Annotated in this window: 46 protein-coding genes and 1 riboswitch (2 of these 47 only partly in view); of the genes, 25 read left to right on the forward strand and 21 right to left on the reverse strand. The window is 65.4% G+C overall.

The window, feature by feature from the left end; translation table 11 throughout:
- Window positions 1-1,688, reverse strand: the 5' portion of a protein-coding gene (locus tag ACPYOD_RS01145; protein ID WP_481299886.1) for a membrane-bound PQQ-dependent dehydrogenase, glucose/quinate/shikimate family. Its footprint begins 700 nt before the window's first position; only the first 1,688 of its 2,388 coding nucleotides appear in the window; the start codon lies at window positions 1,686-1,688; its stop codon lies beyond the left edge, outside the window.
- A gap of 102 nt (window positions 1,689-1,790) precedes the next feature.
- On the opposite strand from ACPYOD_RS01145, the gene ACPYOD_RS01150 reads away from it, so the two are divergent.
- From ACPYOD_RS01150 to ACPYOD_RS01165, 4 genes are all read left to right on the forward strand, one after another.
- The gene (locus ACPYOD_RS01150) at window positions 1,791-2,768 is read left to right on the forward strand and encodes an aldo/keto reductase (protein ID WP_481299887.1); all 978 of its coding nucleotides are present in this window, start codon (window positions 1,791-1,793) and stop codon (window positions 2,766-2,768) included.
- A 134-nt stretch (window positions 2,769-2,902) separates the two neighbouring features.
- Entirely contained in the window at window positions 2,903-4,120 is a 1,218-nt protein-coding gene (gene metK / locus ACPYOD_RS01155) for a methionine adenosyltransferase (protein WP_481299888.1), read from the forward strand.
- Window positions 4,121-4,424: 304 nt separating this feature from the next.
- On the forward strand, window positions 4,425-6,098 hold the full coding sequence (locus ACPYOD_RS01160; protein ID WP_481299889.1) for an N-acetylmuramoyl-L-alanine amidase family protein: 1,674 nt from the start codon (window positions 4,425-4,427) through the stop codon (window positions 6,096-6,098).
- A 139-nt stretch (window positions 6,099-6,237) separates the two neighbouring features.
- Window positions 6,238-6,753: a DUF4142 domain-containing protein gene (locus tag ACPYOD_RS01165; RefSeq protein ID WP_481299890.1), complete on the forward strand. Its 516-nt coding sequence runs from the start codon at window positions 6,238-6,240 to the stop codon at window positions 6,751-6,753.
- Window positions 6,754-6,865: 112 nt separating this feature from the next.
- On the opposite strand, the gene ACPYOD_RS01170 is transcribed toward ACPYOD_RS01165, so the two are convergent.
- The 5 genes from ACPYOD_RS01170 to xylA are packed head-to-tail and all read right to left on the reverse strand — an operon-like array spanning window position 6,866 to window position 13,488.
- On the reverse strand, window positions 6,866-8,011 hold the full coding sequence (locus tag ACPYOD_RS01170) for a sugar ABC transporter permease (protein WP_481299891.1): 1,146 nt from the start codon (window positions 8,009-8,011) through the stop codon (window positions 6,866-6,868).
- 39 nt (window positions 8,012-8,050) lie between these two features.
- The gene (locus tag ACPYOD_RS01175; protein WP_481299892.1) at window positions 8,051-9,598 is read right to left on the reverse strand and encodes a xylose ABC transporter ATP-binding protein; all 1,548 of its coding nucleotides are present in this window, start codon (window positions 9,596-9,598) and stop codon (window positions 8,051-8,053) included.
- Window positions 9,599-9,608: 10 nt separating this feature from the next.
- The gene (gene xylF / locus ACPYOD_RS01180) at window positions 9,609-10,622 is read right to left on the reverse strand and encodes a D-xylose ABC transporter substrate-binding protein (protein WP_481299893.1); all 1,014 of its coding nucleotides are present in this window, start codon (window positions 10,620-10,622) and stop codon (window positions 9,609-9,611) included.
- Between the two features lie 16 nt (window positions 10,623-10,638).
- Complete coding sequence (xylB, locus tag ACPYOD_RS01185; protein ID WP_481299894.1) at window positions 10,639-12,159, reverse strand: xylulokinase; 1,521 nt, start codon at window positions 12,157-12,159, stop codon at window positions 10,639-10,641.
- A gap of 12 nt (window positions 12,160-12,171) precedes the next feature.
- Window positions 12,172-13,488 (reverse strand): xylose isomerase, encoded by a 1,317-nt coding sequence (gene xylA / locus ACPYOD_RS01190; protein ID WP_481299895.1) that lies wholly within the window; start codon window positions 13,486-13,488, stop codon window positions 12,172-12,174.
- A gap of 172 nt (window positions 13,489-13,660) precedes the next feature.
- Here xylA and ACPYOD_RS01195 point away from each other — a divergent pair, with 172 nt between their 5' ends.
- From ACPYOD_RS01195 to ACPYOD_RS01205, 3 genes are read left to right on the forward strand one after another with little or no spacing between them, the layout of a single operon-like run.
- Window positions 13,661-14,842, forward strand: a complete 1,182-nt coding sequence (locus tag ACPYOD_RS01195) for a XylR family transcriptional regulator (protein WP_481299896.1) — start codon at window positions 13,661-13,663, stop codon at window positions 14,840-14,842.
- Complete coding sequence (locus tag ACPYOD_RS01200) at window positions 14,839-15,909, forward strand: aldose epimerase family protein (protein ID WP_481299897.1); 1,071 nt, start codon at window positions 14,839-14,841, stop codon at window positions 15,907-15,909. The genes ACPYOD_RS01195 and ACPYOD_RS01200 overlap by 4 nt, the downstream gene beginning before the upstream one ends.
- 31 nt (window positions 15,910-15,940) lie before the next feature.
- A complete protein-coding gene (locus tag ACPYOD_RS01205) occupies window positions 15,941-17,806 on the forward strand; it encodes an ATP-binding cassette domain-containing protein (protein ID WP_481299898.1) in 1,866 nt (621 codons plus the stop codon).
- 130 nt (window positions 17,807-17,936) lie between these two features.
- On the opposite strand, the gene ppc is transcribed toward ACPYOD_RS01205, so the two are convergent.
- On the reverse strand, window positions 17,937-20,642 hold the full coding sequence (ppc, locus tag ACPYOD_RS01210; protein ID WP_481299899.1) for a phosphoenolpyruvate carboxylase: 2,706 nt from the start codon (window positions 20,640-20,642) through the stop codon (window positions 17,937-17,939).
- A 94-nt stretch (window positions 20,643-20,736) separates the two neighbouring features.
- A riboswitch (S-adenosyl-L-homocysteine riboswitch) is annotated at window positions 20,737-20,817 on the forward strand.
- An 18-nt stretch (window positions 20,818-20,835) separates the two neighbouring features.
- Here ppc and ahcY point away from each other — a divergent pair.
- From ahcY to ACPYOD_RS01240, 6 genes are all read left to right on the forward strand, one after another.
- The gene (gene ahcY, locus ACPYOD_RS01215; protein ID WP_481299900.1) at window positions 20,836-22,269 is read left to right on the forward strand and encodes an adenosylhomocysteinase; all 1,434 of its coding nucleotides are present in this window, start codon (window positions 20,836-20,838) and stop codon (window positions 22,267-22,269) included.
- Window positions 22,270-22,543: 274 nt separating this feature from the next.
- On the forward strand, window positions 22,544-23,365 hold the full coding sequence (locus ACPYOD_RS01220) for a hypothetical protein (protein ID WP_481299901.1): 822 nt from the start codon (window positions 22,544-22,546) through the stop codon (window positions 23,363-23,365).
- Window positions 23,366-23,383: 18 nt separating this feature from the next.
- Window positions 23,384-25,369, forward strand: coding sequence for an XVIPCD domain-containing protein (locus tag ACPYOD_RS01225; protein ID WP_481299902.1), 1,986 nt, complete (start codon window positions 23,384-23,386; stop codon window positions 25,367-25,369).
- 77 nt (window positions 25,370-25,446) lie between these two features.
- Window positions 25,447-26,277: a methylenetetrahydrofolate reductase [NAD(P)H] gene (gene metF, locus ACPYOD_RS01230; protein ID WP_481299903.1), complete on the forward strand. Its 831-nt coding sequence runs from the start codon at window positions 25,447-25,449 to the stop codon at window positions 26,275-26,277.
- Window positions 26,278-26,350: 73 nt separating this feature from the next.
- Window positions 26,351-26,842, forward strand: coding sequence for a DUF4124 domain-containing protein (locus tag ACPYOD_RS01235; RefSeq protein WP_481299904.1), 492 nt, complete (start codon window positions 26,351-26,353; stop codon window positions 26,840-26,842).
- Between the two features lie 96 nt (window positions 26,843-26,938).
- Entirely contained in the window at window positions 26,939-27,856 is a 918-nt protein-coding gene (locus ACPYOD_RS01240; RefSeq protein WP_481299905.1) for a branched-chain amino acid transaminase, read from the forward strand.
- A 127-nt stretch (window positions 27,857-27,983) separates the two neighbouring features.
- On the opposite strand, the gene ACPYOD_RS01245 is transcribed toward ACPYOD_RS01240, so the two are convergent.
- From ACPYOD_RS01245 to ACPYOD_RS01285, 9 genes are all read right to left on the reverse strand, one after another.
- Window positions 27,984-28,859, reverse strand: coding sequence for a hypothetical protein (locus tag ACPYOD_RS01245; RefSeq protein WP_481299906.1), 876 nt, complete (start codon window positions 28,857-28,859; stop codon window positions 27,984-27,986).
- A gap of 12 nt (window positions 28,860-28,871) precedes the next feature.
- Window positions 28,872-30,446, reverse strand: a complete 1,575-nt coding sequence (locus tag ACPYOD_RS01250; RefSeq protein ID WP_481299907.1) for an esterase-like activity of phytase family protein — start codon at window positions 30,444-30,446, stop codon at window positions 28,872-28,874.
- The gene (locus ACPYOD_RS01255; RefSeq protein WP_481299908.1) at window positions 30,446-32,809 is read right to left on the reverse strand and encodes a TonB-dependent receptor; all 2,364 of its coding nucleotides are present in this window, start codon (window positions 32,807-32,809) and stop codon (window positions 30,446-30,448) included. Before ACPYOD_RS01255 ends, ACPYOD_RS01250 begins: the two co-directional genes overlap by 1 nt.
- A gap of 240 nt (window positions 32,810-33,049) precedes the next feature.
- Complete coding sequence (locus tag ACPYOD_RS01260; protein WP_481299909.1) at window positions 33,050-34,333, reverse strand: sensor histidine kinase; 1,284 nt, start codon at window positions 34,331-34,333, stop codon at window positions 33,050-33,052.
- Window positions 34,317-35,003 (reverse strand): response regulator transcription factor, encoded by a 687-nt coding sequence (locus tag ACPYOD_RS01265; RefSeq protein ID WP_072322110.1) that lies wholly within the window; start codon window positions 35,001-35,003, stop codon window positions 34,317-34,319. The genes ACPYOD_RS01260 and ACPYOD_RS01265 overlap by 17 nt, the downstream gene beginning before the upstream one ends.
- A 204-nt stretch (window positions 35,004-35,207) precedes the next feature.
- Window positions 35,208-36,143, reverse strand: coding sequence for a 30S ribosomal protein S6--L-glutamate ligase (gene rimK, locus ACPYOD_RS01270; protein ID WP_481299910.1), 936 nt, complete (start codon window positions 36,141-36,143; stop codon window positions 35,208-35,210).
- A complete protein-coding gene (locus tag ACPYOD_RS01275; protein ID WP_481299911.1) occupies window positions 36,140-36,589 on the reverse strand; it encodes an ATP-dependent zinc protease family protein in 450 nt (149 codons plus the stop codon). The genes rimK and ACPYOD_RS01275 overlap by 4 nt, the downstream gene beginning before the upstream one ends.
- Window positions 36,590-36,761: 172 nt before the next feature.
- On the reverse strand, window positions 36,762-38,066 hold the full coding sequence (locus tag ACPYOD_RS01280) for an MFS transporter (RefSeq protein ID WP_481299912.1): 1,305 nt from the start codon (window positions 38,064-38,066) through the stop codon (window positions 36,762-36,764).
- A 157-nt stretch (window positions 38,067-38,223) separates the two neighbouring features.
- The gene (locus ACPYOD_RS01285; RefSeq protein ID WP_481299913.1) at window positions 38,224-39,195 is read right to left on the reverse strand and encodes an AraC family transcriptional regulator; all 972 of its coding nucleotides are present in this window, start codon (window positions 39,193-39,195) and stop codon (window positions 38,224-38,226) included.
- 114 nt (window positions 39,196-39,309) lie between these two features.
- Here ACPYOD_RS01285 and ACPYOD_RS01290 point away from each other — a divergent pair, with 114 nt between their 5' ends.
- Together ACPYOD_RS01290 and katG are read left to right on the forward strand one after the other, a co-directional pair.
- Complete coding sequence (locus ACPYOD_RS01290; RefSeq protein ID WP_481299914.1) at window positions 39,310-39,849, forward strand: carboxymuconolactone decarboxylase family protein; 540 nt, start codon at window positions 39,310-39,312, stop codon at window positions 39,847-39,849.
- A 171-nt stretch (window positions 39,850-40,020) separates the two neighbouring features.
- Entirely contained in the window at window positions 40,021-42,306 is a 2,286-nt protein-coding gene (gene katG, locus ACPYOD_RS01295) for a catalase/peroxidase HPI (RefSeq protein WP_481299915.1), read from the forward strand.
- A gap of 48 nt (window positions 42,307-42,354) precedes the next feature.
- Here katG and ACPYOD_RS01300 read toward each other — a convergent pair whose 3' ends face one another.
- Window positions 42,355-43,665 carry an acetamidase/formamidase family protein gene (locus tag ACPYOD_RS01300; RefSeq protein WP_481299916.1) on the reverse strand — a complete coding sequence of 437 codons (1,311 nt, stop codon included), beginning with the start codon at window positions 43,663-43,665 and terminating at the stop codon, window positions 42,355-42,357.
- 186 nt (window positions 43,666-43,851) lie between these two features.
- Here ACPYOD_RS01300 and ACPYOD_RS01305 point away from each other — a divergent pair, with 186 nt between their 5' ends.
- The gene (locus ACPYOD_RS01305) at window positions 43,852-44,586 is read left to right on the forward strand and encodes an SDR family oxidoreductase (protein WP_481299917.1); all 735 of its coding nucleotides are present in this window, start codon (window positions 43,852-43,854) and stop codon (window positions 44,584-44,586) included.
- Here ACPYOD_RS01305 and ACPYOD_RS01310 read toward each other — a convergent pair.
- Window positions 44,559-46,721: a phosphocholine-specific phospholipase C gene (locus ACPYOD_RS01310; protein ID WP_481299918.1), complete on the reverse strand. Its 2,163-nt coding sequence runs from the start codon at window positions 46,719-46,721 to the stop codon at window positions 44,559-44,561. The genes ACPYOD_RS01305 and ACPYOD_RS01310 overlap by 28 nt on opposite strands.
- A 117-nt stretch (window positions 46,722-46,838) precedes the next feature.
- On the opposite strand from ACPYOD_RS01310, the gene ACPYOD_RS01315 reads away from it, so the two are divergent.
- On the forward strand, window positions 46,839-47,813 hold the full coding sequence (locus ACPYOD_RS01315; RefSeq protein ID WP_481299919.1) for an alpha/beta fold hydrolase: 975 nt from the start codon (window positions 46,839-46,841) through the stop codon (window positions 47,811-47,813).
- A gap of 20 nt (window positions 47,814-47,833) precedes the next feature.
- On the opposite strand, the gene ACPYOD_RS01320 is transcribed toward ACPYOD_RS01315, so the two are convergent.
- Window positions 47,834-49,828, reverse strand: coding sequence for a M13 family metallopeptidase (locus ACPYOD_RS01320; RefSeq protein WP_481299920.1), 1,995 nt, complete (start codon window positions 49,826-49,828; stop codon window positions 47,834-47,836).
- 130 nt (window positions 49,829-49,958) lie between these two features.
- Between ACPYOD_RS01320 and ACPYOD_RS01325 the strand changes: the two genes are divergently transcribed.
- The 4 genes from ACPYOD_RS01325 to ACPYOD_RS01340 are packed head-to-tail and all read left to right on the forward strand — an operon-like array spanning window position 49,959 to window position 52,233.
- Window positions 49,959-50,327 (forward strand): hypothetical protein, encoded by a 369-nt coding sequence (locus ACPYOD_RS01325; protein ID WP_481299921.1) that lies wholly within the window; start codon window positions 49,959-49,961, stop codon window positions 50,325-50,327.
- Complete coding sequence (locus ACPYOD_RS01330; RefSeq protein WP_481299922.1) at window positions 50,317-50,871, forward strand: RNA polymerase sigma factor; 555 nt, start codon at window positions 50,317-50,319, stop codon at window positions 50,869-50,871. The genes ACPYOD_RS01325 and ACPYOD_RS01330 overlap by 11 nt, the downstream gene beginning before the upstream one ends.
- Window positions 50,868-51,179 carry a hypothetical protein gene (locus ACPYOD_RS01335; protein ID WP_481299923.1) on the forward strand — a complete coding sequence of 104 codons (312 nt, stop codon included), beginning with the start codon at window positions 50,868-50,870 and terminating at the stop codon, window positions 51,177-51,179. Before ACPYOD_RS01330 ends, ACPYOD_RS01335 begins: the two co-directional genes overlap by 4 nt.
- Complete coding sequence (locus tag ACPYOD_RS01340) at window positions 51,145-52,233, forward strand: sensor histidine kinase (protein WP_481299924.1); 1,089 nt, start codon at window positions 51,145-51,147, stop codon at window positions 52,231-52,233. The genes ACPYOD_RS01335 and ACPYOD_RS01340 overlap by 35 nt, the downstream gene beginning before the upstream one ends.
- Here ACPYOD_RS01340 and ACPYOD_RS01345 read toward each other — a convergent pair.
- Window positions 52,131-52,943: a helix-turn-helix domain-containing protein gene (locus ACPYOD_RS01345; RefSeq protein ID WP_481299925.1), complete on the reverse strand. Its 813-nt coding sequence runs from the start codon at window positions 52,941-52,943 to the stop codon at window positions 52,131-52,133. The genes ACPYOD_RS01340 and ACPYOD_RS01345 overlap by 103 nt on opposite strands.
- Before the next feature lie 219 nt (window positions 52,944-53,162).
- Between ACPYOD_RS01345 and ACPYOD_RS01350 the strand changes: the two genes are divergently transcribed.
- On the forward strand, window positions 53,163-53,795 hold the full coding sequence (locus ACPYOD_RS01350; protein ID WP_481299926.1) for a response regulator transcription factor: 633 nt from the start codon (window positions 53,163-53,165) through the stop codon (window positions 53,793-53,795).
- A 31-nt stretch (window positions 53,796-53,826) separates the two neighbouring features.
- Here ACPYOD_RS01350 and ACPYOD_RS01355 read toward each other — a convergent pair whose 3' ends face one another.
- Window positions 53,827-54,894: a DUF1993 domain-containing protein gene (locus ACPYOD_RS01355; RefSeq protein WP_481299927.1), complete on the reverse strand. Its 1,068-nt coding sequence runs from the start codon at window positions 54,892-54,894 to the stop codon at window positions 53,827-53,829.
- Between the two features lie 296 nt (window positions 54,895-55,190).
- On the opposite strand from ACPYOD_RS01355, the gene ACPYOD_RS01360 reads away from it, so the two are divergent.
- The 3 genes from ACPYOD_RS01360 to ACPYOD_RS01370 form a co-directional block, all read left to right on the forward strand.
- The gene (locus ACPYOD_RS01360; RefSeq protein ID WP_481299928.1) at window positions 55,191-55,676 is read left to right on the forward strand and encodes an OsmC family protein; all 486 of its coding nucleotides are present in this window, start codon (window positions 55,191-55,193) and stop codon (window positions 55,674-55,676) included.
- A 212-nt stretch (window positions 55,677-55,888) separates the two neighbouring features.
- On the forward strand, window positions 55,889-56,914 hold the full coding sequence (locus tag ACPYOD_RS01365) for a helix-turn-helix domain-containing protein (protein ID WP_481299929.1): 1,026 nt from the start codon (window positions 55,889-55,891) through the stop codon (window positions 56,912-56,914).
- Window positions 56,915-57,089: 175 nt separating this feature from the next.
- Window positions 57,090-57,671, forward strand: the 5' portion of a protein-coding gene (locus ACPYOD_RS01370; RefSeq protein ID WP_481299930.1) for an NADP-dependent oxidoreductase. 336 nt of this gene lie beyond the right edge of the window; 582 of the gene's 918 nt are visible here — the first part of the coding sequence; the start codon lies at window positions 57,090-57,092; the stop codon falls past the right edge of the window.

The following is a 57,671-nucleotide window of genomic DNA, read 5'->3' on the forward strand; positions in this document are numbered from 1 at the left end:
CGGAACTGGATGCGGCACATCAGCTGGTCGAAAGGCGTCGCACCCCACATCGACTGTTCGGTGAGGTCCTGCGGCGTCAGCGACGGCATGCCCACCGAGTACGGTTGGGTCGGCGAGGTGAAGTCGCCGGGCACCGCGCCCTGCGGCACCGGCTTTTCGCGCACCTCGGTAAGCGGCGTGCCCGTGCGGCGATCGAGTACGAAGAACTCGCCGCGCTTCGTCGTCTGCACGAGCGCCGGCACCGTACCGCCCTTTCCGTCGGGCAGGTCCACCAGCGACGGGCCCACCGGCACGTCCATGTCCCATACGTCGTGGTGCGTGTTCTGGTACACCCACTTCGGCGCACCGGTTTCGATGTCGAGCGCCACGGTGGAACTGGACACCTTCTCGTCCATCGGGCGGCGGTGGCCGCCGAAGTAGTCCGGCGTGGCATTGCCCATGGGCAGGTACACCAATCCGAGATCCGCGTCCGCGGTGTAGACGCCCCAGGCGTTGGGCGTACCGCGGGTCAGCTGGTCGTCGGGGCCGGGCGTCCAGTTCTGCGGATCGTGGCCCACGTCCCACGCCCACACGAGTTTTCCGGACAGGGGATCGAACGCGCGCACGGCACCGGAGGGTTCGCCTTCCGCCTGGTTGTCGTAGACCCAGCCGCCGAGCATCACGCGGTCCTTGAGCACCAGCGGCGGCGACGTCACGAAGTGGAAGCCCGCCGGCACATGTCCAAGGTATTGCGTCAACGAGACGAACCCATGCTGGCCGAAGTCCTCGCACGGCTTGCCGGTATCGGCATTCAAGGCCATGAGCCGCGCGTCGAGCACCGGCGCGATGATGCGTCGCGGGCAGTCGGTCTGCGTGCCCTGCGGCGCTTCGTAATAGGCGACGCCGCGACATGCGAGATACACGTCGGGTTCCGTATCGGCCTTCGGATCGAACGTCCATTTCTTCTGCCCGGTGGCGGCGTCGAAGGCCACGACCCAGCTGTGCCCCGTACACACGTACAGCGTGTTGCCCACCTTGATCGGCGTGTTCTCGAAATTGAATTCGTGTCCGGCGTCGGTGCCGCCCTTGTCCTCGCCGGGACGGATGGTATCGCCCGTGCGCGCCGACCAGGCGAGCTTCAGGTTCTTCACGTTGCCCACGTTGATCTGGTCCAGCGGCGAGAAGCGGTCGCCGCGCGGCGTGCGCCCGTAGAACGGCCATTCATCGTCTGGAACGGAGGTGTCGTGTCCACCGGCGTCGTTACGTACGACCATGTCGCCACTCGTGCCCACCGGCTGCATGAAACCCGCAACACCCACGCCGATGCCGACCAGGGCGACGAGCAGCACGGCGATAGTGCCGCCACGCGTGGGCGTCAGTCGTCGCGTCACCCACGGCATGGCCAGGTAAATGCCGAGAAGCACGGGAAGCAACAGGCGCGGTTCGAGTTGCCAGCCGATCAGGCCGACCTCGGCGACGGCCCATATCACTGTTCCCAGCAACACGATCGCGTAAAGCCACAATGCTGCGGACGAACCGCGTGCGAGAAGAATGCCCGTGGCGCAGACGCCCGCACCGGCGACCAGGTAATAGGCGCTGCCGCCGAGGACGACGAGCCAGACACCGCCCAGGGCCAGCGCAAGGCCCAGGATGGCGACGACGAAACCGGTGATGCGTGGTGCGCGTCGTGGCGTTCCAAGGGATGACATGTCGCTTCTCCACAGGTGCGAGACCATTGAAGATAGCCTTGTCAGGTATATGTAACGTCTACGCCATTCCGGCAAACGACCGCTCCCGCCTTGGAGGTTCCCATGCGCTACGTGAAACTGGGCCGCACCGGCCTCGAGATATCGCCCCTCGTGCTCGGCTGCATGACCTACGGCGTGCCCGATCGCGGCAACCACGCCTGGACCCTCGACGAAGAGGAAAGCCGGCCGTTCATCCGCAAGGCCCTGGACCTCGGCATCAATTTCTTCGACACGGCCAATGCCTATTCGGACGGCACGTCGGAAGAAATCGTGGGCCGCGCCCTGAAAGATTTTGCGAGGCGCGACGAAGTGGTGCTCGCCACGAAGACGTTCTATCGCTGGCGCGAAGGGCCGAATGCCGGCGGCCTGTCGCGCAAGGCCATCTTCCACTCGGTGGACGATAGCCTGCGCCGGCTCGGTACCGACTACATCGATCTGTTGCAGATCCATCGCTTCGACAACGGCACTCCCGTGGAAGAAACCATGGAGGCGCTGCACGACGTGGTGAAAGCCGGCAAGGCGCGCTACATCGGCGCATCGTCGATGTACGCATGGCAGTTCGCGAAGATGGTCTACACCTCCCGCCTGCACGGCTGGACGGAGTTCGTGAGCATGCAGGACCACTACAACCTCATCCAGCGCGAGGAAGAGCGCGAGATGATTCCTTTCTGCATCGACCAGGGCATCGCGGTGCTTCCATGGAGCCCGCTCGCCCGCGGCCGCCTCACCCGCGACTGGGACGAGGGCAGTACACGCCAGGAGCGCGACGTTTTCGGCGGCACCCTCTACAACGCCACGGAGGACTCGGACAAAGCCATCGTGGCCGCCGTTAAGAAGGTGGCGGAAGGCCGGGGTGTGCCTCGCGCCCAGGTGGCGCTCTCCTGGGTGGCCCACCGCGCGGGCGTGACGGCACCCATCGTCGGCGCCAGCAAGCCGCACCACCTGGACGATGCCGTCGCGGCGATCGACCTCGTTCTCAGCGAGGACGAGACGGCACTGCTTGAAAAAGCTTACGGACCGCATCCCATCGCCGGGTTCTGACCCGGGCGCCCGGCCCTGAACGTCCATGCAATCGTCACGCCCCGGCGGTACCTTCCCGCTGCAAAACCGGCCGGGGCCGTGTATTATGGCGCGCCCTTTATCTCTTTATCCGTAAAGAAGGATATATCGCCCCGATGAGCAACTACCTCTTCACCTCCGAGTCGGTCTCCGAAGGCCATCCGGACAAGATCGCCGACCAGATCTCGGACGCCGTTCTGGACGCCATCCTGGCCCAGGACCCGCGCGCTCGCGTGGCCTGCGAGACGCTGGTGAAGACCGGCGTCGCCATCGTCGCGGGCGAGATCACCACCAGCGCGTGGATCGACCTCGAGGCCCTCACCCGCAAGGTGATCCTGGACATCGGCTACGACTCGTCCGAGGTCGGCTTCGACGGCGAGACCTGCGGCGTGCTGAACCTCATCGGCAAGCAGTCCCCGGACATCAACCAGGGCGTGGACCGCAAGAAGCCCGAGGAACAGGGTGCCGGCGACCAGGGCCTGATGTTCGGTTACGCCACGAACGAAACCAGCGAGTACATGCCGGCGGCGATCCACTACGCCCATCGTCTCGTCGAGCAGCAGACCAAGGTCCGCAAGAAGAAGAACTCGCCGTTGCCGTGGCTGCGCCCGGACGCGAAGAGCCAGGTCACCCTGCGCTACGAGAACGGCGAAGCCGTCGCCATCGACGCCGTCGTGCTTTCCACCCAGCACGATCCGGACGTGAAGCAGAAGGACCTCGTCGAAGGCGTGCGCGAGCTGATCCTGAAGCCCGTGCTGCCGGCGAAGCTGCTGCACAAGGGCACCAAGTTCCACATCAACCCGACCGGCAAGTTCGTCATCGGCGGCCCGGTGGGCGACTGCGGCCTGACCGGCCGCAAGATCATCGTCGACACCTACGGCGGCTGGGCCCGTCACGGCGGCGGCGCGTTCTCGGGCAAGGACCCGTCGAAGGTCGATCGCTCGGCGGCCTACGCCGCGCGCTACGTGGCGAAGAACATCGTGGCGGCCGGCCTCGCCGACCGTTGCGAGATCCAGGTCAGCTACGCCATCGGCGTGGCGGAGCCCACCTCGATCTCGGTCACCACGTTCGGCACCGGCAAGATCTCCGACGAGAAGATCGAGAAGCTGATCCGCAAGCACTTCGACCTGCGCCCGTACGGCATCATCAAGATGCTCGACCTGGTGCACCCGATGTACCAGCCGACGGCTTCGAACGGCCACTTCGGCCGCAAGCCCTACGAGATCACCGACAAGAACGGCAACACGTTCACGGCGTTCTCCTGGGAGAAGACCGACAAGGCCGACATCCTGCGCGACGCCGCGGGCCTCGGCGCGAAGGTCGGCCGCAAGTAAGCCGCTTCGTCAACGCGGTATCGAACGGGCACCCTCGGGTGCCCGTTTTTTTTGGTTCGTCGCGTATATCTGAGGTAATCGTCGCCGATTGAGTTGCGCCATCGTGTGGGCCACGCACACCGCAGCGATGGGTGGGAGGCGCCGGGCTGTGCCCCTCCGGGCTCAAACATGCGGTCGCAAAGCGACCGAACTCGCCCGGAGGGGCACAGCCCGACACCTCTCCTATCACCGAGGTCTCGTGACAGGAGAGCCCCATTCATGTAGGTGCTGTCAAATCAGAGTCCAGGGGGACTCCGATTTCAATATGGCTCTCGCCTGCACGCGTCGAATCATTCAACCGACATTCGATCTTGTGTTGGGTGTTGACCATGAGCAAGCCGCAATTGCGGTTCTCATGGAGCTTCTTATGCGAACGCCGAAGTCCGTAACAGCCCGGGTTGCCTGCATATCGGCGGCTATCGTGACGGCCTGCCTGGTTTATCCATCCGCTGCCCAGCAGGTTCATTTGCGTCCAGCCGAAGAGCCTGCAACTCCTGCAACTCCCACCACCCTCGCCGATCTGTCGGAAATGGAGCGTCAGAGGCTCATCGTACAGATCACCGAGATTGCCAATCAGACGGCGAACGAGAAATCCTGGTTCGAACAAGACTTGCGTCCCCTGATCATCAGGGTGGGACTGAATATCGAGAGCAACGGCATCGCATTCGACATGGAAGGACGCCTTTCCCACGAGGCGGGTTTCGATGATATGGCCGACCTGCACCGAGCGATAGAAAACCGCATCCTGACGCTCGAAGGAGCTGGGGAGATAAACGTTTTCGAGTGGACTTACGGTGGAAGATCTCTAGACGAAATACTACGAGACGTCGAACCGACTCCGGCGCCACTTAGTCGCAGGAAGAGATCTGCTGGACCCACTGAAGATGTGATAGTCGCGGCAGGCCATGGGCGCTATTACCACCACGGATATAACGACTGGCGACCACACCGTGAAGTGTCGAATGGCGTCCTGGAGGATGAGATGACTCCAAAGTTCGCCAGGGAACTAAGTCACTACCTTCGCCTGCTCCGCTTCAATGCCGTCGAGCTCCGCGCCGATTGGCGCGGCAATCATGAGCCTAGCGGCCTGCTATGGGGAAACCTGGGGGCACGTTACTTCCTCGAGCAATGGAAACCAGCTTTGCCACAATCAATTTGGCATTCGCTGCCTGCGGCGGCGGATCCGGGGCGGGAGCGGAGGGAAGACATCTTAAGCCGCCCTCTGTACGCGAATCATGTCGGGGCCGACACCATTATTCATCTGCATACCAACGCCGATACGAATTCAGCCGTCAGTGGTCTCAGGGTGCTCATTCATCCCGACAGACAGGCCTCGGCAAATCTGGGAAAACTTGCGCTTTGCAGCATGAAGGAGATGATCCATTCGATTGATCGCTTCAAAGCCTTCTCGGTAGCAAAGGCTCCGCACGTGGTCAACGATAAGGCGGAAAACGCGAAAGCCACTATGCCCTCGATCATCGTTGAAACCGGCTTTCACACGAACCCATCCGATGCAGAACTTATTAAGGACACCGAGTTCCAGAGGACTTCCATGATGGGGCTTGCCAAAGCGTACCGACTGTTCAAGGAAGGTCGAGAATGCGAGGAATTCAAGATTGAGAACATGGCTGACCTGATCGAGACCGTCGATAAGGAAGCTCAGATGCCCGTTTCCTTAAGGGGCAATCCGGTGTACCCATTGCGTATTCGATACGTGCCTTCCCGTTGCTACAGGGAGCCGTGCACTGCCGATAGCGCAAGCATCGGAGACCTGAATGAACTGGGACGCTTCCGAATTCGGCGATACTGCAGACGCGATGATGTGGAGAAAGGCCCCATCGAATACCTTGTAAGTGTCCAAGACTTCTGGGGTGCACGCGCGGAACCGAAGACCTTTCGACTCACATGCCTGCCGAAAACAAGAAGGAAAGATCGTTAGACCGCGCTGGCTTTTTCGGAAGCGCCCAAGCAATGGCAATGGAGCTTAGACATGTAGCTGGACCCTATCGTCCAGCTATTCTCACGGGCGTTTCATCGCGGTGGTGCGACGTTAGAGTCTCCACCCCGGAGAGCCCGCCATGACCCGCCGCCCTGCCCTCGCCATTGCCTTCCTCGCCGCCACACTGGGCCTTGCCGCTGCCCATGCCCAGGAAAAAGACAGCCAGGGAGGCACCGCCACCGATGCCGGGTTCTTCAAGAATGCCGGCGCATCCGGGCTCGCCGAAGTGGAAGCGAGCAAGCTCGCACTGAAGCAGTCGTCGTCCGCGAAGGTGAAGAAGTTCGCACAGCAGATGGTCGACGACCATACGCACGACAACGACGAGCTGAAGGGGCTGAAGTCAGGCGACAAGGGTTATTCGCTCGTGGAGTCACCCATGCCGGACAGCCAGAAAATGATCGATGCCATGTCGCGCATGCACGGTGCCGAATTCGACAAGGCCTACGCGAAGATGATGGTTGCCGACCACGAGGAAGCCGTGGCGATCTTCGAGACCGAGATCGAGAAGGGTTCCAATCCGGACCTGAAAGCCTTCGCGAAGAAGACGTTACCGAAGCTCAAGCACCATCTGCAGATGGCCAAAGCATTGCCGTGAGACGGGCGACATGTGGGAGCCGCTTCAGCGGCGAACCCGCGCAGCGGGCAAGCCTTATGCGAGCACCCATCGCCGCTGAAGCGGCTCCCACAGGAAGCGGGCCGGCCGCAGGTCAGGCGTTGCGGTTCGAGCCGGAGAGCACGTCCACCCACACGGCCAGGACCAGGATCACGCCCTTGATGATCATCTGCCAGGAATTGTCCACGTCCATCAGCTGCATGCCGCTATCGAGGCTGGCCATGACGAGCGCGCCGATGAGTGCGCCGTAGACCGTTCCCGAACCGCCGCGCATGGAGGTGCCGCCAATGAAGCAGGCGGAGATCGCATCGAGTTCCCCGCCGGTGCCGGCGGAGGGCGAACCCGAACCCGTGCGCGCCACCGTGATGATGCCGGCGAACGCGCACATCAGTCCCATCAGCGCGAAGACCACGAGCTTCACCCGCGCCACGTTCACGCCGGAAAGCCGGGTGGCTTCCATGTTGCCGCCCACCGCGTAGATGTGGCGGCCGAACACCGTCTGCGTGGAGACATAGGTGAATGCAGCCAGCAGGCCGAGCAGGATCATCACGGGAATGGGAATGCCGTTGGCGTCGTTGAGCATCCTGATGAAGCCGGCGATGAAAGCACCGATGGCGACGAGCCGCAGCACCTCGACCCACAACGGGCCCTGCTGCAGCCCCAGCTTCGAGCGCCGCACGCGGCGGCGCACCGCGAGGCCCACCATCACGAGGAAGATCACCGCGCCTATCCAGCGCGACAGTGCCACGGGCACGAAACCCTGACCGAGCGCGATAAGATCGTCGGGCGCCGGCGCGATGGTCGAACTGCCCGTGATGTAGAGCACGATGCCGCGGAAGGCCAGCATGCCGCCGAGACCGACGATGAACGAAGGCACGCGCATCTTCGTGACGATGAAGCCGTTGAACGCGCCGAGCAGCAGGCCGAGCACCAGCACCGCGCCGATGGCGGGCCACGTGCCCCAGCCCTCGTTCACCGTGAGGATGGCGACCACGCCGCCGAGCAGCCCCAGCAAGGAACCGATGGAGAGGTCGATTTCCCCCGCGATGATGACGAACACCATGCCGCACGCGAGCATGCCGGTGATCGCCATCTGCCGGAACAGGTTCGAGAGGTTCCCCGGGGTGATGAACGCGGCGTCCGTCTTCACGTGGAAGAAGACCCAGATGATCGCCACCGCGATAAGCAGCGCGAGGATCTTGTAGCGGACGAACAGCTGCTGGACTTTCTGTGCCTGCATGGAAACCTTTCCTGATGACGCTTTTGAACGGATCGGGGATCAGGCCGCGTGTGCGGGCCCTTCCGCGGCGTGTGAGATGGCCGCGGCCAGTACCTGCTCCTGGGTGAGACCAAGACTCGGGAAGTCGCCCCGCAGCCTGCCCTCGCCCACCACGAGCACGCGGTCGCTGACGCCCAGCACCTCGGGCATTTCGGACGAGACCATGATGATGGCCACGCCCTTGGCCGCAAGTTCGAACATCAGCTTGTAGATGTCGTACTTGGAACCGACGTCGACGCCCCGCGTGGGTTCGTCGAGGATGAGCACCTTCGGCTGCGGCAGCAGCATCTTCGTGAGCACGGCCTTCTGCTGGTTGCCGCCCGACAGGCCGACGATCGGCAGTTCCGGGCTGGCCGTCTTCACGCGCAGGCGGCGGATCTCGGCTTCCACGGTCTGCAATTCCGCCTGCCTGTCGATCTGTCCGGCGCGCGAGTAATGCGACAGCGTGGCGAGGGTGATGTTGTCGCCCACGCCGAGCAACGGCACGATGCCCTGGCGCTTGCGGTCCTCGGGAACCAGCGACAGCCCGGCCTTGATCGCCTGCTCCGGCGTTCTCACCTTGATGGGCTTCCCCTCGAGCACGAGTTCCGCCTCGTAGCGGCCGGGGTAGGCGCCAAAGATGGCCGACACCAGTTCCGTGCGGCCCGCGCCGACGAGGCCGGCAATACCCAGGATTTCCCCGCGGCGTACCTGGAAGGAGATGTCGTCCACCCGCTTGCGGTTCGGATTGGCGACATCCCAGCAGGTGACGTGCCGCGCCTCGAACACCACGTCGCCGATGTCGTGGTCCACCTTTGGGAACAGGTTCTCGATGTCGCGGCCGACCATCGCCGTAATGATCGAATGCGTGGTCATGTCGGCCATCGGTTTCGTCAGGATGTGCTTGCCGTCGCGGATCACGGTGACGGTGTCGCATACCCGTGCCACCTCGTCGAGCTTGTGCGAGATGTACACGCAGGCCACGCCCTCGCGCTTCAGGTCCTCGATGATGGACAGCAGTGTGTCCGTCTCGGCTGAAGTGAGGGATGACGACGGCTCGTCGAGGATGAGGAGGCGCGCGTTCTTCGCCAGCGCCTTGGCGATCTCGAACAGCTGCTGGTAACCGCCGCCATAGTTCATGACCGGCGCCGCGACGTTCACGTCCTTGAGCTTCAGCCGGGCGAGCAGCGCCTCCGCCTTCGCGTACATCGCGTCGTAGTCCATCAACCCGCCGAACCGGCGAATCTCGTTGCCGAGGAAGATGTTCTCCGCCACCGACAATTGCGGCACCAGCATCAGTTCCTGGTGGATGATGACCACACCGGCGTCTTCGCTGTCGCGAACCGAGTAAGCCTTCAGCGGCTTGCCTTCGAAGAGGATCTCGCCCTCCCAGGTGCCGTAGGGATACACCCCCGACAGCACCTTCATGAGGGTGGACTTGCCCGCGCCGTTCTCGCCGCAGAGGCCCACGCATTCGCCGGGCCGGACGGCGAGGTCGATGCCGTCCAGCGCGCGAACGCCGGAGAACTCCTTGACGATCCGGCGCATCTCGAACAGGTATTCGCTCATGACGACGGTATCAGGGGCCGACCTGGGCCTGGGTATAGAAGCCGTCCTTCACCACGAGGTCGACGTTCTGCTTCGTGAGCGCGGTGGGCGCGAGCAGGATGGTGTCGACGTCCTTCTTGCCGTTGTTCATCTTCGAGGTGAACGCCGGCGTTTCGCCCTTGGCCAACTGCACGGCCAGGTTGGCCGCATCGGTGGCGATGGTCTTGATCGGCTTGTACACCGTCATCGTCTGCGTGCCGGCCTTGATCCGCTTGATGGCGGCAAGGTCGGCGTCCTGGCCGGACACCGCGACCTTGCCCGCCAGCTTCTGGCCGTTGAGCGCGGCGATGGCGCCACCCGCGGTGCCGTCGTTGGAAGCGACGATGCCCTGGATGTTGTTCTTGTTGGCGGTGAGCGCGTTCTCGATGATCGACTGCGCGTTGGACGCCAGCCATTCGTTGGTCCACTGCTGTCCGACGATCTTGATGTCGCCCTTGTCGACCAGCGGCTTCAGCACCTTCATCTGGCCTTCGCGGAGGATCTTCGCGTTGTTGTCGGTGGGCGCGCCGCCGAGCAGGAAGTAGTTGCCCTTCGGTGCGGCGTTGACGACGCCCTGCGCCTGCATCTGCCCGACCTTGTCGTTGTCGAACGAGATGTATGCGTCCACGTCGGCGTTGAGGATAAGGCGGTCGTAGGAGATCACCTTGATGCCGGCGCGCTTCGCCTCGGCCACCACGGTGGTGAGCGTCTTCGCGTTGAACGGCACGATCACGATCACGTCGACCTTGCGCGAGATGAGGTTCTCGATCTGCTGGATCTGCTTCTGCTCATTGGCGTCGGCGGACTGCACGGACACGGTGGCGCCCTTGGCCTCGGCCGCGGCCTTGAAGTAATCGCGGTCGCGCGTCCAGCGCTCGACGCGGAGGTCGTCGATGGAGAAACCGATCACCGGCTTGTCCTTGCTCGCGTGCGCCTGGGGCGCGGCGAAGACACCGGCGGCGATCATCGATACGGCCAGCAGGGCGTGCAGGGGCTTCTGTTTCATGGGTTTCTCCATACGGTCATGGCATCGCCCTTGCGGAAGGGCGGATTTCGTCGCCGGCGTCGGCGTCGGCATACAGGGGTTTCAGACGTTCGTAAGAATGGCGGAACAGAGGGTGACGCGTTTGCAGGAAATAAGCATGACGCGCCGCATCGGGCTCGAAGGCGGCCGTCACGGGTGGCATGGGGCAGACCTCGTCGAGCGTGGCACCGGGCTCGGCGGCAAGGCGCGCCAGGCGTGCGGCCCCCAGCGCCGGACCGACGTCGCCGCCGCTGCGCATGACCAGGCGCTTGCCGAGAATGTCGGCCAGCATCTGCGTCCAGTAGGCGCTGCGCGAGCCGCCGCCGATGACGGTGATCTCCTGGGCGACCAGGCCCGTGGATTCGACAGCAAGCAGTCCGTCGAGAAGACCCAGGCCAACGCCCTCGAGCGTGGCGTTGGCGAGGTCGGCGCGATCGGTACCCGGCCCGAGTTGCGTAAAGGAGCCGCGTGCGTGCGGATCGTTATGCGGTGTGCGCTCGCCCGTGAGGTAGGGAAGGAACAACGGTCCGTGTGTTTCCAGGCCGCGGGCTTCCGCTTCCGCCAGCAGCGCGGGCACGTCCGCCATGCCGGTGAGCCGCGCCGTGAAATCGAGGCAACTGGCCGCGTTGAGCATCACCGACATCAGGTGCCAGGTGTTGGGCAACGCATGGCAGAAGGCATGCACGGCCTGCTCCGGGCTGGCGCGAAAACCGTCCGACACGGCGAAGTACACGCCCGAGGTTCCGAGCGAAAGCATGGCCTGCCCGTGGCGCACGATACCCACGCCGACGGCGCCGGCGGCGTTGTCGCCACCGCCCGCGGCCACCGGCACGGTGTCCATGCCCCAGCGCGCCGCCAGCTCTGGCCGCAGGCGGCCCGCGGCCTGCGTGCCCTCCCTCACCTGCGGCATGTGCGAACGGTCGAGACCCGTGGCGGCGAGCATCGCATCGCTCCACTGGCGATTCTTCACGTCCAGCCACAAGGTGCCCGCGGCGTCGGACGCATCGGTGAAATAGTCGCCGGTGAGGCGCAGGCGCAGGTAATCCTTCGGCAGCAGCACCTTCGCGACGCGATCGAACACGGCGGGCTCGTGCCGGCGCACCCATGCGAGCTTGGGCGCTGTGAACCCCGGCATGGCGAGGTTGCCCGTGATGGCGCGGAAGCCCGGCACGCGTTCCAGTTCCGCGCATTCCACGTCGGAGCGCCCGTCGTTCCAGAGGATGGCAGGACGGAGGACCGCATCGGCATCGTCGAGCAGCGTCGCGCCATGCATCTGGCCGGAAAGGCCTATGGCGACGACGCGCCGCGCGTCGGCTTGCGTGAGGACTTTCTCCACCGCGGACTCCGTCGCCGTCCACCACGCGGCCGGATCCTGCTCCGACCAGCGTTGCCTGGGATGCGACACCTCGAGCGGGCTCGTGGCGTTGGCGCGCACGGCGCCCGCCTCATCCATGAGGACCGCTTTTACCGATGATGTGCCCAGGTCGATGCCCAGATACAGGCGCGACGGCGTTTCCATGTCGTCTCTCATTCAACCGTAGATATAGCGGTTCACGATGTTCTCGAGCAACTCCTGCGCACCCGAAACGTGCTCGGGGCGGATGTCCCGTGCGAGGGCATCGTCGGAGAGCGAGGCCAGGGTGAAGCCCCCTTGCAGGATCTTGCCGCCGAAGTCGCCGTCCCATCCCGCATAGCGCTTCGCCTTGAACGCCGCGAGCGCGTCGCGTTCGATCATGCGGGCCGCGCGTTCGAGGCTGAGCGCCAGCGCGTCGATGGCACCGATATGGCCGTGGAACAGGTCTTCCGGCGCGCTGCTTTGCCTGCGCACCTTGGTGTCGAAGTTGAAGCCGCCTGTGGTGAAGCCGCCGGCCTTCAGGATCTCGTACGTCACCAGCGTGAGTTCTTCCACGCTGTTGGGGAACTGGTCGGTGTCCCAGCCGTTCTGCGGGTCGCCGCGGTTGGCGTCGATGGAACCGAACAGGCCGAGCGAGATGGATGTGGCCACCTCGTGGTGGAACGAATGACCCGCGAGGGTGGCATGGTTGGCTTCGAGGTTGGTCTTCACCTCGTTCTCGAGCCCGAATTCCTTCAGGAAGCCATACACCGTGGCGGTGTCGTAGTCGTACTGGTGCTTGGTGGGCTCCTGCGGCTTCGGCTCGATGAGGATGGTGCCCTTGAAGCCGATCTTGTGCTTGTGCTCGATCACCATCTGGAAGAAGCGTCCCAGCTGGCTGCGCTCGCGCTTGAGGTCCGTGTTCAGGAGGGTGTCGTAACCCTCGCGACCACCCCACAGCACGTAGTTGGCGCCGCCCAGACGGTGTGTCGCCTCCATCGCGTGACGCACTTGCGTCGCGGCATAGGCGAACACCTCCGGCTGCGGGTTGGTCGCGGCGCCGGCCGCGTAGCGCGGGTGGCTGAAGAGATTGGCCGTGCCCCACAGCAGCCGCATGCCCGTGTCGGCCTGCTTCCGCTCGAGCACGTCCACCATCGCGGCGAAGTTCTTGCGGTAATCGGCCAGGCCGTCGCCTTCCGGCGCCACGTCGGTGTCGTGGAAGGTGTAGAACGGGGTGCCAAGGCGGGAGAAGAAGTCGAACGCGGCATCCGTCTTCTCGCGCGCCCGTTCCATCGGATCCCCAGCCTGCTGCCACGGACGTCCGAAGGTGCCCGCACCGAAGACGTCCGAGCCGGGCCAGACGAAGGTATGCCAGTAACATGTGGCGAGGCGGAGGTGGTCTTCCATCCGCTTGCCCAGCACCCGCTTGTCGGGATCGTAATACCGGAAGGCCAGCGGATTCTCGCTGTCGGCGCCTTCGTGGCGGATCTTCGGAATATGGGAGAAGTACGACATAACAATTCCTTGACGAGCGTGGGGACGGATTCCAACGATCGTGACCAGCGCGGCCCATGCCGCGCAATTGCGATTTCCCTCGCGCGGAAGGTCTTTTTCGATGCCGCGCCGCGTCATTGACGGGCCTCGCAACCCTGCTAGCTTGGTGCTGGTTAGTCGTACCCGGAAGACCATGACCGCTCCCCATCGCATCGCCCTCCTGTTCAACGCCAACAAGGTGTACGACCGCCAGGTCGTCGCGGGTATTGGCCACTACCTGAACAGCACTCGCGTGGAGTGGGACCTCTTCATGGAAGAGGATTTCCGCAGCCGCATGCGCGACATCCACCAGTTCAAGGGCGACGGCGTCATCGCCGACTTCGACGATCCGGAAGCGCCGGAAGCCCTCAGCGGCCTGCACATTCCCGTGGTGGCGGTGGGCGGGTCGTACCACGATCCTGCGGCCTATCCGGCCGGCGTGCCCTACATCGCCACCGACAACGCGCGCCTCGTGCGCCTCGCCTACGACCACCTCATCGAGCAGGGCCTCAGCCGGTTCGCGTTCTACGGCATCCCGGCACATCCGGGCAGCCGCTGGGCCCAGGAGCGCGAGCATGCGTTCCGCGCCATCGTCGAGGAGGAGGCCGTCGAGGCCACGGTGTACGAGGGCTCGCCCACCAGCGCGGGCGGATGGGGCGAGGCGGTGGAGGAACTGGTGGCGTGGCTGAAGGCCCTGCCGAAACCCATCGGCATCATCGCCGCCACGGATGCCCGCGCGCGGCAGATCCTGCAAGCCTGCGTGATCGGCGACATCCCGGTACCGGAACAGGTGGCCATCGTGGGTATCGACAACGACCCCATGGCGCAGCTGCTTACGCGCATTCCCCTCACCTCCGTGATCCAGGGAGCCGAGGAAATGGGCCGCACCGCCGCGCACCTCCTGCACCAGATGCTGCGCGGGGTGGAATGCTCGGGCACGCGCGTGCTGGTGCCACCCGTGGGGATCAACGTGCAGGTGTCGAGCCGTTACCACCCGGTACGCAGCCCGCATGTCATGCGGGCCAGCCACTACATCCGGCAATATGGATGCCTCGGCATCAAGACCGAGCAGGTGGCGGACTACGTGGGCGTGTCGCGCACGGTGCTCGAGGAACATTTCAAACGCGAACTGAAGCAGACCGTGCACCAGGTGATCCTGAAGCACAAGCTCGACGCCGCCTGCGACCTGATCGCCCATTCCGACACGCCGCTGGCGGACATCGCGCTTCGCTGCGGCTTCACGTCGCTTCAGTACATGTATGCGGTATTCCGTCGCGAGTACGATTGCACCCCGCGACAGTACCTCGACCTCCATCGCACGACGGGAGCGACATGAGCGCCGCCCGCCAGGAACGTTCCATGCCCGTATCGCAAGCCACCGCCTGGGGACACCTTCCCGACGGCCGCCCCCTGCACCGCTGGACGCTGCGCAATGCCGGCGGCGCGCAGGTGGAGATCAGCGATCTCGGCGGCACGCTGCTTTCGTGGCAGACGCCGGATCGGCAGGGACGCATGGGCGAGGTGCTTCTCGGCCATGCCGATGCGCGGCAGTACCTGGATTCCAATGCGTACATGGGCGGCATCGTCGGTCGCTGGGCCAACCGTATCCGGGGCGGCAGGTTCCGCCTCGACGGTATCGACTACCGGGTGGACCGCAACGACGGCGGCAACCACCTGCATGGCGGCAACGACGGGTTCCATCGCCAGCGCTGGGACGTGGAGCCGGACGATGGCGGACTGACGCTGCGGCTCGTCTCGCCGGAAGGCGACGGCGGCTTCCCCGGCGAGGTGCGCGTGGAGCTTCGCCTGCGCCTGGAGGACGACGGCAGCCTGGACCTGCGTTATGCCGCCACCAGCGATGCGCCGACACCCCTCAGCCTCACCGCCCACCCGTACTTCAACCTCAACGACCGCCGCCCGGATATCCGCGATCACGTCATCCGGATCGACGCCGACGCGTTCCTCGCCATCGACGCGGGCGCCATTCCCGTGGGGCGGCAAGGCGTGGCCGGCACGGCCTTCGATTTCCGCGAAGCGGCGCCGATCGGCTCGCGCCTGCACTGGCCGGACCCGCAACTCCGCCTGGTGGGCGGCTTCGACCATTGCTACGTGCCGCGCGGCGACGCGGGCGCCGCGCCACGGGTGGTGGCCGTGGTCACCGAGCCGTCCAGCGGCCGCCGGCTCACCGTCGAGACCGACCGCCCGGGGCTGCAGTTCTACAGTGGCCAGAAGCTGACCGGGCAGCCCGGAAGGCATGGCGACGTATACGGCCCATTTGCGGGCTTCGCACTGGAAACACAGGCGTTCCCGGACCAGGTGAACGGCCAGGACGCGGAAGGCGCGATCCTGCGTCCGGGCACCGTCTGGCGCCAGCACACGCGTTACCGGCTCGACGCCCCGTAAGAGGGCCGCGGTCAGCGGGTACAATGGGCGGATGTCGCTTATCCAACTCCTCAACGTCGACTACAGCGTCGGCGGCCCGCTCCTGCTCGAACAGGTCGATCTTTCGCTCGATACCGGCGAGCGCGTCTGCATCGTCGGCCGCAACGGTGCCGGCAAGTCCACCTTGCTGAAGCTCATCGCCGGCGAATTGCATCCCGACGACGGCGAGATCCGCCTGCAAGGCGGTACCCGCATCGCGCGGCTCACGCAGGAAGTGCCGCAGGACACGCAGGGCAGTGTCTTCGACGTGGTGGCCGATGGCCTCGGCGAACTGGGCCACCTGCTCGCGCGCTATCACCACCTGCTCGACGAGGGTGACATGGACGGGCTGGGCGACGTGCAGGCCCAGATCGAGGCGCATAACGCGTGGGACCTGGACTCGCGCGTGCAGCAGGTGATCGAGCGCCTGGAGCTGCCGGCCCATACCGATTTTTCCGAACTCTCCGGCGGCATGAAGCGCCGCGTGCTGTTGGGGCAGGCGCTGGTGCGCGACCCGAACCTCCTGCTGCTCGACGAGCCCACGAATCACCTCGACATCGAGGCCATCGCCTGGCTGGAAAGCTTCCTCAAGAACTTCGCCGGCAGCATCGTCTTCATCACCCACGATCGCAGCTTCCTGCGTGCACTGGCCACGCGCATCGTGGAGATCGACCGCGGTGCCGTCACCAGCTGGCCCGGCGACTACGACAATTACCTGCGCCGTCGCGAAGAGCGGCTGCACGCCGAGGCACAGGCGAACGCCCATTTCGACCGCAAGCTGGCGCAGGAAGAAGTGTGGATCCGCCAGGGTATCAAGGCGCGTCGCACCCGCAACGAAGGCCGCGTCCGCGCGCTGAAGGCGTTGCGACGCGAGCGCGCGGAGCGCCGCGAGCAGTCCGGCAACGCGCGCATCACCCTGGCCACGGCGCAGGCGTCGGGGCGCAAGGTGATCGAGGCGAAGCACGTGACCCAGGCCTACGGCGGGCGCACGCTGCTCGACGACATATCGACCACCATCATGCGTGGCGATCGCGTGGGCATCATGGGCCCCAACGGCGCCGGCAAGTCCACGCTGCTGAAGATCCTGCTCGGCGAACTGAAGCCGCAGCAAGGCGAGGTCACGCTCGGCACGGGGCTCGAAGTGGCTTACTTCGACCAGCACCGTTCCGTGCTCGACGACCGTTTGAACGCGCTGGACAACGTGGCCGAGGGCCGCGAATACATCGAGTTGAACGGCCAGCGCAAGCACATCATCGGGTACCTGCAGGATTTCCTGTTCTCCCCGGAGCGGGCGCGCGCACCGATCACGCGGCTGTCGGGCGGTGAACGCAACCGCCTGCTGCTCGCGAAGCTGTTCGCGCAGCCGTCCAACCTGCTGGTGATGGACGAACCGACGAACGATCTGGACGTGGAGACGCTGGAGCTGCTCGAAGAGCTGCTCAACGAGTACACCGGCACCCTCCTGCTGGTGTCGCACGATCGCGACTTCATCGACAATGTGGTCACCAGCACGCTGGTGCTCGAAGGCAACGGCCAGGTGGGCGAATACATCGGCGGCTACAGCGACTGGCTGCGGCAGCGCCCGGCCACGCCGGCACCGAGGCCCGTTGCGACGAAGAACGCGCCCGCCCCGGAGCCCGCGGCAGCGCCCGCCGCACCGAAGCGGAAGCTGTCGTTCAAGGAGCAGCGCGAACTCGACCTCCTGCCCGCGAAACTCGAACAGCTGGAAGCCGAGATCGCGAAGCGCACCGAAGCGATGAACGATCCGAAGTACTTCCAGCAGGACGCGGCAGCGATCACCCGGGCCAACGAGGAACTGGCGAAGCTGCAAGCGGAACTGGAGACGGCATTCGCGCGCTGGGAAGAGCTGGAAGGCTGAGGCGTGTGAGCTTGGTGTGGGAGCCGGCTATGCCGGCGATCCCGCGGCAGCGGGCAATCTTGTCGCAAGCACCCATCGCCGCTGAAGCGGCTCCCACACAAGGCATAGCCGGTTTTGTGTGGGAATTGCTTCAACCGGTATTCTGCAAACCCTGCGAAACGCCATTCACGCAGGCCACCAGCGCCTTGAGCAAGGTATCGTCCTTGCCGCCCGTGGCGCGCCAGCGCTTCAGCAGATCCACCTGCAGCAGGCTCATTGGGTCGACATACGGATTGCGCAGGCGGATCGACGTCGCCAGCCGTGCGTCGCCGGCCAGCAGTTCGGTGCCGCCCTTGAGCTTCTGCACCCAGCGCACCGTCCGCTCGAACTCGTCGCGAAGCATCGGGAAGAAACGGTCGTGCAGCGGTCCCGCCAGTTTCGAGAAAGCCTCGGCGATATCGATGTCGGCCTTGGCGAGCACCATCTCCACGTCGTCGAGCATCGTGGCGAAGAACGGCCAGTCGCGCGCCATGTGGACAAGTGCCTCTTCGCCGCATTCCTGCGCGGTGGCGTCCAGCGCCGAGCCCAGCCCGTACCACCCGGTGAGCACAGCGCGGCATTGCGTCCAGGAGAACACCCAGGGAATGGCGCGCAGGTCTTCCACGCCCTTCATGCTGCGCCGGCGCGCCGGACGCGAGCCGAGCGTCATCCGTTCGATGACGTCGATCGGCGTGGCGTCACGGAAGTAGTCGACGAAGCCTTCCTTGTCGACAAATGCTCGGTACGCCTTGCGGCTCGCATCCGAAAGCCGCGCCATCGTGTCCTTCCAGGCCGTTTCGCGTGCCTCGCTGTCGCGCGGCCGCAGCGATGCGCGCATCACGGCGCCCAATGTCTGCTCGAGGTTGCGCACGGCCAGCGCGCGGATGCCGTACTTGCGGTGAATCACTTCGCCCTGCTCGGTCACGCGCAGGATGCCCGCCACCGAACCCCGCGGCGACGCCATGAGCGCCGGCGTGATGCGCGAACCGCCGCGGCTGGCCGAGCCCCCGCGGCCATGGAAGAAGGCGATGCGGATGCCCGCTTGTCTTGCCACCTCCAGCAGTTCCACCTGTGCGCGTTGCAGGCTCCACTTCGATGCGACGGTGCCGCCGTCCTTGCCGCTGTCGGAGTAGCCGAGCATCACCCACTGGCGGTCGCCGCGGGCCTTGAGGTGGGCGCGATAGACAGGATCGTCGAGCAGCGTGCGCAGGGTTTCTGCGCCGCCCGCCAGATCGTCGATCGTTTCGAACAGCGGCGCCACGTCGAGCGGCACGATGCCTTCGTGCACGAGGCCGCCATGGCGCGCGAGCGCCAGCACCGCGAGCACGTCGGCGGCCGTCTCGGCCATGCTGATGATGTACAGCCCCGTCGCCTCGTGGCCGTAGCGCTTGCGCGAATCCGCCAACGTGGCGAACACGTCGCGCAGCATCGTCACGTTCTCGTCGCCGGACCCGGCCACGAAATTGCGTTCGCCGGACGCGTAAGGCCGGAGAGTGCCGGCGCGCGTCGCCGCATCGCGGTTCGCCCACTCCCTATCGTTCAGCAGCGCCGACAGCGCTTCGTCGTGCAGGCGAGCGTCCTGGCGCACATCCAGCCGCGCAAGGTGGAACCCGAACGTGCGCGCACGCCACAACAGGCGGCCGACGGCATAGGCACCGGCGTGCTTTCCGCCATGCTCCAGGAGGCTCTTTTCCACCAGCACGATGTCGTCGATGAATTCGTCCGCGGAGGCGTACCGACCGTCCCTGTCGTGCAGCGTCGCATCGAGGCGTTCGGCCACGAACGTGAGGAAGCCGCGGTAAGGCATGTCGGCATGCCGCGGCCGGATGCGCGCGGCGGCATCCGGGAACTTCGCACGGTACCCATCGAGGCGCGCGTGGAAATCGTCGCTCAGCGCGACACGATCGTCCGTCTGGCTGAGCAGGCGACCGAGCGCGCCGACGTCCTCGACGTAGCGCTCGAGCACGAGCGAGCGCTGCGCGGAAAGCGTGGCCGCGACGGTATCGGCATTGACGTTCGGGTTGCCGTCCATGTCGCCGCCTACCCAGGTGGCGAAGCGCAGCACGCGCGGCACGGCGATGCCTTCGCCGAAGGTATCGGCAAGCGCCTGCTCCAGCGCTTCGTACAGCGCGGGCACCACGCGGTAGAGCGGCTGCGCGATGTAGAAGCCCACGTGCTCGAATTCGTCCTGCACGCTCGGCCGCACCGGCGACGCTTCGGCGGTCTGCCATCCGGCGGACAGCGCCATGAGGATGCGCGCGTCGTCGTCGCGACGCTCCTGCGGCGTGCGGGTCGGGTCGAATTCGTCCACGAGCGCGCGCACGATCTCCTGTTCCTTCTCGAGCAGGGAACGACGCACCGCCTCGGTGGGGTGGGCGGTGAACACCGGTTCCACGTCGAGGTGGCCGAGCAGGCGGGTCAACTCATCGCGGTCCACTCCATCCGCCTTCAACTGCGCCAGCACCGCCGCCAGCGATTCCGGCTGCGGCGCCCCGCCTTCACGCTGGTAGTCGCGGCGGCGGCGGATACGGTGTACGCGCTCGGCCGTGTTCACGGCCTGGAAGTATGTGGCGAAGGCACGGGCCAGCGCCTCGGCATCGGCGGCCTCGAGGCCGGTCAGGGTCTTCGCCAGGGCATCCACCGAGGCACCGCTGCGCCGGCGGTGGATGGCCGCGGTACGCACCTGCTCCACCCGTTCGAAGAAGGCCTGGCCGCCCTGTTCCGCAAGCATCTGGCCGACCAGGGCGCCCAGGCGGCGGACGTCCTCGCGCAGGGGGCCGTCGTGGGGAAGGAATTCGGGATCGCGTGCGGCTTCCATCGGGCTCTCGTGTCTGACCGGAACCCCGAGAGTACCGAAAAACACCGTTCATCCCTGCATCCGGATTCCGCGATATAATCCGCGGACCGTTTTGCCCGCCGAGGGGCGCTGCGACCATGGGCATGCCCATAGGCCAGGCTCGGCGCGGCGTCCCACCGAACGGCGCCCCCGTGAATCTCCGGAGCTACGCCAGATGAACGCCGTCACCAAAGACACCTCTTTCCAGGACTTCAAGGTCCGCGACATTTCGCAGGCCGCCCTCGGCCGCCGCCGCATCCGCATGGCGGAAGAGGAAATGCCGGGCCTCATGCAGATCCGCGCCCGCTACGCCAACGAGAAGCCGCTGAAGGGCGTGCGCCTCTCGGGCTCGCTGCACGTCACCAAGGAAACCGCCGTGCTCGCCGAGACCCTGCGCGAGTTGGGCGCCTCCGTGCGCTGGGCTTCCTGCAACATCTTCTCCACCCAGGACGACGTGGCCGCGGCGCTGGCCGCCGGTGACCTGCCGGTATTCGCCTGGAAGGGCGAGTCGCTGGAGGAATACTGGGAGTGCACGCTCGACATGCTCTCGCATCCGGGTGAGCTCGGCCCGCAGCTGATCGTCGACGACGGCGGCGACGCCACCCTCTTCATCCACAAGGGCGTGGAACTCGAAGACGGCAGCGACTGGGTCAACACCCCGAGCGGCAACCACGAAGAGCAGGTCATCAAGGACCTCCTGAAGAAGACGGCCGCGGCGCGTCCGGGCTGGTTCAAGAAGATCGCCGCCGAATGGCGCGGTGTGTCCGAGGAAACCACCACCGGCGTGCACCGCCTCTACCAGCTCGCCGAAGCCGGCAAGCTGCTGGTACCGGCCATCAACGTCAACGACTCGGTAACCAAGAGCAAGTTCGACAACCTCTACGGCTGCCGCGAATCGCTGGCCGACGGCATCAAGCGCGCCACCGACCTCATGGTGGCCGGCAAGGTCGCCGTCGTCTGCGGCTACGGCGACGTGGGCAAGGGCTGCGCGCATTCGCTGAAGGGCTTCGGCGCACGCGTCATCGTGACCGAGATCGATCCGATCAACGCCCTGCAGGCCGCGATGGAAGGCTTCCAGGTCACCACCGTGGAAGACACCCTCGGCATCGGCGACATCTATGTCACCACCACGGGCAACAAGGACATCATCACGCTGGAACACATGGCGAAGATGAAGAACAACGCCCTGGTGTGCAACATCGGCCACTTCGACAACGAGATCCAGATCGACCGCCTGAACACGGCTGCCGGCGTCACGCGCGAGACCATCAAGCCGCAGGTCGACCGCTACACGTTCGCCGCCACGGGTAACAGCATCTACATGCTGGCCGAAGGCCGCCTGGTGAATCTCGGCTGCGCCCACGGCCACCCGAGCTTCGTCATGTCGAACAGCTTCTCGAACCAGACGCTTGCGCAGATCGACCTGTGGAAGAACAAGGACACCTACGAGAAGACGGTGTACCGCCTGCCGAAGAAACTGGACGAGGAAGTGGCCCGCCTGCACCTCGAACAGATCGGCGTGAAGCTCACCGTGCTCACGAAGGACCAGGCCGACTACATCGGCGTGCCGGTCGAGGGTCCGTACAAGGCGGATCATTACCGCTACTGATCGGTAACGATAAAGAGCTAGTCACAGAGGGCGCCTTCGGGCGCCCTCTTTCGTTTTCGTCGCCCCGAAACTTCTGAAGTAACGAGCGAAGAGCGCGCAGCTGACGGCACTCGGCATTCCCTCACGGAATGCGGCCTACAGCCAAAGTTGGCAATGAACTATTGCCATGACTCACCACTTATTTGAGCATCCTCGCGTCCCGCGCAAGGAAGGCTCCCCATGCATCCATGGAAGACGGCGCGCCAGCCGGAAAAATCGATTCAATGGAGAAATCATGACAACGGAAGACGACTTCGGTGAGGAAGGCGCGCGCCCTTCATCGCTCATTCCCGTGCACAGGCTATCCACGCGCGACCCGCTGCACGACATGCAGCTATTGCGTGACGTGGCGATCATCAACGAGCAGGTGTGGCGCGAGTTGGGGCCACCGGCACGCCCTGCGCCCGAACCGAAACCCGAGAAGGAACGGGAAGACATGAAACCTCGCGAACTTGCCATGGCGGCCCTCGTCGCCGTTGGCGCCGCCGGCGTTACTGCTTGCGCGTCATCCGCACCGACGCTGCGTGACGAGCCCGACATCGACCCTACCCTGCGCGCGAGGCTGCACCTTCAACCGCCGAAATGGCCATTGAGGTTCAAGGACCATACCTTCAGGGTGGTCTGTTACAGCACGCAGATGTGCAAGGTCTGGTATGCGCGCGCTTGGTCGATCCGTGACAAACCGACGCCGCCTTCATCCAAATATGGTCCGACGTATCTGGATCACATTGGGGGTGGTCACGTCGGCATCGCCAATTTCCCGGAACCGGCGGAAGTCATCTGGCGCTCCATGGACGGTACGGAGCATCAGGCCCGTATCGATATCGGGTCGATCTTTCGCGACGAAATCGCCAGGCATGACGTTCCCCGGGAGGAAGTATCTGACCTCCCCCATGGCGAACTCACCGTCGACCCATTGATCCTGCTGGAGGTCAACGACCGGACGATTCGGGTCTACATGCGCACTTATGTCCCGACGAAACACTTCCAGATCCCAGGCAACGCCTATAGCGATTCGCGCGATGAGTTCATTCTCGCCAAGACCTATCATTACTAAGCACACGGAGCGTGATCCATGGGACAACTTCTTTCCGGCGGCACGACTCGCCCTGCGAGAGCGAGCGATCTGGATGCCTACGAGCGAATGCGCGAACATCAGGCGAAGCAGACCGTACCCGTGTTGCAACATCACGGTCGGCCGCATGAGTACCTGTTCATCGCTCTGTTCGATGGCACCGGACAGAGTGCCTACAAGGATCGAACGCTGACGAACGTCGGCGAGTTGAAGAAGCAGACCGACGAGCTTGCAGGCGAGCCAAGTAATCGAATCGGCATTGGCTACGCCGAAGGCATCGGTACGCAGAAAAATCCGCTCACCCGCGCCATCGACGGTGCCTTCCCGTACACGTGGGACGACAAGATCCAGAAGGTCTATCGAGACCTCGCCGTGGCGGCGTACCGATGGACGCGCCAGGATCCGCAGGCGCAGATTCGCGTCGTCGGGGTCGGCTACAGCCGGGGCGCCGTCCTGGTACCCGGGTTGGCTCGTCTCGTCGATCAGTTCGGCATCGTCCATCCCAAAGGTCTGGAGTTCGGCCGCGACGCTCATGGGAACATCACCGTCGAATCGTCGCGGACGCTCGTCCCGCCAGGCGAAGTCGCGCAAGCTGTCGGCCTGTTCGATCCAGTCGGCACCAACCTTCCGAAGAACTACGACGCGCGCTTGCCCAAGTCGGTGCTGTCGGGCTTCTCGCAAATCGCGCGTGACGAACAGCGCGAGTTGTTCCCGCACCAGACCATCCTCGATCCGGACTGGTCCGACGACGGTCGCTTCCTTAGCGCCACCTTGCCCGGCGGCCATTCGAACATCGGCGGCGGCAATGACGAGGCAGGGCTCGAAACGCTGGCCTTCAACGGCATGGCCGATTACCTCAATGCGCTGACCGACCGGCCGCTGTTCACCCATCGTCGCGTGCCGGACGAACCGGCACAGTTCACCATCTTCCAGGCCACCGGCGCCACCGCCGCCTTCGGGTTACGCGTGGACAAGGACGGCCAGCGCAACCTCCGCGACGAGTTGGCGAACTGCACCATCGTCGATATCTGTCGCGATGCCGAGCCGGTGGACCTGGCGCTGGCTCACCGGTTCGACTGGCAGAGTGTCGCTCCGCAACGCGGCAAGGCACCGCCGCGACTGCCGGAAGCCGCCGAGCTGACGCGAACCGTCGAAGCGCCGACGGCGCCCCTTCCTGCGCCGACACCGCCACCGTCCGTCGTACCGGTCATCCGGCTGGACGATCCGAGCCATCCCGACCACGCCCTGTACCTGAATGCGCAGGCGCACGTGTCCGACCTCGACCGGCAATTCAACCGGATGCCCGACCAGCGCAGCGACAACCTCAGCGCCGCCCTGGTCGTCGCCGCGCGAGCAGACGGCCTTCAGCGCATCGATCGCGTCGAACTGAGCCAAGACGCCTCCACACTCACTGCCATCGAAGCAACGTTCGATCGCGCGGAAAGGCGCAGCGAGGTGTCCGTCGTCGCGTCGATGAATACGACGATGGCACGCAGCGCCGACCAGTGGTCGACCGCCATGCACGACTTCGAGCAACGTCGGGCCCCTTCGGGCGACGTGGCACGGGAAGCGGCCCTGGACTCCCTGTCGCCCCAGCCCCTACCTGAGCGCCTTCCCACGCCATCGATCCTGGGCCGGAACGATCCACGCCACGCGGACCATCCCCAGCACGGGCTCTACAACGAGCTGGCGCGATGCGTGCCCGATGCCTCGGAAGACCGCCTGCTGCAATTCACAGCCGCCTGCCATGCCAGCCGGATCACGGCCGGAAACCTTTTCGACGTGCGCCTGGACGAGGAGCGGATGACGATCGAATTCATCGGGACGGGCGTCCGTACCAGGCCGGCCCTGGTCGACTTAGACAAGGCGCCGCCCTTTCCCGAGCAGGCCATCGAGCAGATTCAGCAGCACGACCAACGGCAGGCTCAGATATTGGAAGAGGTGCGCACGCAGCAGGCACAGCTCGGCAGAGGGCACTCGTTATGATGCGGCCGCGGTCTTAGCCATCTTTCCATCTGGATGGAAAGATATTTATACTGCGGGCCATCCAGACGAGGTCGCCCATGCCCGCCATCAGCTTCGAGTTCTTCCCGCCCAAGACCGACGAACAGCGCGAGCAGCTCGATGCCGCCGTCGGCCATCTCAAGGCGCATGCGCCGGAATACGTTTCGGTGACCTTCGGCGCGGGCGGTTCGACGCTGAGCTATACGGACGAAACCGTGCGGCGCCTGCGGGCCGACCATGACCTGTCGGTGGCGCCGCACCTGTCCTGCATGGGCGGTACACGCGCTGAGATCGCCGCATTGCTGGACACCTACAAGTCCTCCGGCTGCCGGCGCATCGTCGCTCTCCGCGGCGACCTGCCCTCCGGCATGGCCACCCCCGGCGACTTCCGCTACGCCTCGGAACTGGTCGCCTTCATCCGCGAACACAGCGGCGACCATTTCCACATCGAAGTGGCCGCTTATCCGGAAACGCATCCGCAGGCGGAAAACGCGCTGGCCGACCTGCGCCACTTCAAGGCGAAGGTCGACGCCGGTGCCGATGGGGCCATCACTCAGTACTTCTTCAACCCGGACGCCTATTTCCGCTTCATCGACGACGTGGCGAAGCTCGGGGTGGACGTGCCCGTCGTCCCGGGCATCATGCCGATCGCCAATTTCAGCCAGCTGCGCCGATTCTCCGAACAGTGCGGCGCCGAGATCCCGCGCTGGATCGTGAAGCGCATGCAGGCGCACGGCGACGATGCGGCAGCGGTGCGGGAGCTTGGCGCCGACGTGGTGGCCGAACTTTGCCGCCGCCTGCTGGACGGCGGTGCGCCCGGGCTGCACTTCTACACGATCAACCGGGCGCGGGCGACCACGTCGGTGCTGGAGCGCCTGGCCGCTCGGTAACGTGCGCGCCGTCACCCTTCGCAGAAGGGCGTGCAGGGATGATGACGCACCGTCTGCCACCGCGTTCCGTGCCGTGATCCGCGCCATCGTCCTGTTGTTCCTGCTTTCCTTCGCCCTGCCCGCCGCGGCGCAAACCGCTATCCATCGTTGCATCGGAACCGACGGAAGGCCTGTCTTCAGCGACCAGCCGTGCGCCAGCGTCGGCGCCGCGTCCTTGCTCCCGGCACCGGCGGCGAGTGCGCCGGCCGGCGGACCGTCGGCCGGGCTGCTGTGCGCCAAGGATCTTGCCGAGCTGCGCGAGGGGCTGGCGCAGGCGTTCGCCTCGCGCAGCGCCAATCGCGTAGGCGGCCTCATCCTCTGGAACGGGTACGGCAGCGCCGGAGCGGTCGAGAACCTGCGCGCGATGGAGGCTCTGGTCCAGCGGCCGCTTGTCGCACTGGAAGGAAGCGAGGGCGCCGGCATCGATGCCGTGACGTCCACCCCGGGAGGAGATGGCACTACCCGGCGCGCCCATTTCGCCGTGGTCCGCGACTCGGGCTGCCTCTGGTTACGGCCGCCGGGTTAAGGGGCGGGCGCCCCATCCGGCGGCGCACTGACGCATCGCGCCATGTGGCCGGGTTCGCCAACCGTTATCATGGGCGGTCCCCTCCGGAGCGCTCCCATGTCGCAGAACTACCCCGAATGGATCTGGCAGAACGGCCAGATCAAGCCGTGGCGCGAAGCCACCGTCCACGTGATGGCGCATGCGCTGCATTACGGTTCGTCGGTGTTCGAAGGCATCCGCAGCTATGAAACGCCGGATGGCGCGGCCATTTTCCGCCTTACCGACCATCTGAAGCGCCTCTACCTGTCCGCCAAGATCTACGACATCGAGATTCCCTATTCGGTGGACGAGCTGGCCGAGGCCTGCCGCGAAGTGGTCAAGAAGAACGACCTCCGCGCCGCCTACCTGCGTCCGGTGGCCTTCCGCGGCCTGGGCGGTTTCGGCCTCTCCGCCGAATGCCCCACCGACGTGGCCGTGGCAAGCTGGCCCATGGGCCCGTACCTCGGGCCCGAGGCGCTGGAAAACGGCATAGACGCCTGCGTGTCGAGCTGGCAGCGCTTCGCGCCGAACACGATTCCCGCAGGCGCCAAGGCCGGCGGCAATTACCTCTCCGGCCAGCTGATCGCGCGCGAGGCGCGCCGTCTCGGGTTCGGCGAAGGCATCGCGCTTGCCTCCACGGGCCTGCTCAGCGAAGGCGCGGGCGAGAACCTGTTCCTGGTATTCGACGGCGCGTTGCACACCACCCCGGCCAGTGCCTCGATCCTCACCGGCATCACGCGCCACACCCTGATGACCCTCGCCCGCGAGGAAGGTATCGAGGTCGTGGAACGCGACCTGCCACGCGAATACCTCTATCTCGCGGACGAGATCCTGATGTGCGGCACGGCGGCGGAAGTCACGCCGATCCGCTCGGTGGACGGCAAGAAGATCGGCAGCGGCAAGGCCGGCCCGATCACCCGCCGCCTGCAGGAACTCTTCTTCGGGCTGTTCAGCGGCAAGACCTCCGACCGCTGGGGCTGGCTGGAACCGCTCTAAGGCGCCATGGTGGGAGCCGGCTATGCCGGCGATCCCGCGGCGGCGGGCAAGCGTGCCGCGAGCACCTATCGCCGCTGAAGCGGCTCCCACACAAAAGAGCCCCGCCGGGAAGGCGGGGCTTTTTTCGTTAGTTGCAGAAGCCGTTCGGGTAGGCGGTCGAGCGGTACGCGTATAGCCAGCTCGTCTTGCCGCCGTCGTTGGCGATGTTCCAGCCGTTGCCAATGGAACCGATGGCGGTGTTGAGCACTTGCGAGCGCGTGAGCACCGGCGTCGTGAAGTAGTTGTCGTCGTCGGCTTCGACGCGGAACGACAGTTCGGCAAGCGCGGGCGTGGCTGCACCGTTGACGTACCAAAGCGTGAGGGTGAACTCGGCCACCGATTCGCCGATGTCCGATTCCGGACCGTCGTATTCCTGCTGTGTGACCGTGACACCCGCCACCGGCGCCAGTCCGGCGCTGGAAATATCGGAAAGCGCGGAAGCTCCCGGAAACTGCTTTATCAGTGCCGCAACCGTCGTCGGCGTGGTCGACGCGTCCTGCTTGGTGGAATGCGCGAGCACGAGGCTGCCGGGCGTCACGTCGGTTTCGAACTTCGTTTCCTTGTTCTTGCCCGCGCCGGACACGTCCGTCCAGTACGACAGTTCCTCGTCCGGATGACGGAACTTGAACTGGATGTCCGAATGGTCGCCGGCACGCGTGCGCACCGAATAACCGCGGCTCATGAGGGAACAGCTGTGCGGCGTGTCGTAGTATGCCAGCGTGTCGCGGTCGCCCGCGCTGAAGCTGCCGGTAACGGTCTTGTCGAAGCCCAGCGTCGACAGGCGTGCGGATACGTCGTGCAGCAGCGTGGCCGCGGCGCTCGACGGATTGCTGGCGAAGCGCGTCGTGTCCAGCAACACCTTGTACTCCTTGCTGTCGACGTAGGCGGGCGAATTGGCGTGGCTGGCCGTGGCCCCAAGCAACAAGGTGGCGGACAGCAGCGAAAGAACCGAACGTTTCATCATGCGCGTGACCCTTCAGCGGTGGTGGGAAGCGTTGGTGGAACGCGTGTCCGGCAAGGTCAGCCGGTACACGAGGATGCGGTTGTCGTTGTCGAATGCCGAATCGCAGCGCTTGCCGTCCATGACGCAATGCCTTGCGATGAAGTCGTTGTCGTTGCCCACGAGCAGGAACCAGTCGTCGGGATGCTCAGGGTCGAGCGCGGGCACCAGGTCCATGGCCTCCCATTTTTCGGAGAGAAGCGCCTTTCCTTCGGCACGCGGATCGAGCGTCAGGCCGGCGCGGGCGAGGTCCGCTGGGTCGAGCAGGTTGACCAGTGGCTGCCATGTCGCCGCGCGTATGTCGGGGCGCAGGTCACCGTCGTTCCCAAGGATCGATGTCGTACCGTTCTCGTATGTCGAGCCCGCGAGGTTCGTTGCGCCAGATGTATCGACCAGCAGCACGCTCTTGTACACGATCGGCTTGCCGCCCTCGGCGCCCAGCCCAGCACCGTCGCGCGCGAGCATGAGGAAGCGGCGGTCGTCCAGCACGCGGATCTCGCTCTGCGCCGCCGTCCGGTTCGGCTTGCCACCCTTGCCATCGGCGTCGTATGCGGGAAGACGAACCACATAGTGCGCCGTGGGGCACCGCGGCACCGCGTCGCGACTCACGTCGTAGATGAGCACGCGTGTCAGCGTACGGCCCGCCGCATCGCCTGCTTGCGTGTCCTGCACGAGCGCGCTCTGGAGCACGACGAAGAGACGCTTCCCATCCGGCGACAAGGCCATGCCTTCCACGCCCTGGTTGTTGCGGCGACCCGTTGCCGGCGCACGCAATGAGGTGAAGTCCGGCTTGCCGCTCGCATCCAGCGGACGCACCGCGCGAGGCGGCACGATCACACCGGTCAAACGGCCGTCCTTGCCAAACCGGTAAACGTTGGCGGCGTATTCGTCGCCGATATAGAAGCCGCCATCGCGGGTGAATTGCAGCGATTCGGCGTCGAGCGAGATCTTTCCTGCGCCGGTACCGTCCGCGGGCGATGGAAGGACGATGCCCCGCTCGGTGCGCGTGCCCTTGCCCGGGTCGGCGCCCGTGAACGGCCTGCCATCGAAATCCCGGAGCACGCGCCCTCCGTCCGGAGCGATGGTTACCGCAGCCTTTGTGGGAGCCGCTTCAGCGGCGATGGTTGCTCGCGGCAAGCTGGCCCGCTGCCGCGGGATCGCCGGCACAGCCGGCTCCCACAAGGTCATGCTGAAGCGGAATCGGTGCAGGCGTCCGCGGTAGTCGAAGAACACCCCGCGCTCGGGATCGTTGCGCCCGCGATCGGGCAAGGTCCACAACACCCCGGTGTAGGTATCGCCGTTCCGCTTCCAGCTCCCGGGCTCGATCATCAGGGACGAGAACGAGCCCAGCGTATCGCCGAGGAAATCGACCGTACCCGCCGGCAGCGAGCCGGCGGCGACCAGGCCCTTGTCCACATACGTGCTGCCATCCACCTCCACCGCCCGTGGCAAGGGCGTGGTGGCGACGTCCGGCACCAGCACTACGCCATGTTGCGCGGCCGCGCTTCCGAGCAGGAAGACGACGGCAAGGCCGGCGAGGGGACGCAGCATCAGAAGCGCACGTCGAGCGTGGCGAAGTACTGGCGCGGCGCCGAAGCGTGGAACACGTAGGCGGTGCCGGCCGGATCGCTGGGCACGAAGGCGCTGGAATCGAAGTTGCTGGCGTAGCGCTTGTCGCCGAGGTTGGTCACGTTGAGCGAGAGCCGCACGTCCTTGGCCACCGACACGGGGCCGAAGTCGTAACCACCCGACAGGTCCCACACGGTGAAGCCACCGAAGCCCTGGTCGTTCGTATACGTGTAGAAGCGCTTGCCCGTGTACTTGCCGCGGAGCGATGCGAACCACGGTCCTTCCGACCAGTCGATCTGCGTGGCGAAAAGCTTGGTGGGCGTATCCGTCTGGATCTTGCCCTTCGTCTGCTGGATCACGCCGGCCTGCACGTAGTCGCTGGCGTAGGTGGACCGGTTGTACGACGCCGAGTTGTACCAGCGCAGATGATCCGTCGGCGTCCACACGAAGGTGAGTTCCACGCCGTGACTGTCGACGCCGCCCACGTTGTAGAAGCGGTTGCCGCAGGCGGGCCCCACGGGCTGGCGGGAATCGCAGGGGTTGTACTGCAGCAGGCGATCGTCGAAGCGCACCTTGTACGCCGCGAGCGACGCGGCGATCGGGCCGGTCTCGATGCGATAGCCAGCTTCGAGGCTGCGCGACTTCTCGGGCTTCAGGTCGCCCTGTGTGTCCCAGGTGGCCTGGCTGACCGCCTGGGGGCCAAGCTTGAACCCACCCTGGAACATGGCGATGTTCTTCGCGAAGCTGGCGAACGCTTCCTGGCCGTCGGCGATGCGATAGCGCACACCGAACTGCGGAAGGATGGCCTTGCTCGCACTGAGCTTGCCGCTGGCGAACTGGTTGTTCGACGTCGGCTTGATCGGCTGCACGGCATCGCCCGGTAGCGCCGTGGCCTGCGATGTCACGTGCGGGCTCTTCACGCCCACGTCGACGGTGAGGGCGTCGTCCAGGAAGCGGATCGTGTCCTGCAGGAACGCCTGGCGCGTGTTCCACACCGTGCGCTGGTCGAACACGCCGAGATCCGGCGTGGTATCGATTGGTCCGCTCAGGTCGCGCGGGCCGGTCACATAGCTGCTGTAGCGGGCTGCGCTGGACACGTTATGCTCGTACCAAACGCCGCCTTCCACGTGCTGGTTGCCCACATCCCACGAGGCCGACAGGATCGCGCCGGAGCGGTTGATCGTATACAACGTGTTGCGGAAGATGATCGGCAGTTGCTGCGGCGTACCCGGATAGGAGTACGTGCCGCTGTTCCAGTTATGGCCCTCGCCCGCATCCTCGTGGTGGTAGACCTGGGCGTGGATCGTCACCGCGTCGGTGGGGAAGAAGTCGCCGGCAAGGTAGTAGAGGTCGTCGCTGCGCAGGATCTGCCCTGCCGTGAACGCACCGTCCGCGTCCTTGTCGGCACCGCTCTTGTCACAGAGCTTCGCGTTGAGCGTGCCCGCGTTGCAGTAGGCCTTGCCGACGGCGCGCTGCCAATCAGGTGCATAACCGCCCCAGTCCCATCCGAGGCCGCGAGCCAGCTCGCTCTTCGAGAGGTAGAAGTAATCGGCCTGCGACGTGCGCGAGGTGTCGGCGAAGCCGGTGATGCGGCCGCCGTCGAAGTCCCACAGGGCCTTGCCGTTGAACTGCTTCGTCGTCGAGCCGTTGTACGCGTCCTGGTCGTTGAACAGGTCGGACGTCGTGCGGGCACCGGACAGGTACATCGAGAAGCCGTGGTATTCACCGGTGTCGAAACGCGCGAACGTGCGCCGGTTGTTGTCGCTGCCGATGCTCTGCACGACGCGGCCACCCATGGTCTTCGCGGGATCGTTCGAGGTGTACGCGATGGTGCCGCCGAGGTTGCTCGTCGACGGCGTGCCGAGGTTGCCGATGCCTTCGGAAAGTTCGGCGCCGGCGAAGTTCTCCGAGATCAGCGCGCGGTTGATCGAGAGGCCGTTGTAATTGTTGTAGGCGCTGTCGCCCAGCGGAATGCCGTCGAGCGTGTAGCCCAGGCGCGTGCCGCTGAATCCGCGCAGGCTCAGCGTCATCGACTGCTCGTTGCTGCCCAGTGCGTCCACCGATTGCGCGTTCACACCCGGCAAGGTGTTCAGGGCCTTCTGCAGGCTGGTGCCCGGCGGCAGCGCCTTCTGGTCTGCCGGACGCAGGCGCTGCACCTGCCGTGTTTCGCCGCTGCCGATGACCGACACGGCGTCGAGGTCCTGCGCTTTCGTGCGACTGGCCGCGGTGGTGTCGGCGTCGGAGGTGGGAACGGTGCTATCGGTCGCCCACGCGACGGACGCGAAAGTCATGCCGAGGGCGGCGGCCAGAACGGTCTGCTTGAACAAGAGGCGGTGTCCTTCCATGCGCTGACACGCCGCAGCCCTCCTCCCCTGAGGCAGCCCGGTACGCGTCGTGTAAGCGCCGCATGTTCGGACGTCCGAATGAAGATCTGATGACAGTTGAGATGACGGTTGTCACGTTCGCGATATCTTGCGGCGGCGTGAAGCGCCGGCATCCCTGTAGGAGCCGCTATAGCGGCGAGGGCACCTTGCGGACCGTGGCCAGGTTTCCTCGCCGCTGTAGCAGCTCCTACAAGGTGGCGGTCAGCGGAAGTCGATCGTCGAAATGGCGCCGGCCATTTCAGGGCGCGGGCGCAGGGAGACGTCCCAGCCGTAGAGTTCGCACAGCCTGCGCACGATAGCGAGGCCGAGGCCCGCGCCGCCGCCGGTGGCGCTTTCGCCGCGGATGCCGCGCTGGAACAGTTTCTCCGCGTCCTCGGGCTTGATGCCCGGACCGGTGTCGATCACGTCGATGCGGCCGTCGAGCACCCGTACCGTGACCATGCCTTCCATCGTGTACTTGATGGCATTGCCGATGAGGTTGGTCAGGGCCACCGATACCACCGACGCGGGCGCGTTCACCGTCACGGAGCCATCGGAAATCAATTCGATCTCGATCGGCTTGCCGCCCATCTGCGGACGCTGGCTTTCGATGACGTCGGAGGCGACCTTCGCGACATCCGTGGTCTCGCCGCGCGTGGGCCCACGACGCTCGGCACGCGAGAGCAACAGCAGCGCCTCGATGAGTTCGGTGGCCTGGCGCGACGCACGCTCGATGCGCTTCAGGCGTTCGCGCAGCTTGTCGGTGAGGTCTGGCGAGCCTTGCAGCAGTTCCGTCGTGCTCGCGATGACGGCCAGCGGCGTGCGTAGTTCATGACTCACGTCGGAGTTGAACTCACGGTCGCGCTCCACGACCGAGGTAAGGCGCATGGCGTACTCGTCGAGCGCCACGGCCAGCTCGCCCACTTCGTCATCGGCGAAATGCGGGGCCAGCGCCTCCGCCTTGCCGATGCGACGGAAGTCGCGCAGGCGGCGGGCCAGGTCGGTGACTGGACGCAGCACGCGCGACGATAGCCAGACGCCGATGACGAGCGACATGAGACCGAACAGGAACACCGCGGCGATGACGCTCGTGATGAGTTGGCGCTTGCCAAGCTCGTCGCGCGAGACATCGAACTGCAGGAAGCTGATGATGCCGCCCTCGCGGCGCACCGCCACCTTGTAATGACGATTCTTCCCCTGCGCGTCCGTTTCGTAGAGATCGTGCACGCCCGTTTCGAGCGACTGCCAGTTCAGCGGCGCCTTGTAGATGGTCCGGTCGCTGAAGGTCGCGGCAGTGACGATCTCGAACTGCGGCCGCTCGTTCGGATTCGCCCGCACCTTCGCATTGAGCGAATCGACCTCGTCCTGGAGGGCCGAATTGATCAGCTGCTCTTCGACGCGCTCGCGGATGTTGAGCGCCGCGTACGCGAAAAGAGCGCTCAGGCCGAACCCGAACAGCGTGAACGTGACGATCAGGCGGAAACGGAGCTTACGTCTGGACCGCATCCGGATCGACCATGCGGTATCCGATACCGTGACGCGTGTGGATCAGGGGCTTCTCGAACGGCTTGTCGATGGCTGCGCGCAACCCGTGGATGTGCACGCGCAGGGAATCGGAATCGGGAAGTTCCTCGCCCCACACACGCTGTTCCAGGTCTTGCCGGGTGACCACCGACGGGCTGGCTTCCATCAGGGCCTGGAGCAGCTTCAGGCCGATGGGGTTCAGCTGGATGGACTTGCCTTCGCGGGTGACCGTGAGGGTGTCGAGGTTGTAGGTGAGGCCGCCGACCTTCAGCACGCGGCTTTGCGGACCCTTGCCGCGGCGGGCCAGCACTTCCAGGCGCGCCGCCAGTTCCTGCAGGGCGAACGGCTTGGTCATGTAGTCGTCGGCGCCGGACTCGAAGCCCGTGAGCTTGTGTTCCAGCGAGTCGCGGGCCGTGAGCATGAGCACCGGGGTCTGCTTGTGCGCCTCGTGCCGCAGCTTCTTCGCCACGTCCAGGCCGTCCATGCCCGGCAGGGTGAGGTCGAGCACGATGACGTCGAAATCGTGCACCACGGCCAGGTGCAGGCCCGTGACGCCGTCGCCGGCGAAATCCACGACGTGGCCGCGGTCTTCGAGGTAATCCCCGATGTTGGTCGCGATGTCGGTGTTGTCTTCGATGACCAGAACGCGCATGCGGCACTCCGTTGTGCGGTCGCTTTTGAGTCTTACGAGTATTGCGACTGCAAGCTTAACGGGGAATGGGTGAAGCGGACAGCATCGGCTTCGCCAAAAGAGAGGCCCGGGCGGGGGAACCCGCCCGGGCCGAAAGAACTACTGCCCCGATACCGTCACCCCGCGTCGCGGAATCACAGTGGGCCCTTTATAGGGGACCGTCCTTTAAATCGCTGTTAACCCCTTCGCGGCCCGCGCTTTCCGGACCTTCGGCACGGCCGGGCGCTGGGCCAGGCGTGCCTCGCAGTGGGCGACGATGGCATCGGCCACGTCCACGCCAGTGCTGCCTTCGATGCCTTCCAGGCCCGGCGAGGCGTTCACTTCGAGCAACAGGGGGCCCCTCGACGAGCGCAGCAGGTCCACGCCCGCCACCTCCAGCCCCAGGGCGGACGCGGCTTCCACGGCCACCCTGCGCTCGTCTTCGGACAGCTCCACGGCCGCGGCGGAACCGCCGCGATGGAGGTTGGCCCGGAATTCGCCCGGTGCCGAGGACCGCTGCATCGAGGCCACCACCTGGTCGCCCACGACGAAGCAGCGCAGGTCCTGCCCGTTCGCCTCGCGGATGAACTCCTGGACCAGGAAGTTGGCGTACAGGCCGCGAAACGCCTCGATGACGCTTTGCGACGCGGAGCGCTTTTCGGCCAGCACCACGCCCGCACCCTGGGTGCCTTCGTTCAGCTTGATGATGTGCGGCGGGTCGCCCAGCATCGCCATGAGGTCGGAAGTGTCGTCCGGGTTGTCGCCGAACGCCGTCACCGGCATGTCGACGCCGCGGGCCGCCAGCAATTGCAGGCAGCGCAGCTTGTCGCGCGCGCGCAACACCGCGTCGGAGGGATTGGGCGTGAACACGCCCATCAGTTCCAGCTGGCGAAGCACGGCGGTGCCGTAGAAGGTGCTGGACGCGCCGATGCGCGGGATCACGCAATCCACCGGCCCGAGCGGCTTGCCCTTGAAGTGGATGGCGAACGATTGCGGCGCGATGCTCATGTAGCAGCGCAGCGGGTCGATGACGCGAACCGTGTGCTTGCGCTTGCGTGCCGCTTCCACCAGGCGCTGGGTGGAATACAGCCGCGCGTTGCGCGACAGGATGGCGATCTTCATGAAGGGTCCCGGACGGCGCGGCGCGGCGTCTGCGAGTAGGAAAGCGAAGGATCGACCAGGAAACGCCCGTCGAGGGCAGTCCGGCCGAGCAGAAGGGGAAATAGCATGTGTCGCCGGTCGGTGAGGTTCACCTCCGCCGCAAAGCGCCGTCCGGCAAGCTCCACGTCGGTATGGATGAACCAGCGCGTCGTGGCGTGGCCGCCGGAATCCGTGACCGAACGACGCCCGGTGGCCCGCGCCTCGCAGGGCGCCGACAAGCCGCCCTTGCGCGTGGTGCGCACCTGGAAACGCAACCACGTGCCGTCCGCCCGCTCGTCCACTTCCAGCCATTCGACATGCAGCGACGACGAGCGCGCGCCCGTGTCGAGCTTCGCCTTGAGGACGGGAACGCCGAGCGACGGAAGAGCGAGCCGTTCGCGCCAGCCGAGTGTGATGACGTCAGTCATGGTCTGGAGCGAGGTATGAGGGCGACGGTGGACCGAGGGGAACGGTCCGGTAAGCGCGGCGGCAGCACCGCGATGGCAAAAGGATGCCCAACGTCCGCGGCCGGCGCAACTGTCATGAAAGGCCCGGTGCGAACCGCCGTCACGGGCATGAAAAATGCGTGAAGCGGTCAGCTCATCCGGCGGACGTGCCGCGTCCGCGCATCATGTAGAGGGCGCTTACCACGCCGATCAGCGCCACCAGACCCACGTAGTGCGCGGGACCCAGGCCGCCGGCGGACTTCGCCAGGTAGCCGACCAGCACAGGCGTCGCGGCACCGCAGATGGCATACGCGACGTTGTATGACAACGAGATGCCGGAGAAACGGATGGCGGGTGGGAATGCCGCGACCAGCACGGAGGGCACGATGCCGGCCACACCCGCGAAGAGCCCGGCGAGCGAGTAGAGGACGAAGAGGTTCGTGCCGCCGGCCTTCAGGTCGATATAAAGCGCGTACGTACTGACCGCGAGACCGATCGACGCAACGAGCATGGCGCGCGCCCTTCCCTGCCAGTCGACCAGCAGGCCGCCGAGCACGCAACCGATGCAGAGCGCCAGCGCGGCCAGGCTTCCGGCGGTGAACGCGCGCGACGACTCGACGTGGAACGCCGTCTGCATGAGCGTCGGCGTCATCAGGATCACCACCACGATGGCGGCGGTGAGCACCCAGGTCACCACCATCGAAAGAAGAACGGACGGCAGGTGGTCGCGCAGCACCACCCATGCCGGCAGTTCGGTCGTGAGTTCCTTGCGCTCGCGCATGCGTGCAAACACCGGGGTCTCGCTCAGCCACCGGCGCAGGTAGACCGCGAAGAAACCGAACACGCCACCGAGGAGGAAGGCGATGCGCCAGCCGTGATCGAGCATTTCCGCCGGCGACATGCGTGCGTTCATACCCGCCGCCACGAGCGAGCCGATGAGGATGCCCACGGTGAGTCCCGCGCTGAGGCTCGCGCACGCCAGACCCACGCGATGCCTCGGCACGTGCTCGGCCACGAACACCCACGCACCCGGCACCTCGCCGCCGATGGCGATGCCCTGCACCACGCGCAGCAAGGTGAGGAGCACCGGCGCAAACACGCCGATGGTGGCGTAGGTCGGCAAGACGCCGATGATCAGCGTGGGTACGGCCATCAGGAACACGCTCAGCGTGAACATGCGCTTGCGCCCGATGCGGTCGCCGAAGTGCGCCATGACCAGGCCGCCGAGCGGACGCGCGAGATAACCCACCGCGAAGATGCTGAAGGCCTGCAACTGCGCCACCCAGTCCGACGTGCCCGGCGGGAAGAACAGGTGCCCGAGGGTCTTCGCGAAGTAAGCGAAGATGACGAAGTCGTAGAACTCCAGCGCGCCACCGAGCGCGGAAAGCACGAGGGTCTTCGCGTCCCTGCGGTCGAGCGGACGGTTGTCGATGTGATCGGTATCGGCGGTGGCGTTCATGACTACGCTTGGTAAAGGAGGGATCGGGCGCTCGCCCGGCCGGCTATTTAGCTGACAGGAGCGCGACAGGGTCAAGCACCGCTGGCGGTGCGTCTTGCATGTATGACGCCACGCAGGAAAACGCGAGGCACGGCGGCAACACCCGTCGCCCGGCGGCCTATGCGCCCGCGGCGGGCGCGTCCTCTCCCGCCTTGAACTGCCGGCGCCACGCGCCCGGCGTCATGCCGATCGCTTGTGTGAACACGCGACGGAACGCGGCCACCGACTGGTAGCCGACCGCTTCCGCCACCGACTCGGTCGAGCGGATGGGATTCTTCAGTTCGTTGGCAGCGATGCTCATGCGGATGTCCTGTAGCAGCTCGCTGGCCGACTTGCCCAGGCCCTCCTGGAAGTGACGCATGAAGGTGGCCCGCGACATGTTGCACAACGCCGCAAGCTCGGGCAGCGTCCAGGCACGAGCTGGATCGGCCAGCATCGCGGAAACGGCAGGCGCGAGGCGTGGATGCGCTGCCAGGGCGAGCAACCCCGGTGGAGCATCGGACTGGCTGGCCACCCGCAGCACGAGTGCGAAGAGCGCCGCGGATAGCGCGTTCAAGATGGCGTACCCGCCAAGGCGGCCGTCGGTCGACTCCGCACGCATCAGTTCCACCAGTGCAGCCAGATGCCGTGCGGCGGAATCGGCGTCGTGCCCGCCCCCTTCGCTGGCCGTGCGCACGACCAGCGTGGAAGGCAGATAGCTGCGCAGCCATCGGTCGTGCGGCGCCGCGATGGCGAACCGTCCGCAGAGCATGTCCAGGCGTTCACCCGTTCCGTCGTTCTCGCTCAAAGGCACGTTCGGCGTCTGACGTTCGTGCGTGCGTGCCGGCGGCAGGCCGCTGTCGTCGTGCAGCGCATGGGCCGACCCATGCGGGAACAGCACGATGTCGCCTGCCCGAAGTTCGACGACTCCGCCGCCGGGCGCCTCGAGCAGTGCGGTGCCGCGCAGGAGCAAGTGGTAAGGCACTTCGCCCGGCGCGGAAGCGTCGGAAGCCACGATCCATGGCGCGCGGTAAGCGCAGCGGATTTCCAGTCGCCCCGACACCGGGACGACGGCGAGGAAGCGGCTCAACCAATCGACATCTGCCGTCATGACAACCCCTCTGTGATCCTTTGAAGCATCTTATCGACACTTTAAAGACTCGTCGAGATCACGTTGCGCGCTCACAATAACGCCATTCCCAACACACGCAAATCGGAGCCAGCCATGAGCCGCATCACCGTTCCCGCCGTCGATACCGCCACGGGCGCCACCGCCGAGGTCTATGCCAAGGTTCGCAAGCGTACCGGCGGCAAGCTGCCGAATGCCTACGCCGCCATGGGATACATCTCGCCGTCGCTGCTGGCAACGTACCTCGACGCCGACGACGCCCAAAACACATCCGGCCTTTCCCGCAAGGACCTCGAAACGATCAAGCTGCTTGTGAGCGCCCACAGCGGCTGCGACTACTGCGTGGCCGCCCACAACATGATGGGGAAACTGGCCGGGTTCGGTGAGGACGAGGTACGGGCCATCCGGCACCTGGAGGGCACGGGTGATGCGAAGCACGACGCATTGACTCGCTTCGTGCTGGCGATCCTCCGCCAAAGCGGCACCTTGCCGGACGACGTCGTGGCCGACATTCGCGCCGCCGGTTACACCGATGGGCAGCTGCTCGCCATCGCCTATGCAATCGCCATGATCACGTTCACCAACACGTTCAACCGCATCAACGACACCGAGGTCGACTTCCCCACCGTGGAATGACCGCTACCATATGCGCGCCTTCGGGTGCGCATATCGGCCTGCCCCAACGCATGACGATAGGCCGCGCCTCTCGCGGCCATCGGATCAATCAATTTTTGCAATCTCCGGCACGCGCCTATGATCGAACGAGGAGTTTCAGCCCCGTTCCCGGCTGCCAAGAGGAGATGCGCCATGTCGACCGAAGCGAAGTGCCCCTTCAAACACACCGCCGGGGGCGGCACCACGAACAAGGACTGGTGGCCGAAGCGCTTGCGCGTCGACCTGCTGAACCAGCACTCCTCGCGGTCGAATCCGCTCTCTCCCGAATTCGACTATGCGGACGCTTTCGAGAAGCTGGACCTCGCGGCGGTGAAGAAAGACCTCGCGGCGCTCATGACCGATTCGCAGGACTGGTGGCCGGCTGACTTCGGGCACTACGGCCCGTTGTTCATCCGCATGGCATGGCATAGCGCAGGCACGTACCGCATCGGCGATGGACGCGGTGGTGGCGGCCGCGGGCAGCAGCGTTTCGCGCCGCTCAACAGCTGGCCCGACAACGTCAGCCTGGACAAGGCGCGCCGGCTGCTCTGGCCCATCAAGCAGAAATACGGCGCCAGCATCTCCTGGGCCGACCTCATGATCCTCGCCGGCAACGTCGCGCTGGAGAGCATGGGCTTCAAGACGTTCGGCTTCGCGGGTGGACGCGAAGACACCTGGGAGCCCGACGAGGACGTGTACTGGGGCAAGGAAACCGAGTGGCTCGGCGGCGATCACCGCTACGGCAAGGTGCAGCCCGACGACGAAGGCGTACTGGTCGCGGACCCGCACCTGCATGGCACCGAGGAAGACCGTACCGAGCACGGGCGCGACCTCGAGAATCCACTCGCCGCCGTGCAGATGGGCCTCATCTACGTGAATCCGGAAGGTCCTGAAGGCAAGCCCGATCCGGTGGCCGCCGCGCGCGACATCCGCGAGACGTTCGCACGCATGGCGATGAACGACGAAGAGACGATCGCCCTGATCGCCGGTGGACACACCTTCGGCAAGACACATGGCGCGGCCGACGCCACGAACGTGGCCGTCGAGCCGGAAGCCGGCGAACTGGAACAACAAGGGTTCGGCTGGAGGAACTCATACGGCAGCGGCGTCGGTGCCGACACCATCACCAGCGGCCTCGAAGTCACATGGACACAGACGCCTGCGCAATGGAGCAACTTCTTCTTCGAAAACCTGTTCCGTCACGAGTGGGAACTGACGAAGAGCCCCGCCGGTGCGAACCAGTGGGTGGCGAAAGACGGCGACGCCGTGATCCCGGACGCGCATGGCGGTGCGAACCGCCGGCCGACCATGCTGACGACGGATCTTTCGCTGCGGTTGGATCCCGCGTACGAGAAGATCTCCCGGCACTTCCTCGAGCATCCGGAAGCATTCGCCGACGCATTCGCGCGCGCATGGTTCAAGCTGACCCACCGCGATATGGGTCCGCGTGCCCGGTACCTCGGCCCCGAAGTGCCGGACGAGGAACTGATCTGGCAGGACCCGGTGCCGAAGGTCGACCATCCGCTGGTGAGCGACGGCGATATCCAGGCGTTGAAGGACAAGCTGCTGGCGTCCGACCTTACCCTTGCCGAACTGGTATCCACCGCATGGGCGTCCGCTTCCACGTTCCGCGGCGGTGACAAGCGCGGCGGTGCCAACGGCGCGCGCATCCGTCTTGCGCCGCAGAAGGATTGGAAATCCAATCAGCCGGAGCAGCTGGCACGTGTGCTCGAAAGGTTGGAAGGCATCCGCTCCGAATTCAATGCGTCGCAGACGGGCGGCACGAAGATCTCGCTGGCCGACCTCATCGTGCTGGCCGGCGGTGCGGCTATCGAGAAAGCGGCGCGCGCCGCGGGCCATCCGGTGACGGTACCGTTCGCTCCGGGCCGCACGGATGCATCGCAGGAGCAGACCGACGTCGATTCATTCGTCCCGCTCGAACCCGCGGCGGACGGCTTCCGCAATTACCTGAAGGCCGCGTACAGCGTGCCCGCCGAGGCCCTGCTCATCGACAAGGCGCAACTGCTTACCCTGACCGCACCGGAGATGACCGTGCTGGTGGGTGGCATGCGGGTCCTGGGCACGAATGTCGACGGCAGCAACCAGGGCGTGCTCACCGATCGTCCCGGCAAGCTCACCAACGACTTCTTCCGCAACCTGCTCGACATGGGCACCGAATGGAAGCCCACGTCGCCGGCGCGGGAATCGTTCGAGGGCAGCGAGCGGGGCACGGGCAAACTCAAGTGGATCGCCAGCCGTGTGGACCTGGTGTTCGGTTCGAACTCCGTGTTGCGCGCGCTGGCCGAGGTGTACGGCAGTGCCGATGCCGAAGACAAGTTCGTGCAGGATTTCGTCTCGGCATGGACGAAGGTGATGAACCTCGACCGTTACGACCTTAAGCGGCGCGCGAAGGCCGCACCGGTGCGCGAAGCGGCGTAATGCGAAGTGCGCGGACCCGCCGGGTGGCGGGTCCGCGTGTCGACTCCGTCACTTGGCGGCGGCAGGAGTCGTCATCCTTGTCGGAAGCACGGCCTTGTCGACGCCGGCAGCCACGCCGACACTGCGTCCCGCGAGGTTGGGTACCGTGTAGTGCACCGCCGTACCCAGCACCTGCGCGGCCTGTGAGAGATCCATGCCGTAATCCTGTTGCAGCCACTGGACCATGCCGGTGCTGGCGGCCTTCAACGCATCGTCCAGCGAGCCCGCCTGCCCGAGCACCATGATGCGCGTCGGCGATTCGACCCTCGGCATCGACACGGCGCGATCATGGATGAGGTCGACGGTCACGGTGACGTCCATGGAGGTTTCAAGGGCGTATTGCGTGGTCTCGCCATCGCCCTGGAGGGCGTGCGCATCGCCGAAGTACAGCAGCGCGCCCGGTTGCTGCACGGGCAGGTAGACGGTGTTGCCTTCGATCACCTCGTTGAAATCCATGTTCCCGCCGAAGCGGCCTGTGTCGCCGGTCGAGATGGCGGGCATGCCGAAACCCGGGGCCACGGCGAGTCCGCCCAACATCGGTTTCACCGGTACGGCATAGCTCGCGAGAGCGCCGGTCGCTCCCTGGGGCCGCGCCAGTCCCTTCTCGCGATCGAGCGTCCAGCGAACGGGCTTGCCCAGCTTCCCCGCCTGCGGCACCAGCGACATGCCGAGCGCACGGCCCACGATCGTGTCCAGGCTGTCGGCGTAGTCTCGGTTGAGCTTCAGGCGGCGGATGTGCACGACGAGCGTGTCGCCGGGCGCGGCGCCGGCGACGAAGAACGGCCCGGTCTGCGGATTGCCGAACAGGGCGCGGGTGACGCCGTTCTCGTCGACGCCACCGGAATCCAGCGTGGTCGTGTGGATGGTGTCGCCCGGCCACACGACGAGCACCGGACGGCGGTCGGCGTCCCAGGTGTTGGAGTACGTCGTCGGCCGGTATTCCCATGTGCGCGCACCACCCTCCCGCGCGGGCACCTTCCAGCCCGTGACGGCATGCGTGACGCGACGGGCCGGATTGTTCGGGTCCGGCAGGTCCGCCGTGCCGTTCATCGCCTCTTTTTCGAAGCGCAACCGATAGCGCGACGTGCGCCCCTGGGTGTCCGTGCTCTCGAACGTCCAAGTGCTTCCGTCCGCCGTGCCCTGGATGGCATCGCCGTCGAGGTCGCCATGCAAGGCCTTCGCGTCCCGACTCACGTTCAAGGTGGAAAACGCGGGCGATTGCCAGAGGTCCGTGCGCAGGATCCACGTGTCCGTCGCATGGATGGCCATGGCGGTACCCGCCAGGCAGAAAGCCACGATGTACCGGATACCGAGATGCACGACGCGCCCCTGTCGACTACACGTGTCGTCAGACTACACGTGTAATCAACAAATGGCTACTCCTCGGTCTGGGAAGCGGAGTGTCCGTCCCGTGACGCATTTCATGAACCGCGGGGCTTTAGATTCGCCACGTCATCCACATGTCGAAACGAGCGCTGTCGCTAACCCATCCTTCAAGGATACGAAATGAACGCTTCGCAGAAAGTTGCCCTCGTCACTGGCGCCACCCGTGGCATCGGCCATGAAACCGTCCGCCAGCTCGCCCAGGCCGGCGTCACCACCCTGCTCGCCGGCCGCGATGCCGGTCGTGCGAAGGCCGCCGCCGAGAAACTCAAGGCCGAAGGCCTGCCCGTCGAGCCGATCACGCTGGACGTCACCGACGCCGCCACCATCCAGAAGGCCGTCGACGAGGTGAAGAGTCGGTTCGGCAAGCTCGATATCCTGGTGAACAACGCCGGCATCATCGTCGACGAACTCGGCAAGGCACCGTCCGAGCAATCCCTCGACGCGTGGCGCGAGACGTTCGATACCAACCTGTTCGCGGTGGTCGAAGTGACCAAGGCGTTCCTCCCGCTGCTCAAGGCGGCGCCTGCGGCTCGCATTGTGAACGTATCGAGCATCCTCGGCTCGTTGACCGCGCACCTCGATCCGACGTCGTCCATCTACAACTTCAAGGTTCCGGCGTACGACGCGTCCAAGAGCGCGCTGAACTCCTGGACCGTCCATCTCGCCTACGAGCTGCGCGACACGCCGATCAAGGTCAACGCCGTCCACCCGGGTTACGTGCAGACGGAGATGAACGGCGGACAGGGCGAAGTGGACGTGCCGACCGGTGCGAAGAGCAGCGTCGGCATGGCTCTCATCGATGCCGACGGCCCGACCGGAAGCTTCACCTACCTTGGTGAGACTCTTCCCTGGTAATCCATCGCGGGCCGCTCATCCGGGCGGCCCGACCTGGACGCCAGCGCCGGGTCTGTCCGCGAGGGCCGACCCGTCTCCCTGTGGCCGGCCAGACGGCGCAGGAATCGCGGGTCGTGGTCACTGGTCACGGTGAAATCGAACCAATGGTCGCTCGACACGATTTCCCACAGGCTCTCGACGCGACCACCCGGTAGCAGCAGATGGCGTCGCGGCGGCTGGCGGGTGTAGTCGTCGCTGGGCGTGACCGTCACGAAGCACACACCGTTGCCTTCGTTGACGATGAGCAGGCGCAGGAGGCCATCCGGGCCGTCTGTCGAGAGGCGTACTTCAGGCTGGGCGCGACGGCCCCGATCGCCCGCTGCGGGCTGGCGACCGGCGAACCGGCGAAGGAATCCGTTCGGCCCCGTCACGGACAGGTCGTACGCATTGCCGCTGTACAGGCTTGTCCAGCTGTCGGCCAGCGATTTGCCGGCCTCCACCGTGTACGCCCAGGGCCCGTCGGTCCTCGCGGAAGTGAAGACGTGGAAGAACGCGGCGCTCGTACCTTGGTTGATGAACTCCAACTGGTAGCGACCCTCGGCGACGTCCAGCGATCCCTGCACGTCCAGCGCATAAGGCAAGGCGCGCGCGGGCCGCTGTCCCGGTTCCTGCCGCGGCATGCGCTGGTCGGACGGCGGCGTAGGGCGAAGATTTTCGTGAGACTTCTGATCCGGCATGTAGCCGCTGGTGTCCGGCAGGCGCGGCGTGTCGACATCGTGGCGGGAGAAGTCGAAGGCCCGCGTGAGGTCGCCGCATACCGCGCGGCGCCAGGCGGAGATGTTCGGCTCGCGCACACCGAAGCGCCGTTCGAGGAAACGGATGATCGAGGTGTGGTCGTACGTTTCCGAGCAGGCCCAACCGCCCTTGCTCCACGGCGACACGACCAGCATCGGCACGCGCACGCCCAGTCCGTACACGCCGGGGACGAAACCGTTGCCGCCTGGGTACAGCTCGCCCTCCGTGCTTACCGTCGACAAGCCCTGCTCGCGGGATGACGGTACATACGGCGGCACCACGTGATCGAAGAAGCCGTCGTTCTCGTCGTAGGTGACGAACAGCGCGGTCTTGCTCCACACCTCGGGATTCGCGGTCAATGCTTCCAGCACGCCGTCGATATACCAGGCGCCATAGTTGGCGGGCCAACTCGGATGTTCGGTATACGCCTCCGGCGCCGCGATCCACGACACCTGCGGCAACCGGTCAGCGAGCACATCGTCGCGCAGGATGGCGAACGGCGATTGCCCCTTCGCCATCTCGGTGCCGGTACGTGCCTTCTGGTACAGCGCATCGCCGGGCTGAGCGTTGCGGTAGTTGTCGAAGTACAGCAGCGAATTGTCGCCGTAGTTGCCGATGTACGGATTCGACGTCCAGCCCCAGCCGCCCGCGGCATCGAGTCCGGTGCCGATGTCCTGGTAGATCTTCCATGACACGCCCGCCTGCTCCAGGCGCTCGGGATACGTGGTCCAGTCGTAGCCCTTCTCCGCGTTGTCCAGCACAGGGCCTGCGCCCGTGCCGTCGTTACCCGAGTAACCGCTCCACATGTAGTAGCGGTTCGGATCGGTGGAGGAAAGCATGCTGCAGTGGTACGCGTCGCAGATGGTGAACGCATCGGCAAGCGCGTAGTGGAACGGGATATCTTCGCGGGTCAGGTACGCCATCGTGGTCGTGCCCTTCGCCTGCACCCACCCGTCGTACCGCCCGCCGTTGGCCGCGGCGTGGGTGTCGTTCCAGCCGTGCGGAAGGTCTTCCAGGAATTGCAGGCCGAGGTCCTCGGCCTTGGGACGGAACGGCAGCAGGTAGTCGTCCGGCGACGCCGCATACGGCTGCTGCCAGACGGTCCGCCCGCTTGCCAGGGTGAAGGGGCGTGGATCACCGAAGCCGCGCACGCCGCGCAGGGACCCGAAGTAGTGATCGAACGAGCGGTTCTCCTGCATGAGGATCACCACGTGCTCGACGTCGGCCAGCGTACCCGTGCGTCGCGAGGCCGGAATGGAAAGGGCCTTCGCGATCGACGCCGGAACGACGCCGGCGGTGAGGGCGGCGCCTGCGGCGCCCAGTGAAAGCTTTAGGAAGTGGCGCCGGTCTTGAGACGTCATGGTTGCCCCTTTGCGTTTACCCCTGGGCGACCGAGTGTTGTGGCGAAACATGACAGGTTAGTGCCAGCGGCCTACCGTGAACGCGCCCGACGCCGGTTCTGCGACCGTCGTCGCAGAATGGTGCCCAACCAAGCCACCTACGAGGTCGACATCGTGAAAACTTTCGCATTACTTGCCGCGAGCATGCTCCTGGGCCAGGGCACGCAAACCGCTTCGCTTCCTTCCACCCAGGCCACCACGACGTACCACTACGCGACGGTGGACGGTAACCGCGTGTTCTATCGCGAGGCCGGTCCGAAGGACGCCCCGACCCTCGTGCTGCTGCACGGCTTTCCATCGTCGTCGCGCCAGTTCGACACGCTGTTTCCGTTGCTGGCGACCCGTTACCACCTGATCGCGCCGGACTTTCCCGGTTTCGGGCACAGCGATGCGCCCGACCCGGCCACCTACACCTATACGTTCGACCATTTGGCAAAGACGACCGATGGCCTCCTGCAACAGCTTGGCCTGAAACACTATGCGCTGTACCTGCACGACTACGGCGGCCCGGTCGGCTTTCGCATCATGCTGGCGCATCCCGAGCGCGTCGATGCGCTCATCGTGTCGAATGCGAATGCGTACGAGGAAGGCCTGGGCAAGAAATGGACGGCCATTGCCGGATACTGGAAAGACCCGAAGGCGCATCCGGAGGTGTTCGAATCCTTCGTGTCGCTGAAGGCGGCCGAGCTGCGCCACACCCTCGGCACATCGCATCCAGAACGCTACAACCCCGATACGTGGACCGACGAGTTCGCGTACCTTTCGCAGCCCGGCCAGAATGCGATCCAGGCCGCCCTGTTGTACGACTACCGCACGAACGTGGCGTCGTACCCCACCTGGCAGGCATGGCTGCGCAAACATAAGCCACCGACCCTCGTCGTCTGGGGCAAGAACGATCCGTCCTTCATCGGCGCAGGCGGCGAAGCGTACAAGCGCGACCTGCCCGATGCGGAGGTTCACCTGCTCGATGCTGGCCATTTCCCCTGGGACGAGCAGGCGGACGCGATCGCGGGACTGGTGCAGGCCTTTCTCGACAAACATCTGACGCATTGATGGCGGCGCCCACCTTCGCCCTACCAGATGCGAATGCGTTTGGACGGAGCAAGGTATAAGGCGCCCCGTTGCACATCGAAGGCGTCGTACCACGCGTCGATATTGCGCACCGTGGAAAGGCGCACGGCACCCGGCGGGTGCGCATCGGATTGCAGCAGGGTGCGAAGGTATGCCTGCCGGTAATTCGTGCGCCACAGCTGCGCCCACGCCATGAAGAACCGACGGTCGGCGGCAGGCCCGGCATCGCCGTTCGCCGACGATGTCGCCATGAAGGCATCGTGCGCCGCCAGCACGCCAGTGAGGTCGGCCAGGGATTCGCCGAGGACAAGCCCGCCGTTCACATGCTGGCCCGGCAATGGTTCATAGGCCTCCAGCTGCTCGGCCAGCGCGCGAGCCTTCGCCTGGAAGCGCCGTGCGTCGGTCGTGCTCCAGGTATCGCGCAGACGGCCATCGGCGTCGTAATGGAGGCCCTGGTCGTCGAACAGATGACTCAGTTCATGGCCGATGGTGGCACCCAGGCGGGCGTAGTTGAGCGCCGCGTCGGCCGCGGGATCGAACAGTGGCGGCTGCAGCAGGGCCGCAGGGAAGATGACTTCGTTCGTCGCGGCGCTGGCATAGGCATTGGGCACGCTTACGGGCGACTGCCACGCCGCGCGCTCGACGGGCTGTTTCAGGCGCGCGATGGCGCGATCGAAACGCCACGCCGTCAGTCGGGCGACGTTACCTGCCAGATCGTCCTGGCGAAGCACGATGTCCGGCGTCGCCGGCCACTGATCGGGATAGCCGATGCTGATGCGGGTGCGCTTCAGTTTCCGACGCACTTCCGCGCGCGCCGACGGTGACAACCACGTCGCCTTGTTCACGCGCACGGCCAGTGCGTCGCGCACCGCATGGGCGATCGCCTGCGCCTGTTCTTTCGCGGAGGGCGGGAAGTAGCGCTCCGCATAAGCGCGCCCCAGGGTTTCGGGCATCAGGTTCGTGACGAGTTCCATGCCACGCTTCCATGCCGGCGCCTCCGCCGTCGTGCCACGGAGTGCCGTGCCGTAATAGGCGAAGCGTGCGGCGCCGGTGCGGGCATCCACGTAGCGGCTGTATGTGTTGAGGAGCCTGAGCCTGAGAAAATCGCGAAGCACGCCCAGCGGTGTTCCCGCCACCACGTCCAGTTGCGCCCGCAATACATCGGGATGCGCCACGTTTACGCGATCCAGCGCGCCGACACCAAGCCCCGCGAACCACTGTGGCCACGGGAAGTTCGGCGCGATGGACGCCAGGCGGCGTACCGGCACAGGATGGTAAGACGCGGTCGCATCCCGCTGCGCCGCGGGGCCAAGCTGCGCTGTCGCCAGGTTCGACTCCAATGCCAGTACCGCATCGACGCGGCCTGCCGCGTCCGACGGCGCAGTACCTGTAGCGGCCAGCATGGCGACGAGGTACGTGCGATAGGCATCGCGACGCTCATGCGCCGGCCCCTCCTCCGCCCGATAAGCGCTGGCATCGGGCAGTCCGAGCCGCCCTTCGCGAACCGTCAGTAACCATTGGCCGGGGCGCCCGTCGTCCTCTTCGATGACGGGCACGACAATGGCTCCTACGTCCACGCGCGCCAGCCGGCCAAGCGCTGTCGCGAAGGCAGCGCGGTCGTCGATCGCATCGATCTCGCCGAGCCATTTCCGGAGAGGATCGAGGCCCTGCCGGTTGCGCGCCGCCTGGTCCATGTAACTCGCATAGAGAACGCCCATTGGTGTCTTCGCGGCCGCGGCGTCTTCCACGAGCACGCGCGACTGATCCAAGGCCTGCGCCTGGATATCCGGCCACGTGCCGATCGACGTGCGATCGGCGGGCACGGGATGGTCGTGCGCCCACGCGCCATTCACGTACCGATCGAAGTCGTCGCCCGGCGCCGTCGCCGGCAGGGATGACTCCGGCTGCGCAGCCTGCTCTCGAAGCGCGTCCCGCGCGGGCAAAGTCGAGGTCGCCGTGCCCAGGAGCCCGGCGAGAAGGACGAGGGTGGATTTCATGGGATGCTCCAGGGAAGCGCTTTGCGCCGGTGCCATCCAAACGCGGCGGGACGAGCGATTGGATGTGCACGGACGCTCATCCAATCGCCGGTCGACATCCGTTATGCCAGGACCCATGCAGGAGATTCCCATGCTCGACGCCCATTTCCTCGGCAGCGTGATTACCGCCCTCGCCATCCTCATCGTGGTGCACCAGCTGGTGCGGCTGGCCATGGTGGCCATGCTGCACCGGACCCTTCGCCACGCCTTGCAGGCCGGCGCGCCCCTTACCGTGGAACAATTGGACCGCGCGCTGGGCCGGGTGCCCGCCGCGGAACGCGCCGCCGTGGATCGCCGCAACGGTTGGGTGCTGGTGGCGATCGCCGTGGCATGTGGCGGGTGCGTGGCGCTACAAGGCACGCCCGACGCGACGCGCCTGGGCGTCGGCGCGGCGCTCTTTCCGCTCCTCACCGGCCTGGCGCTCATCGCGCTGTCCATGCGGGCGAACCGTGGCCGGTGAGGCCGAATCGGCGGACGACGCGCTGAATCGACGCGTCATCGCCGGGGACCGCTCGGCGTTCGACGTGCTGGTGGCGCGGCACGAGGCGCGCCTGCGCGGCTTCCTGCGCAAGCTGTGCGGGAACGCGGCCACGGCCGACGACCTGGCCCAGGAAACGTTCGTGCGCGCCTGGCAACGATGCCGGCAGTTCGACGGAAGCGGTAGCGACAGCAGCTATGCCGCATGGCTCGTACGTATCGGCTGGCGCCTCTTCCTGGACCTGGAGCGCCACGAGCAGCATGTGCGGCGCAAGCATGCGCAGTCCGCCGAGCCCTTCGAGATCGTCGACCCCAACCCGGGTACGCGCATCGACGTGCTCGCCGCACTGGCCACGCTTACATCGCGCGACCGCGCCTGCATCCTGCTGTGCGACGTGGAAGGCTGGTCGCACAGCGAAGCGGCCAGGCTGCTCGACCTGCCGCTGGGCACGCTGAAAAGCATCATCCCCCGTGCGCGCGACACGCTGCGCCGGCACCTCACCCTCGCACCGGAGACTCCGCGATGACATCCGACGACCAGGAACTGGGCAGGCTGCTTGCCGGCATGGATGCCGAACCCGACCCGCGTTTCGTCGAGCGCACGCACCGCATCATCGCCGTCGAAGCGCTCGCGCGGCTGGAGAAGACGAATGCGTGGCGCGCATGCGCGCGGGACCTCGCCGTCGCCGCCACCCTCGTCGGCGGCATGGTGATTGTGTCGCTCGTGTTGCTCCACCACACGAGTGACACCATGCTCGTGGTGCCGCTCGCACTCGCCGTCGCTTTCTGGGCGATGCTCCATGACTGGTCGATGCCTGCGTTCAGGGGGCGATAAAGCTATCGGCCGTCGAGCGCCGATCCGCTTCCGGTTCCAGATCGCGGACGTTTTGCACAACCTGCCGGACGATCGGCCGGCAGGAAGATGCGAGCATCATGCGCATGGACACGTCACCCCCCGCAACGAGATGCTTTCACTAAGCAGCTTGTGGTCGTATTCGGGCCACGTCATTCCGATGACGATCGCCTCCTGGATCGTTATCAGGGAACACATCGGAAAGCGCGACGCGCGGGCCAAGGCGTGGTCGGAAGCCCGCCAGACGGAACGGGAGCGCATCGCGCGCGACCTCCACGACACCCTGCTTCAGGCATTCCAATCGGTGCTCCTCCGGCTCGATTGCTGGGGAAACGACCCGGAATTTCCGGAAGCGAAGCGGACCCAGATAAGAGACGTCGTCCGCCAGACGCGCGCCATCGTTATCGAGGGCCGCGAAAAGATCTTGCAGTTGCGCAACAGCAGCAAGGAACGCCGGTACATCGCAGGCCTGATTCAGGGAGACGGCGGTCTCGAGGCAGCCCTCGCGCAGGTCAGGTTCTGCTTTGAGGTACGAGGACGAGAGCAGCCGCTTCCCACCGACATTGCCACGGATGTCCTGGACATCGTGCGCGAGGCGATTCGGAACGCGGTGACGCATTCGGGGTGCGAGGCTGTATCCGTCAGCATGATTTTTCGAAACCGTTCGCTTGCGATCCGCATCGAAGACGATGGCCGCGGCATCGACGCCCGGATGACCAGCGAGCGACAGCGCCACGGCCACTTCGGCATCCTCGGCATGTACGAGCGCGCGTCCGCGCACGACGCGAAGCTTACGATCTTCCGGAAGAAGCGCGGCACGGGCGTCGTGTTACGCCTTCCCCTCCCGATGGGATCGGGGCCAGGCTTCCGAACCCCGGAGCCACGCGCCGGCGAGCGATGCCAGAAGGCCCCCGCGAATCCGCCGGCAACGACTCAGGCCGACTCCGGAACCTTGTTCGATCGGCCGACGTCCTGGCCGCGCCGCCATTCGCCGGGAGTGCACGCGGAGAACCGTGTGAAGACGCGATTGAAGTGACTCTGATCGCAGAACCCTACGGCGAGTGCGATCTCGCTCAGGCGCAATGGCGTGGCCTGCATGAGCTTCTTTGCCCGCTCCACGCGCGTGGCCATCGCCCAGTCGTGCGGAGAAGCGCCTACGGACTCCTTGAATGCCCGGCAGAACAACCGATAAGGCAAGCCGCATATCGCGGCCGCCTTGCGCATCGACACGGGAAGATCCAGGTTATCGAGAATGTACTCCGTGACTTTCTTCAACTGTTCGTCTGCCAGGGCGAATTTCGACAGGCGTGGTTCGGATGTCTTGACCGCATGCGCGCATGCAAGACGGGAACAGGCCGCGAACAACAGTTGTTGCGCGAACATATCGAACTCGCCTCGGAGAGGGGCGCCGGCGGTATGCCTGAGACAGGCCATGATGGCGCCCAGCAATTCGTCCTCGAGCAGAATGTTGTCCGTGAGCGAATATTCCTCGACTCCCTTCTTCCCCTCGAAGATTGCCCGTCGCGGCAGGTAGGCGACGACCAAGGTCAATGTACCGGACCACGAGAGGTGAAAGGGCTTCGCCAGGTCGACGATTATCGTGCGTCCGTCGGAAATGACGCCGTCAAAACCTGGGTAGGCGCCGCTGGAAATGCGCATCCGGCAAGGCGCACCCACGTTGGTGATGACCAGATACGCGTCATCGCTTGCGGACGGGCGGCCCAGCCCGTTGGCGAACGGCGCCAAGGCGAGTTCCGCTACGGTAAGGGGCTGGCCCGAGCGCGAAAAGGCGACACAAGACGATACCTGTGGAACACCGAAGATGTGTCCGATGCGGCAACTCTGAGCAATCTTCGCCATTACGACCTTTTTTACGGCAACCCCGCCGGTAATAGCCTCGGACCTGTTGCGCGTCCGGGCAAGACTCGAAGTAGTCGACGCCACCATGCGTCATCGCAGAGAAGAATGGACCACGAAGTCATCATCCGAATACTCATTGCCGACGATCACCCCATGATGAGAGAAGGCCTCCGTTCGGCGCTCGAGATCGAACGGGACATGAAGATCGTGGGCGAGGTCGCCGACGGTGGCGAGGCGGTCGACGCTTACGCGAGGCTGCATCCCGACATCGTCCTCATGGATCTGCAGATGCCCCGGTACGACGGCACGTATGCGATCGAGGCAATTCGAGGCACCTCCCCGGATGCCTCGATCGTCGTGCTGACAACCTATCTGGGCGACGCACGCGTATTGCGTGCCATGTCATTGGGCGCAACGTCCTATCTGCTCAAGACCGCGTCGCGAGACGAGATCGTCGCGACGGTGCGCTCCGCCTACCACGGCCGCCGCCACATCTCGGCCAATGCGCAGGCAAGCATCGACGCCTGTCGCGGCTCAGAACTATTGAGTTCGCGCGAACTCAGCGTGCTTCGTCTCGTCGCCAAAGGACTGGGCAACCGGGAGATCTCCGACGAGCTCGAGCTTGCCCACGAGACCGTCAAGACACGGATGAAGTCGATCTTGTCAAAGCTGCACGCCAACGACCGCACGCATGCGGTCACCATAGCGATTCTTCGGGGCATCCTGGATATCTCCTGAGCGGGCAAGGCCGCTGCTTGCACCCTGGAGATCATGGATACCCTGAAGGCAGACGAGGCCCGCAGGAGGCGCCGGAACCCGTGAGCCGGGAGCGTATGGCGTCAGCCACTTCCAGCTCTTCGGCATACACCTCGATTCTTGCTTCCTCGATCAGGCGGACGGTGGCTCGTCGATCGGGAAGATAGAGGGAGGCCGTCCAGCGGCGCTCCATGACCAGCGACAGGATCAATTGCAGGTCATCGCCGCGGTCGGTGGGGAATACCCACCCGGGCACCGTCGAGAGCGGGCGGGAATCGCCTTGGGCCAGCCGGTACTCTGCGGTGGGATCCTTTTCATAGTCGTCGTCCCACGTCCAGCTGGCGAGGAGAACCATCGCGGGGGCTTGCAATAGGGCTTCGGGGCCGAGGATGTTCGAGATCAAGACGCTCGGGAGAACAGATGCCACGTCGGCCGCGAAGCTGACGCCGGAGTCGAGGGCACCGAGTTGCGGATCGCCGGGCAGGTCATACGCCGCGAGCCACGCCGCACTCTGTTCGGAACTGAGAAACCTGAGATGCCCCTCGAGCACGCCCGATCCGTTGACGGCATAGCCCTTGATCTGGCCCAGGTAGTCCGCCTTTCCTATGCCGATGCCCTTGTTTCGGAGGATCGCGTGGGCCACCGCTATATGGAAATAGAAGTTGGGGAGTACGTAGCCATCGACGTATCCCTGGTCGCTCATGGCGTAGTACGCGCCCCTGAACCGCTGGTCGTACAACATGTGTTCCGATCCTTCCATTTCCGATGGATCGACCGAACGGATGAAGGCGATACACCTTGCCACCCTGGTCCTCAGTGCTTCCACGGAACTCTCCGCATCGCGAAGTGGCAGCGGCGGTATGCCCGCCAGTCGCGCGACCGCGCCCTTGGCGGTGTCGGTCGCCCGTTGCACCTGCGCCTTGAACGGCAACATGTCATCCGCGAGGCGCGCGTCGAGGTACTCGTGCGCATCGATACCGGCAGATGCTGCCGCCTCCTCGATCCTGTCGAGGTATATCCGCAGCACATTCAGCCCGCGGGTCAGCGAGGGCAGAAGCCTGGTGGCGAGCGATTCTGTCATGGGATACCGCCGTGATGGACCATGCATCCATCCTGCAACGGGGAGCACAGCCGATCGTCCGGAACAGCGATCCGTTCGTCCGTGAAGACTCGCCCGATTATTTCCGCCCTCATGCACAAATCGATGGAGGCGTCTTGGGTCGGTTTGCGGATCATTGGACGCCATCGGCGGACCAGGACGTCCAAATGCACCGATAAAGTGAGTCCATGAACAAAACTCGCGACGTTTCAAGAAACGTATGCAGGACGCAACAGCACGGCGCTGCCGCCTGCACCGCAAAGAACGAGGCTGGCGCCATGACGGAATTCGGCCCCGAGTCGGTGTACATGAGCGAGGGTAAGTACGGCCCGTACCAGGTCGTCGTGCGTTCGGCGTCCTCCACCCTTCTCGTCGACGAGCCCTTCGGCAGCGGCGGATTGGGATCGGGTCCCACGCCCTTCGACCTGCTCAGCGCGTCGTTGGGCTCGTGCGCACTGATGACCATGCGCCGCTACGCCACGGACCGTGAATGGCCCCTGGAACAACTGGTCGTACGCGTCAGCCATGATCGTCCGGCCCTCGCCTCCCGGGACCGTTTCCTCATGGAGATTCAGCTCGACGGCCCCCTCACCGTTCCGCAGCTCGATGCCCTGGTCGACGTGGCTACCCGATGCCCTATTCATGTGACCGTCGCCCGCGGCTCGGATATCGAAACCCGGTTGCTGCAGCCGGGGGACATGACGGACATGGCCGTCGGGAGGACTGCCCATGTCCGCGCCATGCGGGAAGCTTGTAAAAACTGACAGCGGAGCCGTCCAAGCCTGAAGTCCGTCCGAAGCGCCCATTAGTCCGCCACCAGGACCGGGCTCTAGAATTCGTGGACACACGGCCACGAGTGGCCGATGATGACAGTGCCAATGCCGATTATCTGACTGTGCGGCTTTCTCGGCAGGCACGGGCAGATATCGGCTGACTGCACTCCACCGATTCGCGATCTTTTTGGGGTGACGCAGTGGTGACAGGACCCGCCGTACGCATTTCGCCGCAAGACCTCAATCGTCTCCTGGGGAGCCTTGAGGTGAGTTTTGTCGCGCTGACCGAATGCCTGGTAAGCCCGGGCTATTGTCTGGACATGGGCGGCATCCAGGCACCGGGGATCCACTACAACATCCAGGGTAGCGGCCGCCTGGTCATCAAGGGTTGCGCACCCGTCGAGCTCAAGCCGCACACGCTGGTCATCGTGCCGCCGAACGCCCCCTTCCGCATCGAGGCGGAAGGTTTCCATCGAGGCCTGCAGAACCTGCGCACGGTGGACGGCATGCTCGTCGCCATATCGAAGGACTCGATCAACTATATCGTCGCCGGCGAGGGCGATCCCGAAGTCATACTCATCTGCGGATTCTTCGACGCCTGCTACGGTTCGGCGGTGGATCTTTTCGGAACCTTGACGACACCGATCGTCGAGCAGTTCTCGGAAGCGGAACGGCTGGACACGACGCTGAAGAGCGCCATCGCCGAACTGGTCAATCAGGAAGTGGGCTCGGGCGCCATGAGTTCCGCGCTGCTCAAGCTCGTCATGGTCCACATCCTTCGCCGATCCCTGCACTCGAACAACACATGGGTGGAGCGGTTTTCGCTGCTGCGCGACCCGCAGATCGCGCGAGCCTTCGCGGAGATGGCGAGCAACCCGGGCGGACCGCATACGGTCAACTCGCTTGCGCGAAGCGCGCACCTTGGCCGATCCGCGTTCATGGCGCGATTCACCGACGTCATTGGCCAGCCTCCCATGAATGTATTGCGCGACCTGCGAATGCGTCTGGCCGCCGAGCAACTCCAGACGGGCCAGTTGCCCATCGAGCAGGTGGTCCGCAACACGGGTTACGAGAGCCGCAGCAGTTTCGCGCGCGCTTTCCGCAAGGCATTTGGCATGGACCCCTCGGAATATCGCGCGAACTCCGACAAACCGAAGGACCGGCTGATAGATCTTTCATCCCATCGGAGCATGGCGCGGCGCGGATCCACGAACGGCTCCGACGTCTGAGCTTCAGGGTGCAGGGCGCGCGGCCGTCGTCGGTTGCGGAACGCCGGACTCGAAAGCCGGATCTTCTGCACGGATAGCGGGAGGAAACTTCTTCCGAGCCAGGCTGCTGCGGACACAGCTGCACGCCTGCATCGATCCGATCGTCGAAGAAACCTCTGACCGGGAGAAGATGTTCATGAAAGCTATCGTGGTGACCGACCAGGCGGCGGGAACGGCCGGGATGAAGCTGGCAGAGCGGCCGGAGCCGATGGCGGCGATAAACGATGTCGTCGTCAAGGTTCACGCGGCGGGATACGTCAACACGGAGCTCGAATGGCCCTCGACCTGGACCGATCGCAGCGATCGCAACCGAACGCCGTCGATTCCGGGGCATGAGCTTGCCGGTGTAGTGACGGCCATCGGTTACGGCACCACGGGATTTTCTGTCGGTCAGCGGGTACTTGGTCTCGCCGACTGGTATCGCGACGGCAGTCTCGCGGAATACGTGGCCATCGAGGCGCGCAACCTCGCGCCGCTACCCGACGACGTCGATTTCACGGTCGGTGCCAGCCTTCCGATCTCGGGCCTTACCGCATGGCAAGGACTGTTCGTGCACGGCCGCCTGCAACCCGGACAAAAAGTGATCGCCCACGGCGCGGCGGGTGCCGTCGGTTCGATCGTGGTGCAACTTGCACGCGAGTTCGGCGCCCATGTGATCGGCACGGGCCGCGCGGCCGACCGGCAGGCGACCCTTGCCTTCGGCGCGCATGAATTCGTG

It is taken from the genome of Luteibacter sp. HAY1-4A (assembly GCF_056755355.1).

Excerpts from the sequence above, each read along its gene's own strand:
- ACPYOD_RS01305 (WP_481299917.1), top strand. The coding sequence starts at position 43,852 with ATGAACGCTTCGCAGAAAGTTGCCCTCGTCACTGGCGCCACCCGTGGC.
- ACPYOD_RS01225 (WP_481299902.1), top strand. The coding sequence starts at position 23,384 with ATGGGACAACTTCTTTCCGGCGGCACGACTCGCCCTGCGAGAGCGAGC.
- ACPYOD_RS01265 (WP_072322110.1), bottom strand. The coding sequence starts at position 35,003 with ATGCGCGTTCTGGTCATCGAAGACAACACCGACATCGCGACCAACATC.
- ACPYOD_RS01175 (WP_481299892.1), bottom strand. The coding sequence starts at position 9,598 with ATGAGCGAATACCTGTTCGAGATGCGCCGGATCGTCAAGGAGTTCTCC.
- ACPYOD_RS01220 (WP_481299901.1), top strand. The coding sequence starts at position 22,544 with ATGACAACGGAAGACGACTTCGGTGAGGAAGGCGCGCGCCCTTCATCG.
- ACPYOD_RS01315 (WP_481299919.1), top strand. The coding sequence starts at position 46,839 with ATGGTGCCCAACCAAGCCACCTACGAGGTCGACATCGTGAAAACTTTC.
- ACPYOD_RS01240 (WP_481299905.1), top strand. The coding sequence starts at position 26,939 with ATGTCGCAGAACTACCCCGAATGGATCTGGCAGAACGGCCAGATCAAG.
- ppc (WP_481299899.1), bottom strand. The coding sequence starts at position 20,642 with ATGGAAGCCGCACGCGATCCCGAATTCCTTCCCCACGACGGCCCCCTG.
- ACPYOD_RS01360 (WP_481299928.1), top strand. The coding sequence starts at position 55,191 with ATGACGGAATTCGGCCCCGAGTCGGTGTACATGAGCGAGGGTAAGTAC.
- xylB (WP_481299894.1), bottom strand. The coding sequence starts at position 12,159 with ATGGAAACGCCGTCGCGCCTGTATCTGGGCATCGACCTGGGCACATCA.
- metF (WP_481299903.1), top strand. The coding sequence starts at position 25,447 with ATGCCCGCCATCAGCTTCGAGTTCTTCCCGCCCAAGACCGACGAACAG.
- ACPYOD_RS01195 (WP_481299896.1), top strand. The coding sequence starts at position 13,661 with ATGACCGCTCCCCATCGCATCGCCCTCCTGTTCAACGCCAACAAGGTG.
- katG (WP_481299915.1), top strand. The coding sequence starts at position 40,021 with ATGTCGACCGAAGCGAAGTGCCCCTTCAAACACACCGCCGGGGGCGGC.
- ACPYOD_RS01250 (WP_481299907.1), bottom strand. The coding sequence starts at position 30,446 with ATGCTGCGTCCCCTCGCCGGCCTTGCCGTCGTCTTCCTGCTCGGAAGC.
- ACPYOD_RS01205 (WP_481299898.1), top strand. The coding sequence starts at position 15,941 with ATGTCGCTTATCCAACTCCTCAACGTCGACTACAGCGTCGGCGGCCCG.
- metK (WP_481299888.1), top strand. The coding sequence starts at position 2,903 with ATGAGCAACTACCTCTTCACCTCCGAGTCGGTCTCCGAAGGCCATCCG.
- ACPYOD_RS01170 (WP_481299891.1), bottom strand. The coding sequence starts at position 8,011 with ATGCAGGCACAGAAAGTCCAGCAGCTGTTCGTCCGCTACAAGATCCTC.
- xylF (WP_481299893.1), bottom strand. The coding sequence starts at position 10,622 with ATGAAACAGAAGCCCCTGCACGCCCTGCTGGCCGTATCGATGATCGCC.
- ACPYOD_RS01200 (WP_481299897.1), top strand. The coding sequence starts at position 14,839 with ATGAGCGCCGCCCGCCAGGAACGTTCCATGCCCGTATCGCAAGCCACC.
- ACPYOD_RS01335 (WP_481299923.1), top strand. The coding sequence starts at position 50,868 with ATGACATCCGACGACCAGGAACTGGGCAGGCTGCTTGCCGGCATGGAT.
- ACPYOD_RS01150 (WP_481299887.1), top strand. The coding sequence starts at position 1,791 with ATGCGCTACGTGAAACTGGGCCGCACCGGCCTCGAGATATCGCCCCTC.
- ACPYOD_RS01160 (WP_481299889.1), top strand. The coding sequence starts at position 4,425 with ATGGCTCTCGCCTGCACGCGTCGAATCATTCAACCGACATTCGATCTT.
- rimK (WP_481299910.1), bottom strand. The coding sequence starts at position 36,143 with ATGAAGATCGCCATCCTGTCGCGCAACGCGCGGCTGTATTCCACCCAG.
- ACPYOD_RS01310 (WP_481299918.1), bottom strand. The coding sequence starts at position 46,721 with ATGACGTCTCAAGACCGGCGCCACTTCCTAAAGCTTTCACTGGGCGCC.
- ACPYOD_RS01260 (WP_481299909.1), bottom strand. The coding sequence starts at position 34,333 with ATGCGGTCCAGACGTAAGCTCCGTTTCCGCCTGATCGTCACGTTCACG.
- ACPYOD_RS01255 (WP_481299908.1), bottom strand. The coding sequence starts at position 32,809 with ATGGAAGGACACCGCCTCTTGTTCAAGCAGACCGTTCTGGCCGCCGCC.
- ACPYOD_RS01275 (WP_481299911.1), bottom strand. The coding sequence starts at position 36,589 with ATGACTGACGTCATCACACTCGGCTGGCGCGAACGGCTCGCTCTTCCG.
- ACPYOD_RS01355 (WP_481299927.1), bottom strand. The coding sequence starts at position 54,894 with ATGACAGAATCGCTCGCCACCAGGCTTCTGCCCTCGCTGACCCGCGGG.
- ACPYOD_RS01280 (WP_481299912.1), bottom strand. The coding sequence starts at position 38,066 with ATGAACGCCACCGCCGATACCGATCACATCGACAACCGTCCGCTCGAC.
- ACPYOD_RS01320 (WP_481299920.1), bottom strand. The coding sequence starts at position 49,828 with ATGAAATCCACCCTCGTCCTTCTCGCCGGGCTCCTGGGCACGGCGACC.
- ACPYOD_RS01165 (WP_481299890.1), top strand. The coding sequence starts at position 6,238 with ATGACCCGCCGCCCTGCCCTCGCCATTGCCTTCCTCGCCGCCACACTG.
- xylA (WP_481299895.1), bottom strand. The coding sequence starts at position 13,488 with ATGTCGTACTTCTCCCATATTCCGAAGATCCGCCACGAAGGCGCCGAC.
- ACPYOD_RS01340 (WP_481299924.1), top strand. The coding sequence starts at position 51,145 with ATGACTGGTCGATGCCTGCGTTCAGGGGGCGATAAAGCTATCGGCCGT.
- ACPYOD_RS01350 (WP_481299926.1), top strand. The coding sequence starts at position 53,163 with ATGGACCACGAAGTCATCATCCGAATACTCATTGCCGACGATCACCCC.
- ACPYOD_RS01245 (WP_481299906.1), bottom strand. The coding sequence starts at position 28,859 with ATGATGAAACGTTCGGTTCTTTCGCTGCTGTCCGCCACCTTGTTGCTT.
- ACPYOD_RS01290 (WP_481299914.1), top strand. The coding sequence starts at position 39,310 with ATGAGCCGCATCACCGTTCCCGCCGTCGATACCGCCACGGGCGCCACC.
- ACPYOD_RS01325 (WP_481299921.1), top strand. The coding sequence starts at position 49,959 with ATGCTCGACGCCCATTTCCTCGGCAGCGTGATTACCGCCCTCGCCATC.
- ahcY (WP_481299900.1), top strand. The coding sequence starts at position 20,836 with ATGAACGCCGTCACCAAAGACACCTCTTTCCAGGACTTCAAGGTCCGC.
- ACPYOD_RS01285 (WP_481299913.1), bottom strand. The coding sequence starts at position 39,195 with ATGACGGCAGATGTCGATTGGTTGAGCCGCTTCCTCGCCGTCGTCCCG.